This is a genomic window from Vibrio sp. 1401 (assembly GCF_033340295.1).
This window is the reverse complement of the sequence record NZ_JAWOWF010000016.1, coordinates 7,282-64,952: the sequence shown is the minus strand read 5'-3', so window position 1 is coordinate 64,952 and position 57,671 is coordinate 7,282. Positions and strand designations below refer to the sequence as shown.

The following is a 57,671-nucleotide window of genomic DNA, read 5'->3' as shown; positions in this document are numbered from 1 at the left end:
CATTGTGTAACAAAGAGCCAGGTTATGGAGGCTTTGAATTTGAAACGCCAAATACCTGAGTACCGCTAAAAGCAATACCTGATACTGGCATGTTTTTTACCATACATGACTCCTATGACGCTTGTTTTCAAAACACGTACCACTACATGCTTTGAAAACAAGCCCCATTGGAGCTTGTTTATCTTGGCTATAAAGCTAAATCAACACATTCACAACAGGAACAGATACATACCCCGTGGGTAATTGCTGACCTGTGCGTTTAACAATTTTTGCTTCTTCAAGTACATCCAGAATACCAGCCAACTCAGAGTAATCTCTGATCGCTGACTGGTGTGGCTTGAACTTGAAATCAGGCAAACAAACCGTTGCAACACAAACTGGCTCTCCAGGAATAATACCTTGCTGACTATTATTCTTTGTGTCCGAGGCCACCAGCTCTAGAGCTAATTGTTGATTTGGATATTGGATCTTTCTCACATCACAATCATATCCACAAAAGTGTACAGTATTCATATAAGTTACCTTGCTTGTTAAGCAGAGATACCCTATCCCTTCTGGGGTAGGTCCCCCGCCAGGGTTAAATTACTGATCACGATTATCGTGCTTTTTGTTTAACTTTTTTTCTACAATCTTCTTGGTTATCAACCCAATAACAATGATAGCTATCAGGCCCCCCAAGATGAGCGAAAAATATAACAGGCTTCCTGTTGTCATTGTTCTGTCCTCAAAGTGTCATTCAGATCCTAACGAAAATTAAGCTCAAAATTGAGCCTATTTATCCACTGTCACTAAATGCTACCAGAATGATAGAACCAACAACGTAAGCTGCCATGAAAACTAATCCCATAACAACAGCAGCGACATTAGCTCCGAGCACAGCTGCGGGATGTACACCACCAGTCATAAGACCAATACCACCAGTAATAACAGCACCAGTACCTAAGCCCAGCACTACATTCAAGATGGCTTTCCAGAAAGTAAATGTAATTTTGTTCATGATTTGTCTCCTTTTTGAACGTTTTTAAACGACAGAGACAAACTCACCCCTACGGGGTAGTTGCCCCCGTCAGGGTTTTTATTTTTAGAGATGAAAGATGAGATGTACGTGTTGTACATCTCATCAGTCAAGTCTTTTGGTTGAGCTATACCCTTAAAGATCTACTTACCAAACCAGCGTTTTTCCTTTACGGATATACGTTGGAATTTCTAGATAAGCATATTCATCGACAGGTTTAGCCGGAGTCGGTTGTTCTTGAGCAGGCTCAGGAACAACAGCAGTCTGAACAGCTTTCGCTTTTTGTTCAGCTTTTTCTTTGATAACGGCCTGTACAGACCGCGCTTTGTTACTCGCTTTGTTCCAAAAGAACAAACCTAAGTTCTGGAACTGCAACGCAAGAAAAGTAAATGCTTTCGCAAATACCATTGCTCCTACGTACAATGCGCCAAGACTAGCTACGATAACAAAAACGAAAGTGATGATGTGCATGGTGTTACTCCTTATAAAACTAAGGGGAGCAACACCCTTGGTCGGGGTATTGTTCCCCCGATTGGGTTTTGAAATGCCATACGGCATATGATTAATGCTGATTGTTTGTGGAGACCAGCTATCTCACATAAAGCCGCAGAGCGACTAAAGAGTCTTTACTATAGCACTTCTCGTAAAATGTAATAAATCGTTCTATCTGCCCGTTCTGGGCACATTTGTAGCTAAGGATTCGTCAATAGACCTTTTATCCTGTATCTGCGTTTATCTGTATCTGTATTCAATTGAAGGAGAAAGAAATGACAGACTTAGCAGAAACCTCTTTGGAACAACAACCAACCAAAAAAGAGCGCAACAATGCGGACCTTTCTCGCCCTGTATTCAAACGAGTGCTGAAAGTGAACAGTCTGCAAGCTCAACGTGTAGTCGAACGCAGCTTTCAGCGCGTTTCCGATTCACTGTTTTCGATTGATGTTATTTTGCGAATCATTGGTGAACAAGATGAAATTGACCAAGTAGAAAGCATCATCCAGGAGCACATCGAGAAAGTATCCGTTGATCTTGATACCGCCACTAATCAGCTACAAAAGCTGATGGAAGACAACGGAATTGAAGGCGCTCCAGAATATACAAGCCCAAACCAGTACGATATCGAGATCAACTCACCACAAGTAGCTCAATTTGCTCACCTAGTGCGCAAGTTAGATAACTTGATGTTGTTAGTCGATACTCTATGGCTAAATAGTATCCTCACAAGCAAACAGCGCAAAGACGCCACTTATCAATGGCAACAACGCTTAATCAAACTTGCTGGCCGAATTATTGGTATTGAGAAGAGAGCTCGCATCTCAGCGCACTCCAAAGGCAAGAAAGATGAAGTTGAAGCAGCTGCTCCAACTCAAGAAACTACTGATGAAGAAATTGCATCCGAAGCCGACAATGCTGAATCTGGGGAAGATGAAAAGGCAGCTTAACGCTTTATGTCGGTTATCTATTGAGAGCCCTTCTACAACAGAAGGGCTTTTTTGTGTTTCTCACTTTCACATGTGAAAGTCAAAAATGTCATCATTAACTTTAACTATTCGCTATTAGCCACGAGTCATCTGGAATGTGACCATTGCGTACTGCGATTTTATAAAAATCGGTAATCGTTGTTACTCCACGTTGCAAGGCATACTCAAGATAGTCACCCGATTGTCTACTTGGAACATATTTGCTCATTTGTTCTGGAGTTTTAATGTAGTGACTCAGCTTGTAATCGACCCAGCCAGTCTCTGCGTTCGGCGTCAATGTCACTGTAACTACCGTGGACATACCTTTTAATCGGAAAGCATAACCTGATTGAATGGGCTCATAGTGTTCTATCGCTTCATTTTCAAACACACCATCAATTGTCCAGCCTCGCTGGTTATTGCTACCCTTTTCTCCCGAAATCATCTTTAAAATTTCCGATGAGTATTTCAATGTACTGTTGAAGCCATTACCACGACTATCAATTCGTGACGATTCATCATTCATCAATCGTTTGTTAGGGTTTAACAATGCGTACAACAGATTTTTATCTTCTTCACTGTTCAGATCTCCGTACAACTTTTCAAGTGTGTATTCAGGATGACTCTGCGTGTGGAAAGTAATAAATCTATGATCTTTCAATCTCTCAGAGATATGAGTACGGCCAACGAGATTGAATTGCAATAACCAGTCACGGAAAACACACCAGTCATTTAGCACGTCAGCAGGGATCGTTTCCGCTCCCCAAACATCTAGTGAAGCTCTAATTTTCCAATTACTACTAGATGTATCACCTTTGGGCTTGAGATAAATCAATTCTACATCGCGGCGATTAGGATCTACCTTAAATGCTTTTAGGGCAGAATGTTCCATAAGTACTGCGTATACATTGAATGGTGATTCTGAAAAATCGAGCTTTAGAACAGGCACATAATTTTTTCGCGTTGCCGCAGCGTTTATTTCATCTCGTATTTTCTCGAATGACCCAGAAAAATACTTACTCCCTTCATCAAGCATCATAGGCAATTTTGCTTCTGGGTGAGTATTAGACAAAACCACTTCGGCGTCTTTCATTTCTAAACTTGCCCTTTCAATAATTTGAGGAGGTATATCTGGCATCTTTGACGAGAATGTTTGACTGATCGCAGTTCGAATGCTCTCGTGAAGAAAGCACCTTAAAGGTTCGCCTTGGTCGGCCTGCTTTCGAAACTGAGTCGATTGAAGTAAATCTGCGTGTCCTTTATAGCCTAAAGACTGAGCCAGCCAGTCATTACGTTTGAATGCGCTCAGAACTTTGGTTTTGGACTCTTTTGCTATAAGAGATGCAAATGACTTGGCGATATTTTTGAATGCATCCGTTTGAGACGGATAAATTGGGTATGGAGTATCCATAAGTTAATCCCTTCACTTGGCTTAAAATTTTTGCTACGTCCACCTCGCGCAAACACAGCCATTAGTTTCAGGTTAACTGGTTTGCGGTATCACGTTTTGGCACTGGTGGATGCCGAGGGAAACGCTCAAACCTCATGGATTTAATCTAACAGGTTCAGCGAATATTTCAAACAAGAAAAAAGGCGCTCAAAATGGGAGCGCCTTTAATGTGTATACAACTGGTCTTTTTAATAACCTGGAGCACCTGTATCTGGAAGGATGGAGTCTCCCGCATCTTTTCTTGTTTTATCGAGATCAGACCCCTTCAATCTCTCCTCAGCTCGCTCTTGAGCATTAAGTCGAGTTCCATCAACATTAAACGCACTACCAGATCCAGTAAGGCGGTCTAAAGTCATACCAGCAGGATCGTCAAAGTGACCATTAACTCTCAGCAAAGCTAACCATTCATCCAGATTTACCTGTGTCCAGTCAATCTCAGATAAACGATCCAGTGGAATACCATCGCACTGAGGAGCTTTTGCAGGGCCGAAGTTCATTCCTAACTGAGGTCTTACTTGCTCCTGAATAATTCGTGATAGTGGAGAGCTAAAACAGCAGTATGCTTCGCGTTTTTCGATACATGCTCCCAGCACTTTTGATTTGCAATATGAACCAACCTTAGTGCAGCTATTCAATGCTCTTTTTGCATTCAATTCAAACTCTTCTTCTTCACACTTCCAAACTATTTGAATGATCATCATAGCCACAACATAAGCGGTATACGCGGCCATAATACCACTTAGTACACTCGCTGCCTGTTGTCCTACCATTTGCTCCATCATACCTTCCGATGCGCCAGCTGGTACACCAGCGCTTCCTGATGCAGATGCATTCCCTAGAGCTTTACTGGTTATTTTGGTGATTTCATCTTTGAGAGCCTGAATTGCCTCTTTTGCCAAGTCAGTGATTGGTTTAGTAAAGTTGTCAATCGCACCTGTAATGTTCTCAATATATGAAGTGAACGGCTTGGTGATTTCGGTCCAACCACTAATGGCTGGATCACGGATGGCTTGATAAGCACCTTTAATTGCACTGCCGTTATCCAGTGACATAATGGCACCATCCAGTTTAGGAACTGACATCATAAGAGTCAGATAGTCTCCCATAGATAGGCCGCTTGGTTTCTCACAACAATCCTGAGCCCCCCCAACAGCTTTTTTACATTCACCTGGATCGCCACCAAAAGCCTTACAAATAACGTTTTCTGTACCTGTTGGGTTATCGTTACCATCAGTACCAGTACACGCCATATCTTGTGTCATAAACTGAGCAGCATTCAGCAGTGCGGCAGCTCTGGCAAAGTCGGTACTTTGTGTCTTATTAACGTCTAAGCACTCGTCACCCATGCATTTTATTGGCCCACCACATGTAAAGTTTGTTTCTTTGTCTAAAGTAGGTACATCAACATCCGTCCCGCAATCAAAGGTATCTTCTTGCACATAACATGTTCCTGAACTTCCCTGAGCACCTTCCACACACTTAGAACTAACAAAACCGCACTGCGGGTTATCTTCCAGAACCTTACATGAATCAAGGTTGCCACCTTGATTATTTGGGCACTGTATTTCTCCTTGTGGGTCAGTCCAACACTCCATTTGCCCCTTGTAGAAGTCATAGTCAGCTTTTACTCTGACTTTTGTGCATAACTTAGGTATCCCAGGCAAAGGAGGCTCACTCAACATGTCCTCGCAAACTTTAAATCCATTTTTTACTACACAACCAGACGCATTTACATCAGATGGTTGCTCAATACAAGAGAATTGACCAGAAGCAAAACCATCTCGGATACCTACAGCTGCATCGAGACAACTCTGCGGGGTCCATGTGTCTTTGAATACTGCTTTTGAACGATCGTACTTAATTTTTATCCGACCAAAACCTTCACCATTACCAGCAACAGAAACTCTGATTTTAAAACTAACCACATCGCCTGGTTTTGTGTTTTTAAAGTGAGACGTCACATCAGTGTTGGGGTTAGTTTGCCAACTTGTACTTAGCTCACATGCACCGGGAGTTTCTGGGGGGAAGTTACTATTCGGACCTTGCCATACTTTGTTTTCACTGCCAGGAGGACCTACTAATACTTGCATATAGTCATCCCACTTAGCATATTCTAGTGTCGCTGAAATGATTGCATCAGGATTATCAACTCTAACCTGTGTTGCCTGCTCATAGATTGTACACCAGCCTGACCAGTAGTTATCGCCAACTTTACCGATCCAAAGTTCAATACAATCATCCCCACACGGCTTAATGTTAAATGGGCCATCATGGTATTTTATGATTTCAGCGTCATACTCATGCAACACTTCACAATCGGCACTTTTATCCGTTACCCTTTCACAAGTTCTATAATCTGGTATATGCGTTGCAATTGTATTGTTGTTAATGATTGTTTCAGCAGAACAATCACCAAAACCTTCTGATATCACATCAATGTCTTCATAGGTTTTCTTACTAAGGTTCATCAAGGGGTCATTGCTGAAATCAGGCTTTGATTGGTTTGTTGCATCCAAGAGAACTTTGTAGGCTGCTCCTGATATGGTGGGGCTCCCACTATTAGCATCACTCCATAGAGAGCTTTTTGCATTACCACCAATAGAATCCATACCATTGTTGTCATTATAGACACCTTCTAGTTCACCTAAGTTCGGGTTTCCATCTGGGAAGTAATAACTTGAAGGGTCACTATTGGAGCTGCTTGTACCCGGAAATAAATCATTTACATTTATAGTTCCACCACCATTTTGAAATTGACCATTTTCAAGTGTTGGAAAACTAATATTTCCGTTGTTAACTCCTCCTGGAGCGGACTTGAACGAAGACACTAAATCATTTGCTAAAACTTGCGCTTCTCGTCCTGCCTCACTAGCGCTATTGCCGTTAGCATAGGCATGTATCGGCAAGAAAGGGGTTGTCACTATTAGCAGAGAAGCGACAGCCCTCATCAACCTTGTATAATTTCTCATTACTTTATTCCTGTAACCCGTTCTTATTACCCCTCAACATATATCGCCATGATAGTCGCCCGACCGAGTTTCTTTAGACTGTGGAACTGTCCATTTTGGACAACACTGGGGTCGTTTACCTACGCTGCTCATGTCCTCCATATAAAGAAAAAGCCCCAAAACGGGGCTAGTTATTAGTGATTTCTTTGTTGAGCTTTAGTTATTACAACAATCATTCCAGCGCCATATCGTGTAAATAGGATCTTGACCTATTGCTGGAATTGTTTTCCCTATCCCCCACGTTAACGTTGACTCTCCGATAACATGTGAAGAATTTGTTTCTGCGACTGGATGCAATAAGGTAAATTTGTATTGTGTTTTGGGTAATGTTGGGCTTATGACACCATTACACATTGCATCAGAACCCATCGTCTTCCATGACAAACCTCGACGATGCAAAGCTGTTAGAACACGGGTTGCAAGTAGACTACTGTCTTTGATCACCCCTTTTCCACCATTTTGGTTTCCACTTAAAGGGTAAATTGACCCCCAACTACCTGCACACCAAAACAACTGCTTGAGAGGCTTACCAATACTCGCAGCCGCAGCGTCAGCTGTACATGCTGCCGCTGCTATAGGATTAGCGACAGCAGCAGCTTCGGGATTAGTAAAAAATGCAAGTTCATCAGAGTTCCAAGTAGGGTCTAACTCGGACAGGTACATAATATCTAAATCAGAGTAACCATCAGCATTGCAGGTCTTCTTCACGAACAGTTCCAACATTGTCATAAGAGGAAAGGCGTAAAAGTGATAATGCATAAATGAGCCATCACCACCGTCCATCGTTCCTTCTCCATGATGACCTTGGAACGTTCTGTCAAAGGGGAATCTAGTTCCATTAAGCACAGAAGAGCACCCTGGAACTCGTTGAAATTCAACCAAACGAGCAGGTTCCCACATTGACGTAGTTACACCTGGTCGTGGTATCCCATTGTTATCTTGGCAAGCACACAAAGGGCTCCCAACTGCATCAGACGGATAAGAACCACCACCTCCGCTCATTGTTGCCCCTGCCACTCGAATCGGAAATATGCATGACCAACAGATATCAGTAAAAAGTTTAGGGCCAATGACTTCTGCATTCTGGCATCCTGGATCAGCTTTAGCAGTCCCCGCCAAGGCAAATAGGGCCACTAATAAAATTGAATTCAATATTTTATTCACGACATAACTCCAACTCTAACTGGCTCAGATACTTGTGCTTGTTTTATTAATGAGTTCACTTCAAGGTCGAACGTGACGGGTTTGCCATGCAAAAAACCTTGCTGCCACTCTAATCCAAGAAGTTTTGCCACTTCTGATTGAGCTACACTTTCAACTCGTTCTGCAATCGGTGTTATGTTGTTAAGACGACAATACTGAACCGCCGCGTTACCTGCCAAACCCTTCAATTGTCCTATTTCAACTTTGCAAAATTGCCAAGAGTAAGATGTTAGGCGACTAACTGATGAGTGATCTTCTCCAAAGTCATCCATAGCTAAAGCAACATTGAACTGACTAAGTAAGGACCATGCGTTATCCAACTGTTCTGGTGTTACCTTTTCCGTGATTTCTATAACTACTTGGAATGGGGCTTTATCTGTAAGCTCTTTCAACAATTTGAACCACTTCATTCGCATGTCTGAAAAGCTCAATGTCTGTGGCGATACGTTAATAAAAATACTGGGGTAAAGCCTTTCGATAACAGGGACAAGGGGAATCAGAGATTTCATTATCTCTAAATCCACCATACCCCAATTAATCGGTGTTTTGTGGTCTGCTGGACCATAGACTTGACCTTGATGGTGCCATCTAGAAAGTACTTCTGCTCCAACAGTATTGCTACCATTTGAGGTAATCGTCTGAAATGCAGGGATCAGGTTCATTCCACAGCCTCCTTAACATCAAATTCCCTTACCAAAAAGTTATTCCCTTGAGCTGTAATTACTGTTGGCGTGTACTCGACTTGGAAGCGATTAACTACATCCGGCGTAAGCAGATAAACAGGAGCGTCAACTGTGTCCGTAACATGTTTATATGAATCCCAACCACTATCGCGCTCAAACTGAGTAGCAATATATGTGACTCTTTGAACCCCACGTTCTTGCTGCACTTTAGGGACAAGTTCAGTCAACAGTTCCATTTGCTTTTTATCTAAAGGGTCGAAAATGATAACGGCCTGAGTAAACTGACGAGTTCCCGGCTTACACTCTTCGCCGTGAGCGCAAAGTGGATTTATAACCTCACCTTTACGAGCAAACACAACTCCCTCAGCGGTACTTATGTCCTTCGATAGGTATATGCTTGGGTCAAGCAATCGCTCTCTATATCGTGGTGCCCGTGGTCTTTCGTTGAACTGCTGGTTATGCCAAAACCGCTTTACTGCCTGATCTTTCTTTTCTTCCCAGTCAATACCCGCTAGTTGAGCTTTAGCTCTCTCGATAAAGTCTTGCTCCGCAATTTCAACTGCTGGACCTCGAACTCCGAAGTCGCCAGACTCACCAGCATCCACCTCTTTTCTTATCCACTCCAGCGTCGATAAACCTGTAACTTTTGCGAGTTCTTTGGGATCGTGTCCAGGCTTAGTTTCTTCTTCAAGCACGACTATTGTTGGTACTGACGTGACATTATGTTTTTGGAACAAAACAGAGTTGATAACGACATTAGGCACTGGGTCCATTTGCTCTGCTAATTTTTGAACAGCTTTGATGCCATCACCAATGCTCATACCATCCGGAATTCCACGGAAAACCACTACCACATCATCTTCACCTGATGCCGTATCAAGGACGTCTTTCAGCCCTTCTTTTCCCAATGAGTAAGATGCAAAAATAAGAGTGGAGTGCCCTGTGTAGACACTTTTTTCGGCCTGTCTTTCTGCCATTGCTTTCAGCGTGGGGTCAGATTCTTGTAATTGCTGAAAAAACTGACGTGCTTCTACCTGAGATTGATCTAGATTTTTATTCTTCGCCCAATCAGGAAGCTCTTCCATTTGGCGAGCCTTCTCTGCCAACTCTCTTCCTTGCTCGATGATAGCCATATCCTCGCTAGTTAGAGGACTGTTACTAGCAAAAACAGAACTTGAAATGAGGGCCGCAACTAATACAGACAATTTAGAAAAGCGGATATGCGCGGCCAATGATTTGCTCATCTTTTACAGCTCCCCAATAGCGTGAATCAAAACTCGATATACTTTCCCCGAGAAACCAATAATGTTTCTCTGGAAGAACACCTTTCCCAAAGAAATGACTAGCAGGAACATTCAACTTATTAGCCAGTTGTAACCCTACTTGTTTAACCTCTCCGTTCACTACAACTTCCCAGTTTTTATTGACTTCAACAGTATCGCCTGGCATCCCGGAAAGGACTTTTAACATCCTTGTTCCATCATCATAAAGTGGCTCCATACCCTTTGCTGAAAAGGCGTAAATAGCATCTCTATGGAGTTCTTTATCTTTTAGGTCGATAAGGTAGACAGAATGATTAGGTAAACATCGCTCTAATTGAGGGTCATAACCGATTCGGTAACGTCCCGCAAAGGACGTCCCAGCAACCCAAAGAAGAGCAAGTACAATTGCAGCCTTTAAAGCAAATAGCTTCCAAGATTCTTTTCTAACAATGAGCTTCATTCCAGTATTACCTCCGAAGGTAAATAAATATCCTCAGGGGCACCTAAAGTAGCGGCACCATCAATAATCAAGTACCCCGCTTCTTTGAGTTTGAAGATTGCGTTGTTTGTTTTAAGCATCAATTGTTCGATCTCAGCCTCATCAGCTCCGGATGGGTATGAGCTCGCAATTTTCGTGAAATCCACAACAACTACTGGAGGCGTTAACGCTAATCGGTCATGAAGTGCTGCGGTTTCTTTGACCATGAAGTAATAAGAACCACCAAATCCACCAGCTGCACCTAACAACGCCGCAATTAAAATTGATTTAAAGTTCATCATCCTTTCCTTTTTAGTTATGCGGCCATGCCACGTTGATGCATTACTTGACGTATTGCGTCAGTGATATTTAAGCCCTGATCTACATACTTATTGATATCTCGGATGTCATCCGGGTCTGTTGAATAAAGTAGTTTTTGGAAATCACCTACAACCAAACGGCCAACACCAATGCCAGCTTTTGATTTAATGAAGATTTCTGAATAAGCACCTAGAATGGTGTGAACAGTTTTTAGGGTATGGAAACCACCTTCGGAAAGAGACAGACGGCCACTTCGTTTTACGGATTCTACTGACTCTTCTGTCTGACCAAGTAGGTACATGGAAGCTGAGTTCTCAGCAATAGCGCGACCCACAGGGTTTTCATACAGGTCGTTGATCGACTGAGTACAAATACCAATACTTCCACCGTACTTCCTTGCCTTACGGTATTGGTGTTCCATAAATGTACTAACTTCACCCTCTTTAAGCAGATCCCATGCTTCATCAATGATGACGACTTTTTTACGGTTACGTTCACCGAGGAACATTTCCTGCTGAATCTGGTAAATCATTTGCAGCAAAACAACCTGACGTAAATGCTTGCGGCCTTGTAGCTCATCAAGCTCCAGGACTGTAAAACGGTTTTGGAAGTTAACGTTATTCGAACCAGAGAAGTAGCTACCGTAACTACCCTTTGATGTGAATGCATATAGCTGTTGACCGATGTCTTTAATTCGTTGCTCATCAGACTCACAACACTTATCAGCGATGTGGTCTACAGTCATATCACGGCCAATAACTTCCCAGAGCTCGTTCATAATTTGCTTTAAACCTGCGAGTTGGTATTCATCCAACAAGCCTTTCTCGGATGCCATAGCTTTGACGATAGAGACAACACCATCCTCTTCTTCTTTCCAGTTCGTGATCAGTTCAAATGGGTTCAAACAAATGTTGGAGCCTTCGGCGAAATGCACAAAGTCCCCTTTCAGCAGTTCACACAGGTCTTTGTATGACTTACCTGCGTCTATAACCCAAACTTGAGCCCCCTCAGACAAGTAACTGAATATCAATTCGTTGGTAAGGAAACTTTTACCCGATCCAGATTCCGCTGCGACCACTAAGTTTTTGTTCGTGTCGCTATCATGCAAAGACAAGCTCATTAGCTGTCCGTTACGAGAAATCAATGCAGAGTGGAAAGTGCCAGTCCCTTTCCACTCGCCAAATACCGGTAATAGAACTGATGCCTGTTCAGTGGTCATGGTTTTATAACGAAACAGATCTTTTACGGCTTTTCGGTCGGTACAGAATGGCAAGCAATTGATAAACATTGGTAACGAGATAAATTTGTCTTCCATCATCTCGAAGCGGTTCTCGCGCCAGATGTTACGCGCCGCTGTTGCTGCTGCTTGAGCGCGTTCAGCTGTAGGAGCAAAAAGCACCAATGAGTAACTTACACGGACAGGTTTTGAGCCTTCTTTTAATGACTCATACAAAACATCAAAGTCATGCTTTTTGTCAGCAAGTACTGGAACAAATTTCAGCATAGGCCCGTATGCTTGGTTTACTGTAAACTGACGTTTTCTTTCAAGTGCATTCTTGGTGTTTTCAACCTCTGGGAAAAACAGGTTTGTCACGACCATGTAGTTTTCACGAATAGCTGAGTTGCCCCCACTGAGATCCCCAACAAAGGTGATTGCATCACCGAAATAGAAAGAGTCGGGCATTTTCTTCGCAGACATAACCTTAACGTGATAATCGCCTAAACGTAGACCGCTCTTATCAACTTCCAAATCTGTGCCGTAATCAAAAATTTGCTCACAAATGGGCTTGTCTGTTTCCCAATCGCAACCATCTGTTCGCCATGATGCCTCAGGCCCCCAATTGAGCATGGTATTCATTGTTCTGATGTAACCGACAGCAGTTAAGGGGACAGGGTGAACACCAATCGTTCTTAGTGAAGACTCAACTTTAGTCCGTAGGTTTGCCAGAGAGTCTAGTTCTTCCTGAGACGGTTCATTGGCATGTTTGATGGGCACTTTTACGGTGACGAACAGTTTTAGGTCGTGGATTAGACCAAGATCAAATGTTCCTTTCTTACATTTGGCAACCATTCTCTCGGTCGTATGTTTTTGAAGAAACTCCATTCGCTGCTCGATTGAAGAGGTCAACAGATCATCTCTGTAACCATCACGTAACCCCATCATTCGATACATTTCATGGTTTAAGTCAGGAGATCGAAACAAGATAAACTGCATGGTGGTTTTGGCCGGGTACTCCTGGTTCATAAAACCATTAACACGCTCTTGAATCTTTTCGTCAGCCCCGCATAGAGGATGGCAGTAGAAACCAAAGCCAATGCTTTTATCATCCATCAAGAAGGTGTAATCATCTTCTGAGTACGCAAGCACGGGGACAATCCCAGCAGCTCTTAAATGCTCTGGGATAAGCTTTTCTTGGAGCTTTTTTCTTATCGTAATAATGTTCATTTATCGCTCTCCAGCCATGTTTTCAGGTCCATATTCTGTGGTCGGCCAGCGTTGACTCGCCCATCAGGTGCAATCAAATAAGGAACACCTCGAATATTTAGTAACTGTGCGGTAAGCAGAGTGAGATCATGACGTTTACTGCTGCATGATGTTGGGTAGGAACCAAGCTTTCTTTGGCTAAGCGCTTCAAACGCTTTATCTTGGTCAGTTATGCAAGACAGAGCGCGAGCTAAACGGTTTGACTTATCACCAAGAATAGGTATCACGACAAACTTAAACGTGTATTCATCTTTAAGAGCTTTCGCCTCTTCCATTAGCTGGTGGCAGGCACCACACTGAGGGTCAACAAAGACCACTACTTCTTTTGGGCCAGTCCCAAGCTTTGCCACATTCATCGCATCTATATCGACATTCATGTCACGTAGCCTAAATCGGTCAGCGACATCGCGCATTTCTGTCAACGTACTGAGAGGCTTCTTTTGCCAGAGATCGTAGATTTGTCCTGAAATAACAAAGCGTCCATTCTCTGACAAAAACACGATTTGACCGTCACTTTCTACTGCATTGATGCCATAAATTGGCAACTCAACCATTCCAGTAATCTTTGCCTCTGCTTTCTGCACATCAGCAGCAGTAAAATCTTTCGCTGTTGCTACAGTACTAAGCAGCATGAGCACTGGTGCTATTGCTTGTTTCAACATACCTATCCTTTAACCGTCAGTTACTTTTTCATCAGTTGGCAGTTTATTCGGGATATGGATACAAGCCTGCATCTGTAGTTGCCCTGTTTGGTCAATTAGAGCGGAGAGACAAAAAAGCCCGGCGAGTGCCGGGCTTGGTTTAGATAGTCATACTTTTATTGAAGGGTCACAGGATCACTGCGACCACCAGCATCATCTATACCAGTCAAAGTAACTTCTGGCATTGCATCATAGCTGCGTTTGCTGATCGTCAATCTTCGTGATGAAGAGGCAACAGGTTCACCATTAAGCGTCCATTCAAATCCTTTTACACGACCATCGACATCATCACATGAGGCATACACAAGCCATGCGAATGTACTTTCTCTGTGGTCGATAGAACAAACCGGAGCTTGGTTTTCGATAACTTTTATCTTCAACTCTTTCTCCACTTCTTTGCCCATTTCAGACTTAATACGGAAGTTAATTGTGTGTTCTCCCGCGTCAAGCGTCATTCTTCCATAACGACCAGTGTCTTCAAGAGACTTCCCATTAACGGTGTACTGCATCACATTAATTCGGTCTCTTGGGTGTCCACCTTCAATATATGGACGAACCAAAACATCCAGAGGTTCACGATCTAGCTTATTTGAACCTGAGTATTCTAGTTCTACCTTATAGTTTTCAGCTTGACCTACCGTTATCGCTAACTGAGCTTCTGCTTCGTTACCACGAGCATCGCGCACAATGACCTTCACAAGGTGCTCGCCCGGCTCTGTGATTTCAAAAGAGCGAGACGTGTCTCGTTGATCTTTAAGCTTTGCACCTTCCGGTAAGATCCATTCGTAGGTAGGCTCTTCAAGCTTGCCTCGGAATCCAACAGGACGAACAGAAGCGCTAACAATAGCTGGTGCTACATCTGCATTTGCTCTGTAGCTGAGTGCAAACTCAGGCCAGACATATTGCCATACGCGAGCTTTGTATACCGTTTCCGATGTAGAAGACTCCTTGTAACCGTCGATCCATGCTGTGTATTTGATTTCAACACGAGCTTGATCCAAGTCTGCTTGATTTGGAACGTACTCAGCAGTGTTGCCTTCAATAATGGTTCCATCAGGAAGCGTGAAGAAACCCTTAACTTCGGCATCCAAATCTCGATAAGGCAGTCGAGTATCTGCGGTTAGTTTGTAAGTAAAGTCTTTCTCTACTAAACGAGGTCCATCAATACGAATACGCGGAGCTTTAACAGCTTTAAACTCTACGGTTTTCTTGGCCTGGCTATACGCATACGCATCATCTTCTGGAGCCATCGTCGAACGTACACGAGCAATTAGCTTAACTCGTTGTGGTTCTTCTCTGGTTAGCGTGATACGTGGAGCCGCAGTAGTGTAAGTCTTACCACCATCTTCTGACCACTCAATCACAGCTTTACTTGCATCAAATGCGTTCTCGCCATCCATAATGGTCGCTGAGTATTCAGAAGAACTACCCACCAAGAGCGTATCAGGACCAGGAACATCAACTTCAAGCGCTTCATACGAAACAATTTCTACATTTTCAGTGTACTTTTCTAAGCCCGAGTTTACGTTTACAACTTTAGCTCGAACTAGATATTTACCAACACCGAAACTCTCTACGAAACTGTACTTTCTACGCTCTTCTGTAGCATGTTCATTCCATGTCTGACCATCGTCATTACTCACTTCCCAGAAGACATCTCCAACTGAACGATAATCAAGCCGATCGACAATACCTAACTTAAAAGCGGCATTGAAAGGAGCTGCACCTGATAAACGACGAGTTGTAACCTCACCATCAATTTTGTTACCACGAAGAACCGTAGCAAAAATTGGGCTTGGAGATGCCTCGATACGTTCATATCCTTCAACTGGGCTAACAAGCTTCGCTTCTGCGGTAAATCGAATGTAGCTAGAGTCTACTTTCGACATTTCAACTGCTATTTCAGCTGAACCGTTTTCTGCATCCACCCATTCTGACATTGGTTCAATCTCTCCTGGAGAGATCTGACGAGACAGACGAACCTTCCACTGCCCCATAGTTGCTTCATCATATTCGTCGTTCCCACGGTACAAATCGCGTATATCGACTTTTACGTTCAGCGTTTGGATATCGAGAACAGTATTACCATCCATTGACAGCATTGGACGAATACCTTTGCTTGGCATTGCAATCAGTCGATATTCTTTAGTGCTCTTAATTTCAGGTACTTTTTCATATGAAGAGTCAACTTGGTAAGTTACTTCTTCCCACAGTTTGCGGTCATCTGTTCGAATACGACGATTCACCTTCATCGCTGTACCCATACCGGATGAATGCACTTCTGACTCAAGTGTTTCATTGTTCCTAGATATAGAAACCCTCAAGTCTGATGGCTTCGCATTCACTTGGACATCACCGAAATAATCACCAGTCATAGGAACGATGTAGATGTTGTCCTTGAAGTGATAATCGGTCATCAGATCAACTTGAGGAACCGCTGGGTCAACAACCTCGATGTTAAAGGTCTCATCCGCTAACGCTACACGAGCTCCACTACGAGAGAAAATGCTAACGCGCCAACTTAAAGGAACCGTTGCTTTTTCTGCCAATGAACCAATTAGTGTTGGTGTGTCGTATCGAGTATCTTGTAGCAGCCCTTCTGGAACTTCTTTCCACTCAAATAAGCAGCTTCTGTGCGCCGCTTCGGATACACGTCCACTCTCATCTTGCTTGGCTTTTTCAGCATCCATCGTCAGGATACAGCTTGGACCTGAGGTTTGTCGTAACTGAACATTTAAGTTCTGGATAACACGGTCTACTTGAGCAATATCTGACTCTGGTAAGTAAGTTACTGAACCCAAAGCAGAGACCACATTTAGCTTTCTGTTACCGCCGCCGATTTTTACCTTATCTTCGCCGTTAAACAGATATACACCATAAGTGACATCCTGTTCACCGATCTGCAATGCTTGACCAGATATACCAGCAACTCGATTACTGTTTACCACTTCGGCTTCATCTGGAATCTGCTCCCACTCAACAAAACATACAGGGTCTTTGATAGGATCTGATGATTGAGCTTCTTGCAGGTTCGTCGAATAGCGACATGGTACACCTGAGTCGGCAGAGACTTGGACATTGAAGTTGTCGATGACTTGTCGAACTTCCCAGGTATTGGCCGTTAAGCTTTCACTCGCTTTCCATGTTTTGATATTGGCTACCAAAACTGGTGAGTTAGGCGCTGTAGTCATAACCAAAAGGCTTGCTGTGCCAGCATCTGCACCATCAACAGCTCGAACTGGAATACTTAATCGTCCTCCAGTAGAAGCAAAGCTATGATTTTTCATAATGTCAGCAGTTTGGCCTGGTTCAACTCGAATACCGTTTACCACCAAAGGAATTTGAGCATCACTTCGCAATGTCACCATTACGTCGTATGAGCCAGTTACGACCGAACCATCACTTAACGTTAGAGGTTCAGTTTCGATGATGTTCTTACCGTCTGCATAGGTAAACTCATACGGAACTGCCGGAATAGCCATATTGCCGTTAAATCCGCCTGAAAGCGTAATTTCACGAGGTTTATAGTTAAACACTACGGCTTTTGTCGCTTCGTTACTCTGGTTATCTACAGCCTTTACGGTAAGAGTATAACTCTCACCTTCTGCCAGCGAAGGGAACATCACAGGGTATTCCAAACGGAATCGACCATTTGACTCTTCACGCCATGACAATTGAACAGATTCATCCGCCGGACCGCCGACTAAAGCAATCGACGTTACCTTCGGTGTACTGTCTAAGTTATCAGAAAGATTGATAACAACGTCATCCAAAGACTGGACATCATCAGTAACATTGACAGATAACGTTGGTGGCGTGTTATCGACTAAGATTTGCTCACCATAACTTTGCGTAGCACTGTTCCCATAGGTATCTATCGCTTCGGCAGACAGGGAATAGTTACCATCGGTCAGACTAGCAAAATCAAACGTCGCAATTTTAGTTTTATAGTCAGGTGAAGTGTACGATGAACGCGGCAGCTCGATCCGTTCTTCACCATTATCAGCATATGCTTTAAACACATTAGTGTCCCAATGACTTATCTGCCAGTTATTGACTCTATCATTATCAATAACCCGTACTGTCATTTGGCCTAATGTTTTATCAACAGAGACATTATCTATTGTTGGTGGATTCATATCCCAAAATGTGTACAGATACCCACCATGCACTGAAAATGATCCATCTTCTTTTGCTACATAATACTGAATTGGGCTGTATCCTCGCCCTGATGTCCTACTTACATTGACCTCAGCCTCACAAAACGTTTCATTTGCAGGGATCACACAAGCTCCAAAACCACTAAGCCAAGCTTTCTGGTTATATGGCCTTGCTTCTGAATGTATACGGACCTTATCCACCACGTAAGGGTGAGAGTAGCGTGGTCTTTCACTTGAGACCCACCCACCATCACTTAGATGATATTCAAGCTTTATTGGTTTAGGACCAAGAGAAGCCCCACCAGCTAGATTAAAATTAAAATCTGCGTAACGATGTGTTGAGTAACCACCAGCTTGGGTGAAGAAATGGAAATATGAGTATTTTTGAGGGTAGTTTAAACTTACATTTCGGTAAATAAATTCATTATCTTCCGAATCATAGGTTGTATCTCCCCATCCATATTTTGTTCCATTAAATGCAGTATGTTCCTGCTTTCTTCGTTTGTAACGAATTTGAACAGGGTTTTCATAAACATTCATACCCGATGTGTAGGGTTTCCAAATGCCTTCGGAACTATCGAATACTTCCGTCCAGACCTGGGGAACAACCTTATCAATCGTTGAAACTCTACTGATTTCTGTCTGGTTTCCTGCTTCGTCACTGATTGAAAAACCAAGAGTATACTCTGCTTGATTTTCAGGAGCCATCGAGCTACTGACTGCACTGCCGACAGGTAAAGATGCCACTCCCTGAACTGTATCCAAGGATGCGTTCGTTTCTCGTTTTTGCCCAGAAGAGTCGATGGTAAAGAATTTTGCTGACGATATACCGCTATCATCATCAATCCCTTCCAATCTCAACTCTTTACCCGCATAACCGTGGTTAAAGACATCAATACTACCCATACTAAAACCACTTCTGACCCACTGAATCTCCCCAGAAATAACAGGAGGTGTGATATCTACAATAATTGGGTATGTATCTGTTTGAACAGAATCTCCAACAGACGTAAGAATTTCTGCCTTAAATGAGTACTCGCCCTCCCCCGGAGCGGCTAGTTCTAACTCCGCACCATAATAGGACTTTCCATTAACTGTAATACGGTCTGCGCCTCCAAGCAGGTGACTCGTAGCCGAATTCACCACTGAACCGTCTGGCCTTACGATAGAGATTTTAACCTTACGGTCGATCCCTGCACTCAACGCGAACTTTATGTTCCCTGTTGGGTTGGCGTAAACGGTGCTTGGAGATAATGTGCGTTCTGCACCATCAGGTGTATTAAAGCTGTATTCTAACAATTCCGCTTGAGCTAATGGTGCAGCAATTGCGGCCATCGCACCAAGCAAGACTGGTAGCCTTAGCTTGAACTTATTCATAATGTTTTCTCCAATAGCTATTGAATAGGGTTACAAGAACCCAATACAGGAGGTTACTGGAGTAATCGGCTATACACAGACTGTGTAACTGCCCAATTTGAGCGTTTTTAAAGCGTTTTTCTGGGAGGGAAATCACTTGGCATTTTCTGACGACTGAAACCAAAAATGCCAAGTATAAAAGGAGGGGTTAAAGTGAGTATTGAGACCTTATAGCCCTAAGCCGTTACTGAACTGAATAGCTGCTGGAGCAATTTTTTCAGCTGACTCTAATGTAGCTGTCATAATCGCTTCTACAACCGTAGGGCTGTTGTATAGACCAACACCACCGCCGATACCCATTGCGAATGCCATGATACTTTGACGAGCGATACCACCAACGATACCTACCAAAATCATTGAACCAGCAATGATGCGACCCAGTGTACCTTGAGTCCAGTCGGTGATGGTGGTCCAAATGTCATCGAACTCTGTACCACCAGTACCAGCGTGAGCTTGGTTCGCAAACATAAGTCCAACGATCATTACTAAACCGACGTGGAAAAGAAGATTGGCTTTATTGTTAGCCTTATTTGTGATTTCCATGATTGTTTTCCTGATTTTCAATCTTAAAAAAGGCAGTTGAGATATTCAACTGCCCGTTATATCAAGTACTTACAAAGTACTGTTAGGTATGAAATCACATACCTAATCCGTTGCTTAGTTGAATTGCAACTGGGGCAACTTTGTCAGCAGTTTCAAGAGTTGCTGTCATGATAGATTCAACAACGGTAGGGCTGTTGTACAAGCCGACACCGCCGCCGATACCCATCGCAAATGCCATCAAGCTTTGACGAGCGATGCCACCAACGATGCCTACCAAGATCATTGCACCTGCGATGATTCGGCCAAGCGTACCTTGAGTCCAGTCAGTAATGGTGGTCCAGATATCATCAAATTCTGTACCGCCTGTACCAGCGTGGGCTTGATTGGCAAACATAAAACTGATCACCAGAGCCAACGCCACCCAGAACAAAAGGTTGACTTTATTGTTTGATGTGGATGTGACGTTCATTTTGCTAAGTTCTCCTATTTAGTTTCTGAATTAGCTTTGGGTTTTATCGTTTGCAAGGGTTTGAGCATAGGTACATCTTGTTGAGTCCCTTCCCCAATTACCCACTTGCGCGGTTCTATTTCGGTGTAAACGTACCCAGTCACAATCAAGTCACCATTGGTATCCTCCCAAGGGGCTACCCATATGCGCATGACCTGTGCTGGAGTACGAATAGGCACCGGACGATTCGGGAGGCGCGGTGTGACGTAATTGTCTATCACTGAATCTCCCGTCGATGATGAGTTGGCTATCTCTCCTGGAACAGAAACAGGCTCTTCTCCAGGCTTTACTGAGCGTGGGATATTGCCATCGTTTGTCGCCGCATAGACATCTCGCGCTGACATACACTGAACACCATCAGGAATACCTGAACAGCTATACTCATCACTGCCGATTGAGGTACAGCCTGATAGCAATAAAGCGCTGCCCAAAATCATCGACACTGTAGATTTTATGGGCTTAACCATTGGAAAGCCCCCTGTGAAACTGCCCTTTCTGGTCAGCTTTTGTGTTTTTTTCGTCATTATTTTGTCCCCTGCGATTTAAGTTTTAGTTGCTGCCCCTTGGTGATAATTACGTCAATTTGACGACCTGCATCGACCTCTATTACAGGGAACATTCCCTCAGCCATATCAAGATAAAACTGAGCAACCTTCTCCATCGCACTTGATGCGCCTTTTGATATACCACTCTGCATAGTGTTTTCATTGAACACGTGTTGATATACAGGTGTGTCTGTTGGATTAGTGTTGATAACTGGAACTGGGTTTGTATCAAGCGCTTGAGCAAAGCCACTCAAGAAACCAGCCGTCAAAGATTTGGCTATCATTGCACCTTGTTTAGATACTAAGCGGCCACGTACACCAGCTTTACCATCTTCACCCACTGCATATCCGTCCAAGCGAGACTCAATTACGCCGCCGTCTTCACGAACACAGGAAATAACCTCGCCTCGTAGATATGCCCTTTCTGAGCTCAGATCGCCGTAACCGGATACAATCAAGAAACACTCACGAACATCGGCTCTGAATCGGTTAGGTAAAATAGCTTCCTTCTGGAGTCGAATTGTTGCTGGGAAAGGGTCTTTTCTTGCTCCCTTTGCGGTAGGAGCATCCATACCAGTGATCGTTACACCAGTAAGAATTGAACCCGCAGGTAAGTAGATAGAGTTGTCTTGGTCCTCCTGCTCTTCCGCCGCTTTCTCTTCTGCTTCGTTGTATTCTGTGTAGTTAACAATTCGAATGCCCGGTTGAGCGGTAGGTTTACCTGATCTATCCGATTCCTTACCCGTTGGTTTGCTGTGAGAGTTAGCTGGTAGTGGAGCTTTCTTAAAGAACTCATTAGGGTCCTTGTAATCAAGCTTTTCGGTAGAGGTGTATCCACCAGCTTGTTGAGCGCCCTGTTCCTCTGTCAAACCAGTTTCAGCGCCACCAGCTGTAGGCTTCCCTGAACGTTTTTCAGCGTCTTTCTGAGCTTTTTCTAAATCTCGCGCTAAGTTTCTATTTTCTTGAGAAAGCTCCTTAACATCGCGTTTCAGCTGTTCGAGTTCCTTACCTATATCAACTGATGCACCAGCCTTCGACTTAGTGTTCTCCAGTTCACGTTTTACTTTGTCCAGTTCACGTCGCAGTTGTTCTTGTTCAGCTTTCGTTGTTTTAAGATTGCCAACCAATGCATCCATACCCGCTTCACGAGTGCCCTTGTCAGTTAATACGTGACGGATGGTTTCTTTACGACTTTTATTGCTGGAGTCACTTGTACCTTCATCAGAAAAAAGACTCACAGCCACAAACAGAACGAAAACACCACCTGCAACAGCAACCCAACGCTTTTTGTTTGGATCGAGCTCGTTCCACCAATTCATATTAATCATCGTTTACATTCCTCCGCTCAACAGTGAAGGACGACGAGTAGCCGATTCGGTTTTCTCGCGCTGTTTTACTGCCACGTACACTTCGGTTTTCTGACCTGGCTCAAGAACCTTATGCGGCCATGAAGTCACACCAGCAACACTCCAGTTTCCGCAAGATTGCTCTTTGAACTCAATAGGTTCACTTGTGACGTTTCGAGCAATACCTACAAATACAGTCAAATGATGCCCCATCATCATTTGTCCATTTGCAAAATTGACTGAAATACCAGGCTGCGCACACTGAGGTAATTGAACATTGCTTGGAGTTCGATTCATGGAGTAGCCATTAGGGATTTCACCAAGAGCCAGTTTTCTGAATACTGTTCGAAGTGTTTCGATATATGGCTGACTTTGCTCCCAGCTTTTAGCTTTGTTGTTTGCAAACATGCCAGGTATTAAGCTGTTATTGTCGAGCTTCAAAAACACTTCACGAGGTGGGATTCTTTGAGGAACCATTGTTAAACTCAGCGCACGAGCTTCTGAGCCCTTTTCTGTAATGAACATGGTTACTGGGTATTCTTTTGCCGTAGCCACATAGATAACATTCTCTTTGATGCATATTTCCCCACATTCACCTTTATTTTGCCCCGGCTGTAAGGATGTTGACGTCACTTCCGGCTTACCAAATGGAGTAACGATTCGGTTGGGATGACCGATAGCAATAGGGATGATCTGATTAACCCCAGGCTCCATAACCAGTTGTGAGTTTTCAGTGTAACCACCAGCCAAATTCGAGCTATTGGCCTGAGTAGTTGTAGCTCTTTGTTTTGCTACTGAATCAGGGATTACGGGGGCTGGAACGTTGTTCTTCATAACACTGACAGGAACAACTGGTATTTCATCATCTGATGCATTCACTGCACTTGAAACACCAAGCGCAATTGAAAGCGCCAAAACAATCGAATTAACCTTCATTACGCTTTCTCCGGCTCTCTTCTTTACGTTCTAATTTGTCTAAAACACTCTTCGTTCGAGGGCGACCTTCATACGTGGTCATATAATCAAGGACAGGCATATAGTTCGAAACGCGGAGCTCAAACTCGTATGTTCTGTCTGTACGTTGCTCTTTTGCGTCAAAAGCAGCCCCCTTAACAAAGGAGTGCCCATACACAAAAACCTTGTCAGTCGTTTCTTCGTATTCGACGAAACGAGGTTCGAATCGCATAGTGATTCGGTCTGCTTGAATCTCTTGCGCTTGGATTTCAAGTGCATCAATAAACTCTTGATAAATAGTCGGTGCTAGAATTGGCTCCATACGTTCTTTGATGAAGTTAACGTTGCCGGGAGTTACGTTACCCATCAGCGTTCCAAGAGCCCATCCCCACGCCTCTTTGTATGATTGAGAGGCATTTTTTTGTGATACCCAAGCTTCTTCATTCAAAGTCCAAGGCTGAACGGTCACAATGGTCTCTTTGCTAAACAACTTCACAGCTAGCAGCAAGACGGTGAAGATCAGACCGAGGACGAAGACTCGCCCCCATTTATTTTCAGCCTGAGTGCCCTCCCAGGTTTTTAAATACACCTTTAAATTCAAGGGAAATACCTCCGGATAAATGGGTTTTTCAAAGATTTTGCTTTTGTTGCGATGAATCCCCCCCAATACAGCATGTGAAGCATGTAGCCATCAGGGTGGTTATCACGAAATCGACGATATAAATTGGTCACGGCCAAGCCGATTAAGAAAAAAATCAAGGCTTTGCCCATCATCACTCCGATGACAAGGCCAAGAAGCATAGGAGCCAGCTCATCTGCACTCCAGAGCAGCATGTGCGGCGGTTCGTCTATACGACGTGGGATTTTGACGGGCTTCATTCCATATCTCTTCCAATTTCCAATGTCGCCAATTCTGGAAGATTTTTTCAACAAACACGCCACGGGCTAACGCCCTTTTTGGGCAACTTGGGCGAAAAGTGGTCTTATAAAGAGAGAAACGGCATAAAGCCGTTTTTAGAGCGGGTAATGTGAAAGGTTAAAACAAGCGAACAAGATCGCCATACTGAATACCAAAAAAGAAACCTACGGCAAAGATTAACTGCCAAAGGATAATTTGCCCTACGCCCCATGATGCTCCAGAGCGTTCAGAGCTATTTGCTGTATGTGTATGAGAAGACATATAACCTCCAACTGATTGCTATTTAATTTTTCTTTATTCTCACCTGATCTCGTGCTCATTTCACAGCGCTGTATTTGTCCATTTGGGAAGCATTAAGACTTTCACATGTGAAAGTGAGTGACACAAAAAAGCGGCCAACAAATGGCCGCCTTTGCAATGTAATGTGACTTATCCGTTTTGCGCTTGCTTCTTCTGCTCTTGATATGCTGCTTTCATCGCGCTTTGGGTCTTTTCTACCCACTTCATTCCATCGTTACAGTCCACGTTGTCAGCGGCAGACTGAAAGCTAAGAGGTTTTCCATCTGGGTTCATGTTCCCCATAGCCAGAAGAAATGCATAGAGAGGATGTGTTTTCGTTACATTCTGAATATTTTCTATGGTTATCGGTTGATCGCACTTCTCTTCTAGTGTCTGAACCATAAACTCCGAAACTTCGGCGCAACTTTCACACATCAGTTCGAAGGTCTCAAAGAAAGTTTCCACTTCCTCCGTATAGGGTTTATCTGTCTTCGCCACTGCTGGACCTGCAAGCATGAATGCGGCAATGATTGTTAGAGCAGTCTTTTTCATATTGAATATCCTTTGGTTAAACTCGTTTTTGTAAATTGCCGAATGCAAGTCCCAACAACACACAACAGAGCATCATCACAGCGGGGATTACAATTGGATTTAGAGCTATGGGAGCAAAAAAGGTAATAAACAGCCCCATGCTTAGGAAGAACGTTCCTCGAATGCTATATCGGTGGACAACAGGGCTCGCATAGTCAAAGTTGGTTCGTTTGATCTTCCAACTCATCAAACCGTCATAAACCGCCGGGATGAACAAGATGAGCAGATACGGTGCCCAGGAGGACAAAAGTGCTAACCGCGTGTAGAACTGGTAAATTACATTGGTAAAGGCTTCAATTCGCCCCTCCACCCAAACGAACCATGCTTGGCCCATATTCTCCATTCCTTTCGACTTTCTACGTTCCTCTTCTGTTGGAATTAACGTGTGATACATAGCAGCATAAAAGCCAGAATCAAGCACACTAGTTTTGTACCAGTCCCCAGCTGTATCACTAATCCACTGTCTAGCTTCATAGCCTAAGTTCTGCTCCACCAGCTCTGATTCACGCTGAATTGTTTTATCTGTCCAATCACCAGGTACTAGCAAAAGAATCACCAAGACTTCAATGACTAGCAACCAAGCGACCAGCCACAACGGCTTCTTCATAATTGGTTCTCCTTAATACTGTTTTTACACTTTCGCTAGCGACTAACTGATACAAAGCCTTGCGAAGTTTGCATTCATTCTGATGTTGATGTGGAACAATGAATAATTCACCTTTATGGTCTGCAAGCCAGTGAGAAAAAGGCTCACCTTTCTCCACAGACCACTTGTTACCTAGTGAATCTTCAATCTCAATTTCTAGCGCTTTAGCTGTTTCAGTGATGATGGTTTCCAAGAAAACCCCTAGTCTTACCGGGTCCTCGTACTTACGTTTGTTCGCATGGAACACTACACCGCTATATTTATCTAATGCCTCTTCCAAAATCGGATAAATCACTGGCTCCTTATCCGATTTGATCCCATCAGTGATGAGACAACATAGTTGCTCAATCACATCATTGGTTGCAGGCCAATCAAAAAACAGCAGTGCCAGTGTGTGTGCATTTTTTCGATCACGCTTTCGGATCACGCTTAGTACTTTCTTGTGCGGATTCACATCAACCACTCTAGTAACCTCATAATTTTTATACTTATTCGCACTCATATTTCGCCATTAAGATGTCAAGATAGGTAGCCGTCCCTTGACTATCTTCCCCCCAGAGATTTTGGCTATGTACTCAAGGTTGGGCAGCATCCCCAGGAGTTGCGTAGAGAACAATTCAGCTTCTTCTTCCATAAGCCGTTCCCCTTGGTTGCCCCCATGCATAATCGGCTGCTCACCGTCCGTATTTTGGCCCTGCGTTCTCATGACGTAGTTCAAACGTGTTTTCGGTAAGTTGTCTGTAATGAACTTTTGTGTTTCAGGATCAATTACACGCAATGAGAATGTGTTGTTAATGTTTCCCAGAACCTGAAGTGCTTTATCTTTACTCCCCATCCGAGCGGCAAAGTCAGCGAATGTTTGTGTTGCAACAAATAGTCGAAGTTTCGCGCCACGACCTTTGTTGAGAAGCTGAATGAATGGGTCATTGATCACCTCTGCGGCTTCGTCCACAAAGATATTGACGGGCTTATTGTTGACACCAAAGTTGTATCTATCACCAGCAACAGCTGTTAAGTCAGATAAGAAAAGAGAGCCGATTGCAGAACCAACCATACTGTCGGTCAAACTATCCAGACCAATGTATGCAACCATGCCATTGTTTATTATTTTGGCTGAGTCACTTATTGGCCTGGTATCATCGACATCGCTTGAATCGGGAGACAGCATCTTTCCTAAATCACCCGAGGTAAGCATGTTCATGATAGGAAGCAGTGAAGCAACCATTTTCCCGAAGTGTGCCGAGTCATGTTGGAACATCGACAATAAGCCTTCCAAATCTGAGTGAGGAAACTCTGGTTGAATAACATCTTGGTAGAACTTCATCATGGCAAAAGCTTGCTTTTCTCTATTGCCATTTTTCACTTTTTCCAAATATGGTGCTGCTTTTGATTCCCAGTCTTCCATAACTCGTGCTGAATAAGCCTGTACGGCTTTGATAACCAGACCTGCGGCACCACCTTCCAAAAATCGTTTCAACAGAACAATGCTAGGACGTTCATAAGTCAGTACAAGACCTTGAGCGATATTGTTCAGTGCTTGCCAACCAAATGATTTGAATGGATCTGCACCTGCCTCCGAAGGTATCAACGCGGCCAAACGGCTCGCAATCTCCGTCACACGGCTAAAGTTACGTAGAGGGTCCAATCGCACGGATTCATCTGGGAACGCAGGGTGAAAGGAAACAAATCGCTCTGGATGGCCCATAGCTTCGCAAGCTCTCCTTGCATTGTCCCTCATTTCTTTATCACCCTTAGGGTCGATAATGATCACTGCTTCATTGCGCAAGACAGCTTGCGTGATCATAATGTCGAACATACGAGTCTTGCCTGAACCTGTTGTACCTACAATAAGCGTGTGGCCTTCTGTATGCTTCAACGGTTGCATCAACTTCTCTTCTTTTGGTTCAACACCGTGAATCCATGTTTGCCCCATTGGATCTTCTTTCTTTTTGCCTTTAAGGACGCGAACCGTCTTCTTGATTAAAGGCTCTTGAGCAGTAAAGGTGTGCCAGTCACGTTTGATGATTTCAAATACACGCTGAGCATGACGCTTTTCCCATACAAAACCATGACCAAGCCACATATCATCTTCTGAGCCAGCCATCATTTTTTCTAGCTCTTTTAAAGAGATAAATTCCAGTTCACGACCAAATAGATGCTTCTGGAGACGATGTAACATCATGGCTTTTGGGATTCGGGACATTGCCATAACACCACAAATACCAGTCATCCAATAAAACGGTTCCGGAGGCATTGACTCTGCCATTTGATTAACCGTCAAGGCCACACCGCTGGCAGCTGCCCACCCTAGCGCTGCACGACCTTCAAAATTTGGCCTCCACGGCATTTCATACCCAAGTGGGTCATAATCCATGCTCATCTATCTTTACTCCACCTCTAACCTTAAATTCCCCTGGCGAATAGTCATTCTTGGGCGTCGTTGCCCACTAGCGAGTAATGCTCTCAGCATAGATTTGCTAAGATTCGTACACTCACCAGTTACTTTCTCCAGAGCCTTATCGCTTGTTACCAAACACCCATCCTCCTTAATGACCGGACCGACTAACCATCGTCCTTTTTGGTTTTTTATCATTTCTTTCAGAAGCCTAATGGCCTCCTCTGCATCAATGTCAGACTGAGGAGGTAAAAAGTCCTCATCACTAATTTCTTTCGCCTTCTGAGGCTTTTTAGGTTCCTCGTCTTCTAGATCTATTTGCCCGACCACTTTTGTCATTGGCAGTTCTAAATCAGAATCGAAATCCAGACTCACTGGCCGCGTTTCTTTTGGTGGTTTATTTACCGTTGTCTTTGGTTTTTGGCGCTTAGGTAAACGTGACACATTTTGCTTTTCCTCATTAGAAGCACTGTTTTCACTCTCATTTTTGTGCTGTTCGGTTTGAGTTTTAGCTGCTGTGCCCTTCTTACCTTGTGCCGTTTGTTGTGCGATTCTTTTATTCTCAGATGAGCGGCCACCTGTTTGCTCTCCGGGCAGTAATGCTGAAATATCCATTGCAGGTTTAGGCTTTTTCGGCGTAGATTGGTTGGTTTTCTGGCTCTTAACTTTCTTTTCTGAGTGTGCCTTTTCAGCTTTCTTGCCAGATTGGCGTTTATCATTTAGCGCACTAACTTCACGAATTGGGTCAAAGTCTTTCTCAGCTTGTTCTATCGCAGCTTTGATAACATCTGAGATATCAGAAGAAAGTAACAACCCTTTAATGCCACTAAAATCATGAACCTTCCGGTTTGGATGAACTGGGTCAGGCACGATAGCGCCAGCGTCAAATAACGTGTTCAAGACTTCGGCTGGAGCCCCAAGCGCTCGGGCACCTTCTGGATAAAGGATCACTGCTTTTTTCTTCATAAAGCAAAGCACTTCACCTAATGTTTTGTGTCCATCCAGCACAGGAATAATGGCTTCTTTTAAAATACTTTCTGCCGCGCCGTATCCACTTAGAACATTCTCCAAATGACCACGCACATCAACATCACTCGATTTATCCTGCTGGCTGAAAGAATATGTCTCTGCATCTTGGAAATGTTCTGTTGGAACAAACTCTTCACGCTCTTCCATCTCATGGGAGTAGTCATAGGCATCCAAAGGGACAGCATCTATTGGTGCAAACATATCCTCTGGCGGCATTGGTGGGGCATCAAATATTGCGCTCGGTTCAGGGCCAAAAAACTCATTCGGTGACAAGGATGCTGCCGTGTTTGCGGATGCTTTAGGCTGACGCTTCTTGCCCGAGCGAATGTTGTCTATGCCGGGTAAAGATGTGTCTTCTTCGCTTTGTTCTGTTGGAACATTTGGCGTTTCAGCTTTGTCTTTTTGTGTTGTATCAGGCTCGGTATTGAGCCCAAATGCATCGAATGGAAAATCGCAAACTCCTAATGCCCCACCAGCATCTTTCAGCCCTTTCAATGGATCGTCTAATGCTAATGGTGCTGCGGTTTGAGCGATTTCTTGTGCTGATGGTTCTTTTGGGGCATCAGCTTTATCGTCATTCTTGCTTGTTTTGGTATCGGTGGAAGTGCCACCTTTCGGTTCCGATGATTGAGAGTCCGTTGAGGGCGGTGCTGCCATAAAATCTGGAATTTCGAATCCATCATCAAGAGAACCAATAGGCTCTGGTGTAGCGGTGAGCGAATCAGAGTTCTCATCTCCATCTTCCGGTGCATCGTCATCAAGCTCACTGGCATCAAGTTCCTGTTCGTCCTCATCGCCAATAACTTCACCCGCGATGGCCGCAGGCGGTTCAGTGGTAAAAACCAACTCCGACGATTCAAGACGCAGCATCTGCATTTTGATTTTCCCTGTGACTTCTTCCCCTTCTTGAGGTAATTCAGGGATAACTTCCCAATAACGATAGAAAACATCTTTGCCATGCTCTGGTAATACGTTTTTCAGAGCAAAACCACGCTCAATTAAAATATCAGCCAAGGTATCTGGATCACGAGGAATGCCAGGAATTTTATCTTCCGTTAACAAGTCATAAATATCACTGGCTCCCTGCTTCCATGTAATGAACACACCCTGATGTAAATGCCACACCTTCGCGCCAGGCTCATTGACTTTCCATTTGCCCGTTTTAACCAATCGACGTAAAGCATCAAATACATAACGCTCAACAGGAACACCGTAAGCAAACTCATCGACATCTAGGCGATTCTGTTTGAGGTCACGAGAAACACTTTCACCATCAGCTTTAAGCATTAACTTTGTTACCGGGTCATTGATTCTAAGACCTGATATTGCCTGTAGCATGGATTCAACAATGTCTTTACCGGGATCAGCTAGAAACTCCAAAGCCTCTGGAGTCAAAATTCGTTCGACGGTCAGCAGCGAAAATTGCTCGTGCCGTTTGTGTTCTCTATCTCTCCAACGAAGAAAATAACGACTCACATTATGGCGCTTAGCCCAGTCAACCAGAGTTTCTGAATATGGGTTCCACGTTTTACTACCATCGCTGTTTGTGATCACAACATCAGACAATGGCTTACCAACGTCATGCAATAACCCTGAGAAACAACATGCCAAACGCCATCGCGGCTCATTGTTTCTTCGTTCACGAGGGGAGCCTGAAATTGAGAAAATAACTGACTCAGATGCCTGTGTCGCCCAAAAGGCAACCTCCAGCCCATGACGAAACAATCCACCAGCTCCCCGATGATGATGAGCTTCGGATGCTGGTAATAAATGAACAAACGCCGCGTAACGGCCAATTACAGGCATGACTAAACGGTCGTACTCTTCTTGAGTAAAACCTAAAGTGCTCCTGATTTTTTGAATAAGTTCGTTCTGTGTCTGCAACACTTTATCGACTGGGGCCATTGGTAGCCCTTTGGCAAACGGCGGGTATCGAGGTATCTCTTCGTCAGCTAAATCCCTAACCTGGGAAGCTACTACCTCTACTTTTTTCTCACCGCGCCCACCAAATAATTTTTTAAAGGCACTACTTATCATCTGGTTCTTATTTACCTGCGCTTTTTCCGTGCGTATATGCTCGCAGACCCTTTTGTCTTCTCATATCTCCCCTCCTGTCCATTTTGGGCAGTTTGAGGCGTCAGAGATGATTGAGTGACCAGATAAAATACACAGCATCATTATTTGGTATCAGGAGAGTTGTATGGAAAGAACATTGCCCGATGCTGCCTATTTGGCACTTGATGCTTTAAAGCGCCAAGCACAGGCAGTAACCGCTAACAACATGCAGGGAGACAAAGAGGCTTTGCATCAGGCTCAGTCTGACATGTCTCTTGTTAATAACTGGACAACAGTCATTACTCGTAAGCTTTTAAGCAACAGTGATGGCCGGACAATCGACACCATTGATGAACAATGGTTGGAGCAACAATTCAATGGGTAAGCAGATGATTAAAAAGCAATTAGTAGTACTTGTAGGGTTAGCTATTTTGGCTGGGTGTTCCTCAACCAAAGATATCCCACCAACAAACGCAGAATTGCACCAACGCTACGGCATTCCTCAGCAGCCGACAGATCAATGGATTCAAGAGAACCTTCCTATCTACGAAGCGAAGGCTGACAAACTGCTTGCGTCTGATGATGATGTCGATGCCTATTACTTCCTTTTGAATATTGCTGAAAATCGTGGCAGTGCTGATATCGAAGCACATAAGAAGCAAGATCGTGTAGATCGTGGTCTCAATGTTTCTTATGAAGATTTAGGACTGGGTGGAGCAGCATTTCGCAAACCCGATTACATCCATGTATTAGGTCCAACAAGTAGTCTCGGCGCGAATAATGAAAGCGCATTGATAAAACAGCAGAAGGATAAAAATGGTTCCAACATGGAAGATGCCATTTCCGCATACAAAAAACTTTCTTCTGGTGTGAAAGGCAAAGGGTACTCCTTATACGAACTATCACGCTGGGAGCGTTTCTGTGATAGCGGTAATGGCATGGATGAACGCGATTGGCAGTTCATCGAGAAAGAAAAAGGCGAAACAGGCAGTATCCCAAGCGATCTGGTTGGTCAGTGCAATCCGCCACAACACACTTACCAAGATTATCTCACCGCTTGGACGCAATTTTGCACATCACAAAAAATGACGAATGAACAGCGCAAGATCGTTCGCAGTTCTACTCGCCCATTTACAGTGGTAAACCCATGCAAAGCCATAAAGTAACCACCAGCTCATCACATACTCAGTTGACGGAAGAAGAGCTTCTCGTTCTTCAAGCTAAAGCTGAGCTCTTTGATGAGCTGAACATCATGCTGGTTGAGGCCGGACAAAGTGGCACTCCGGAAGAAGCAGCAGTCGTTATCTCTGCCAACCTAGCTTTTATTGCTGGCACAGAGAAATCCCCCTTAATAGCCGATGCCTCCGAAAACTGGAAACAGCTGACCAACCTTTCTACGCAGCAAAACGGTATTCAAGACATCGCGCTCAAACCAAAGGAGTGCGCTTAAATGGATCTGTACATTTGTGAGAAGCCATCCCAAGCAAAAGACCTCGCAGCTGTGATGGGAGTAACTCAGCACGGCGACGGTTTTATTCATGATGGAAGTGGCCGGGCAATAACCTGGGCTCTTGGTCATCTATTAGAACTCTATATGCCCGATGACTATGACGAGAAATATAAAGCATGGTCCCTTGAAACACTGCCTATTTCTCCTGAATCATGGCGTAGCAAGGTGAGGCGTAGCTCTTCCAAGCAATATAAAGTGATCGAGCAGCTGGTGAAAAAAGCCAGCACAGTTTATATCTCGACTGACTATGACAGAGAAGGCGAAGCGATCGCTCGTTCCCTACTCGATAGATTCCGATACCAAGGCCCCGTAAAACGAGTTTGTTTAACTGCTCTTGATGAAAGCAGTATCAGAAAAGCACTTCGAAACATCAAAGATGGCAAGGAGACGATACCCCTTTATTACGCATCCCTATCTCGCCAGCGAGCTGACTGGGTAGTGGGTATGAACATGTCTCGCTGTTATACAGTACTTGCAAGAGAGGTTGGCTTCGGGCAAACGCTCCATATAGGACGAGTAATCACCCCCACGGTCGCCCTTGTGTGCCAGCGAGACAGTGAAATAGCCAACTTCAAACCATCACCGTTCTGGACGATGGACGTCGGTGTATCTGTTCAAAACGGTCAATTCCTTGCTCACTGGGTGCCGCCAGAAGAGTGCTCTGACGATCAAGGGCGATGTACAAACAAAGCCTATGCAGAGCAAGTAGCCGCTCAAGTAAAAGGAGCGCAAGCACTTATAAGTAAGGCTGAAACAAAAGCTGGCAAGGAATCAGCCCCTCTTCCATTTGATTTGACTAGTTTACAGCAATACGCGGCCAAACGTTGGGGGTACAGTGCGCAAGAAACACTTGATGCAGCACAAGCTTTGTACGAAAAGCACAAAGCAACCACCTACCCCCGTACAGATTGCAGATACCTGCCAGAATCACAGAAAGAGGATATCCCCGATATTCTTCAAGCTCTGATTCTTTCGGATCAGCGTGTTTCAGGGCTGGTGGCTGGAGCAGACCAATCGAGATCATCAAGAGCGTTCAATGACAAAAAAATCACCGCTCACCATGCCATCATTCCAACTCCGGCCAAAACCAACATAAGTGCCATGAGCGAAAAAGAGTTCAATCTGTACGATGCAATTCGTCGTTTCTACATCGCCCAGTTCTACAGTCCTTTTGAATTCAACAAAACTACAATTGATGTTCAATGCGGCAATCATTCGTTCACGGCCAACGGCAAAACACATTTACGTCAAGGTTGGAAAGTACTATTCAACAATGATGCAGAATCATCCCCTCAAGATGAAGGCGATGATCTTGATGGACCAAAAGAGCAAGAGAAATTACCGAAAGTTAGCCAGGGTGAACCAGCCTTGATCAATGATTCGGTAATCACTGACAAAATGACTCGGCCATCACCTCATTTCACCGAAGCCACACTACTAAGCGCGATGGAAAACATTGCTCGCTTTGTCACAGAAGAAAAGTTTAAGCAAGTCCTAAAAGACACCGCTGGCCTCGGCACCCCAGCTACCCGTGCAGGCATTATTCAGGGTGCGGTCGATAAAGGGTACTTGCAGAGAAAGAAAAAGCTCCTTATCGCCACGGATAAAGCTCACGCACTTATTGCTGTCGTACCAGCAGCGATCAAAAGCCCAGGCATGACGGCGGCTTGGGAACAGGAACTGGAGAAGATAGCGACAGGGAACGGAAACATGTCCGTCTTTATGCAGCAAATCTCAGGTTGGATTGTTCAAATGATCCAACAACTCAAGCAGAATGCTCCAACCCTAACTCAACCAGAAGGCATCTTAGCTAAGGCTTTCAAAAATGCGGAAGGTCCTACTCATGATTGTTTCAATTGTGGTGGTAAGTTGAAGCGACTAAAAGGGAAAAATGGCTTTTTTTGGGGGTGTCAGAACGAGACATGTAAAAAGACTTTTCCTGACAATCGTGGGAAACCAGAAAAGCGTATTGCTGCTGAGGATTGTCCTGATTGTCCTGACTGTGGCAAGCCAATGCGCCTACGTAAAGGCAAGGCTCCAGGTAAAAAGCGAGCTAGCTCTTTTTGGGGTTGTACTGGGTATCCTGATTGTAAATCGACGATGCCATACTCTCGGAAGAAAAAATCTCTGGAAGAGTTATTTGACTAACGTCTCGGGGCTTAGGCCCCGGTATATAACTGATAATCAAATAGGCTCACTGACACTAGAACATCCATTAAACAGAGTGATATTTAGCATTTTAAATTTTTAAGGGTCCATTATGTATCATAACCGAGAACACGCCAAAGCTGCTTTCAAACACCACACCCTGTATCTTAATCTAGGCTGGATGGATAATGATAGGCAAAGAGTGATTAATAGCCTTTATTTATATAGCTTAGCTAAATTCAAACAGGAAAAGTGTAGAGAAATAACCACTCCAACGACAGATTTCATGAATAGCGTAGATAGATACAAAAAACCAAGAATCGACAACAATTTCCCTGTGAACGCACTATCAAATAAGAGTTCTTTAGGGGTCGCTGTAGCACTGCCATTGTACAAACAATGTAAAGTAAAACGAGTAGAAAAGTTATTTTTAGGAATATTAAATAAATCTACAAGGTGTTACCTAGATCTATATGAATTCGAAATTAAGAAGCTCCTAAAGACTGAATGTAAAAAATTACACTCATTAGGCTATGATAATTTTGAAGTTCGAAGCCTAATATATAACACGCATTTTTTACCCAAAAGAGTAGTGAATTCAATTGTTAGACATAGTGGAAAAACTAAATACAGCGTTAACGTCCCTAAGTTTATACTATATAGGGATTTTATAGACTCCCCCTCCATTAGTTATGTCTTAGAAAATAATGCTGTAAGTGATTTCTTCTATCATAGTTCCGTTTTCAGTAGAGGAATGCCGACTAAAAAAAATAAAACAACACTTTCTAATCAGCTCGATATATCTCGCCTTCAAGGGGCTTTGTTGCGTAATTAAATTTAGAGATAGAGCAACCCCGTTTCGCGTATTTCTTAGTCAATACGACAAGTTTCAGGCATACCTAACCTAGTAAGCTTGTTCAACGCTTTTATCATCGCGTAAGATTCACCCACCTGGGCATTGTAATTCCTTAAGCTCAGTTTCCCTCCTAGCAACTGTTTAACTCGATACATCGCTGTTTCTGAGAGTGAACGTTTGTGGTATCCATACCGCTCTTTCCAATACTTATTTGAGCCGTATAACTTCTGGCAACCCACGGCGAGATTTCGAGGATGACCACGCTCCCAGAAGGCTGCCCCTTCTCGTGGGGGAACAAGCGCAATGGCTCCCTTAATCTTAATAGCAGTGTGACACGCTCTTGTGTCATAAGCGCCATCACCAGACACCTCAAGGATACTTCGGCGTGTTTGTTTCAGTAAGTTCGGGAGTACTTCGCCATCTGTAACCGTTGATAAACTTAGTTCGGCGGCAATGATCTCATGAGTGTTTGTGTCGACGGCAATATGAAGCTTTCGCCAGACTCTCCGCTTGCCATCCGTCCCGTGTTTTTTGACTTTCCATTCACCTTCGCCATAAACCTTAAGGCCAGTTGCATCAATGGCTAGGTGTTGTATCGCTCCTCTCGTTTTAGTCTTAAATGAGACCTCTACTTGTTTGGCTCTACGACTGATGCAGGTGTAATGCGGACAACTTAGCGGTACATGGGTTAACCTAAATATCGAGTCGATAAATCCTTGCAGCGCTCTCAGCGGCATAGAAAAAACTCGTTTCACCATGAGTGCTGTCGTAATAGCTAAATCACTGAACCGACGTGGCCTCCCGCGCTTATTCTGTTTGCTTTGCGCCCAACCGCTTATCGCCTCTTCATCAATCCAAAAGGTCAGAGAGCCACGGTTAATGAGTGATTGATTGTATTGCTTCCAGTTGGTTGTTTTATAACGAGGTTTAGGCATAGGGCTACGAGAGGAAGTGAATGTAGCTAATCAGATCGTAGGTTCTGGATTTAGTTCCGCTGAATTACGCAACAAAGCCTACCAAAATACCTAAAAACTCAATCAAGATACCTGTTTCTGGAGGTTACTCCTATTCACCTGACTTTGCTTATGTAGTTAAAACTGACTCGGGTGATTACCTAAACTTCATCATTGAGACGAAAAATGTTGATGGAAAAGATAATCTTCGCAAAGAAGAAGAACGAAAAATTGAACACGCTAAAGAGCTGTTCAACCAAATTAGTAAAGATATAAAAGTTGAGTTTAAAACCCAATATGCTGGTGATAAGATCATTGAACTAGTAAAACAATCTTTTGCTGTTTAGATTTTGTAATTTCAAGGGGGGCTAAACAGCCTCCCTAGTTTTTATATATATTAGACATTAGAAAAAATATTTTTTTTAACAACAAGCTTTTCAAAGTACTTATTTTCAAATCCCTGCAAAATCCAACATACTAACCCCACTAGGTATTATTATTGGTCATTCTGTTCTAAGTTGTCAGCGATTTCACGAAGCACCTTAGCCCAGCCTTTTTGAGATTCATTTTTGAAAGGCACGTTTTCAAAACATTGTTTGAGCGAAAAAACTGCTGGTGGGATCTCTGGTGATAAGCACACATTAACTGTACCTGCATGCAACCAAATCATCAATCAACAACAATTGACGGTTTAATAGGCCACGTTAGCCCTTTTGGATCTACTTCCTGGTGCATGATTTTTCCTCTTAGTTGTTTAACTGTTCTGGCACAGCTTCAACAGCAATACTTAATAACGTTCTCTTTAGCTCCCAGAGAGATTGTACGGGCCATGATGCCCAATCTAATGGGTTGCATTCAATTTCTTCACTAAACGTAATTAGACCCGTTCTGGCTCTATTTGGAATGCTGACCTGCGTCGATTTGTACTTTTCAGCAGTCATTCTAGCTGTTTGCCCGTAATAGTAGTAATCAAGTGCAATTTGGGCATTAGCGTTATTCTCAAGGAACTGTTCTAACCTTTCCTGCTGTTCTAACATAACCATTGCACACCCAATAAACAGTTCCTTGTTATCTAACACATCCTGTCTATTGAACTTTGGCTGTCTCGCAGAGGACTCATGCACCTTCCTAGAAACCTTCTTTGCCATTTTTGGTTTAACTTTAGGCTTCTTTTTCTTAGTTGGCCGCAATTAATATCTTGTCATTCCCAGCGAATTTAAACAGTCTTTGCATACTGGCTGAGCTCCGTTCTTCGCAGCGGTGATGTTCCTATAATGAGCTCCGTTACCAGATACAACTTTTCCACAAAGTGATATCTGACGAGATGACTCAATCCGTTTAGACCTTAAAATGCACACCATAATGACTACCTAGACTTTTTCACCGTGCTTGCGCATAAAGCAATATGCAGTTTCTAAATCAGCCTCAGAATGGGTAATTCCTTTATTCATCTGAATGTAAAAACGACATGCCTCAATATCAGAATCAAACTGGTAGATGTTCACGATCAAATTCAACCTTGGGAAAATACCTCCAGATTTTAAGTCTTCCCAATACAGTTCATCAAATACAGCGAATTCACCAGAATGAAACGCCGCAATAGCGGTAAGCCTCTGTAACCCATCTAAGATAAGGGAATCATCCAGCTCTCCCCCCCTGCCTTTCACATCATAAAGCTGTACTTTCGTTTCACATCCACACAAGAGGTTTTCAACGAAACATTGCTGCATGTTTTTCGTCCACTTCTGATTGGAACGCTGAAACTCAGGGGTTAACTTTTCAAGTATCTCATAAGGAGATAAAGCTATCTCCTCTGTTAGCTCTTGCACCAAGCTATTGTAGGCAAGCAAACCACCAACGGGTTTGAATAAGTCTTTAAAGCTAACGTTTACGGAATAATTCGGAGAACGATAAAACGCACTTTGTGTCACTATTTCCTTCAACCGTTCAAGACCTGATTTCATCGTGCGGTCTCCTTCTTTAGTTCTGAAAGTTTGATTTGATAAGCATCATAGAAAAAACACGCCCAGAGATAATTCGCATAGATACGCTTCGCAAAGTTTTTCCCTGGCCTGTCCTTTACGATCTCTTTTGGAAGTGATATTGCGAGACTGTTGTACTCAACCATATCGGAAAGACGACGCTTTACTTCATCGAGGAAAGGTCCAAGCTCAGTAGAGAATGATTTTCTGGAAAGGTCCCACATATATGTCTTAGAAAAATCAAAGTTTTTCAGGTTACGTTTCTGCCACTCAATCACTAATTCATGAAGTTCGGCTTCATATTCCCTTTCACCGGATACCGCTTCGTCTAAATGGTTGGGGCACTGGATTGCTCCAAACCAGACCCCATCTTTTTTGCGCATGGTTTTATTCGGAACATGGCCGCAATGACGGCATCTTGCCATAAACACTTGATCAGGTTTGGGGGTTTGCAAAGAACTCATGTTAACTAAGGGGTAGAATTTCTTTGAGGATACATAGAGCTGATCCCGGAGTTGTTCAAATCGCTCAATTGAATCATGAGAAATATGGCTGTACTTATCTTTCAATTTATCAACGGGTGTAATTCCGATACCACTTTTCGACAGTTGACGACGAACAAAGCCTTCTTCTAGGTTATGCTCAATTTTTGCCACCAGCACCAATAGTTGAAGTTTACGCAACGTCGCGTTGTTGCTTCGGGGCATAAAGCACTGCCATTGCCCCATCTGGACAGCAGTTCCAAACTGATCGTCGTAGACGTCACAGACATCAACGTCATGCCACAGATTTAATCGTTCTTCGCACTTACCCATCGAGTTCAGTGCCTTCCGTCCCATTTGTAATAGAAGCGCTTGGTAGATAGAGTCAATTGCAGAATTCAGCATCTTTTCACTGATTTCGAACACAGGAAATTCTAGTTCTATATTCTCATCCGATTGCAACATACGCTGCTTTTGCATGTAGCCCATAAACATAAATGAAGCTGTCGCTAAAAGACTTGCAGCCTGAATGATCCCATTATGACTGGCTAGATTAACGATTGTTTTGGATGGGTTTAAAGGAAGTCCATCCCAGTACGCTGGTATGGCAAAATCGAGGAACGATGATTTAAGCTTTGTCTCAATAGAAAATGGAGCACAAATCGCACCCTTTACATTACGGTTTGGCTTAATCTTGCGTAACTTCTCACGCATAGCTTTGTAGCTACATTTTACTTCTGGCATTAGTTTTAATGCAGCATGGTTATCAACATGTAGGATATCGTATACCGGGTCCAATAGTTCATGGAGAACTTCGGAAGACTGGTATGGCTCCAATTGATCAGATACATTAACAGCGAAATGGTGGCTAAGGTCGATATCCTTCTCACCACTGTCACTATAAGCCTCTACCTGGACATGATCAGAGATTGTATTAGGAACAGGCATCACTCCTTCATATTCGGCCACACACTCGTTCCAAAGCTTCGCATCAAACTTAATGCCATCACTTAGGATTGATATTTTTTGTTCTTTCTCTTTCTGGGCCGAGATGAACAGAATCTCATTGCGCTTTTGGTTATACAGCTTAGCTATTGCATTGTGCTCTCTACACCATTTGCTGTATTCGCGCTTCAAAAAGGAATGCGCTTCGGCTAGGTTTTTGAACTTTGACCAATATGCCTCTATGTGTGTGGGCTTCCGATCTGTCTTTGTTCGGATGGTGCAACGTGAACGTTTCTGCTTATCCTGATCAATAATCTTGATAGCATTGGGCTCAAAATAACCAACATTCCAATTAGCGGGTAAGACCCCCTGTTTATACATATCCAGGCGAAAGGATAACGCTGAATTAAGCGCGTTATCACTAGATACTCCGGCATTGAAAGACTTTGTTTTTTTACCAATACGTACTTGATATCCAGTAGGCAACTGGAAAACATTTAGGAACTTTTTCATAAAATAACGCTTTATTAAGGTGCCGACGAACACTGTCAGGCACTGGTTTATCAAATTAAACTTATTGCACGGTTCGAGTGGTAGACATCCGTTCATGAAATGCTGCGAGTTGCCAGCCTTCAATCCATGCTGCTTTCGACTCGTGATCATTGTGCGGGTTTTCTGCGTATGGCGTTCCACTTTGATAAGCAAAAGCGCCTTGCTGGAGAACTCGGTGGTAGTCAGCTTCACTCATCGAACTATACACCCTTAGTTCTTTACCCCACACCTCATCACTGTTTGGGTTATATGCCATAACATTGACCTCTCAGCCAGATTACAGAATCATATATTAACCCTGTAAAAAAGTTTTGTCTATCGCTTATACAACGGTCTGTGATCGACTGGCCTCCAATTTTTTCTGGCAGATTTGACTTCGCCTCGAAGAGCCATAAGCTTTTTAAAAAGTGTCTTATCATAGTCCAGCTTCAATACTCGCCCACAACCATAGGCTATGACACCCTGTGCTTGAGGTAGCCAGAATCGCTGAATTAACCCGGTATAAAGTGTGAGCTGGTACTTTTCACGGATTGTTATTCGCCCATTGAACGCTCTGCTTTTAAATTCTCCTGCAATGTATCTAAAACGCAATGGATCAAAAAATACTGCATCAGGGGCTCCGCAGACTCCTCGGCGTTTAATAAACCAAGGCTTTTTCCAACCGCCTATATCAGCCCCCAGCACGATACAGTACCAAGGCATATGGAACTGCCTCTTTATGGACAGCCCTCTGAGAATAACCATCAATAGGCCGATTGACGCCACCAGCAAAAACACTAGTTCCCCAGTCATAACAAATCCCAGTTAATAGCAACCAATATGGCTACAACAATAATCACTAACCACGGTAAAAGACTGTTACCACTTCCTGCTTGGGCGTGAGCCTTTAATCCAGCGTTTGCAGCCTCGGAGTTGTATGCTTGTCCTCTGTGCTGGCAAAATTTAGATGGATCAGCGGCATAGGCGCTTAAATGACTTACGGATACCCAGTTTGAACGCTTTCTTCTCACCCAGCAATTCCTTGTAGTTCTTCAATTGCCTGTTCAGCTGCGTTGATGACAGATAGTGCGTTTTGGGTGTACTCATTGCTAATTTCGCCATCGAGCCCTTCACACCACAAGCCAAATTCCTCCTGGGCAACTTCATCGCTTATACCCGCAGCTCTGAACACCATTAACCAATCTTCAATATATTGATCTACGTGAGCCATACTCGGTTCCTTATTATTGTTTCTTCAATTTAATCGCTTGCATTAGTGTGGTTAGGGCAACCCAAAGCATCGTAACAATGCATACAAACCAAATGATTCCAACAAATATGAGCCATGCTGACTCACTACTTTCTGGTCCATTTGGCATCGTTATTCCTCCCAACGCGGCAGCAGCGATCATAGCTATAAGGCTTAACGCCCAGCGCTTTGAAAAATCTTTAGCGAGTGACTCCCATTCCTCATTTGGGGCTTTAAACCAACAAACCAAACCAATGACTAATGGGCCTATAAAGAAAAAATCCAGCATTACTCCCCCCCCCCTATTTTAGAAACGTACTACCGTTACATCACCGAGCAATACGTCATCAATTCTATCCGGATATAGCTCTCTGGTTTTTTCAACAATTTCAAACGCAGATGAAGTAGGAAAACTCGCTGTCAACTCCAGCTCTGTCAAACTTACCGCCACTCGCTTGCGTCTAATGCTTTGTGAAGGGATGTTTTCTTGGATCAGACTTTTACTATGAACAGCACTCTGGTAATCATCCCAATCAACCACGCTGTAAGACAAACCGCGTTCTATTGGTCTTGTCCAACCAGGTAACACTGATTCCCAAGCGAGTTCTCTTTGTCTCCATTCTGAATCAGTCACATCGTTAGGTTTATCTGTCGAGTTTTGGTAATGATAATCTTGAAATCCAACGTCGATTAAGGATTGGCGATACCCAATATCGTTTTCAACGTAGTACAAACCTAATGTATGTTGTCCCCAGGGAATTAAGCAGACATTAAAAGTGAAGTCCCAATCCGTACTACGAATACCGTCCACCAAAACTTTATGCTTTTCCTCGATAAACATAGTTCTCAGATCTGACAGAGTTTGGCAGCTTCTATCCTTTTGGAGCATGGTTACGTTTGCCGAGATATCTGCATCAAATGCAAGCTTTCTAGCTCCCAGTTTTGCGATGGCTTTTTTGGCCGTATCAACGCAACCAGAGCGCAAGGAGCATAATTTGGTTAGTGCCTGCTCTAACGTTGTATTGCGCAGAATTAACCCATTGTATATCTTAGTGCTCACTTCGAGTTCCCTCACTTCGATCCGGATTTCTCACATTAACCAGTTCAGCTAAGGCAACTCCCGAGGATGCACACCCCCACATAAACATAAGGTCGATAAAGGCAGGATTATCCCCCAGATGAAAAAGGCCACCGGACAAAACCATGAAAAGCCCTATTCCAGAGATCGTTACGATTCGTTCTAACGGGCGAGAATCTTGATTGAGAGGCTGGTGGATGAGAAACCATCGAAGAGCAAAACCAATACTCATACCACCAACAATGAACCCAGGCCATTTCAATTTTGCACTGACTAATGCCAACGAACCCAAGAACGCTATCAAAAAATACAGTCTACGTCGATTCACTGGCCTTCCCCATCACTGCTTGTTTTTTCCCACAAGTGGGCCTTATCAATAACGCTCAAAACAGCACAAATTAATGCGAATCCATTTGCGATAATTAAGAGCTTTTCTGGTAAGTAAAAATTGGTAATCAACTGAATAAAGTTCAGGGCAGCCATAGCTATAAACACGTAAATAAAAAAGCGCTTTACTTTGGAATGCAATTTATAGCCATCTAATGCCACCATTTCGTTTTGTTCCGTCACGACATTTCTCCTGTAGTAAGTGAAAGCTTCTTATCATCGCTAAAGAACATCCATTCTCCGTTAAATCGTTCGGCCAACTCTTTCGCAGTGATATCTCCAGGCATGAACATACAACCAGAAACAGAACCGCTATTCTTTGACAAGTATCGGTTTAAAGCAGACATACCTGCCGAAAGTAATGTGTCGTAGTGGCTATCGTCGTACTGTGAGATCTCCAGAGCTAACTTAACAACGGACTCATTGTGACTAGAATTCAACAAGGCTACGGTTTTTTTCTTGTTTCCCAACAAGTCGCGTACTTTCTCAACTGTTGGTTCATAACCTAAAACCAATTCAATAGATTCAACTATCCGAGCTGTAAACTCTAAGAACGCGGGATCAGACTCTTTTGAAAGTTGTTTTGTAATAACTCTCAGTGCATTGCTCATAGCCAACTCCTGTAATTTTTAGTGTTTTATCAGTATTTCATTTGGTTGGACTTCTAAAGAACCAAGATCGCACTCAAACTGTAATGAGATTCCCTGATCGTGTGCGATGGCTATCATGTACCTAGCCATACAAGAGTGCCTCTTGTGTCCCAAGCTCTACCGTTGCCGCAGCCATCTGCTCACAGAATGCCCGGTTCTTTTGCTCATTCATTATCGGAGCCTCGCTACTTTTTTAGATACAAGGGCAATCATGCCCCTACCTACGCTATATACCAATGGGAGTAATTGCCCTTTTCTGTACAAACTAGCGGGTATTTTCAGGATTGATCAAAGCCAATCGCGCAGACAGACTTGAACTCATTTTTTGAATAGTGTTGTTCAATGTAACAATCAGATTTGAACTCGTAACGTTTATTAGCGACTTGCTAACCCCATAAAATTCTGGATATTTTTCAGGGTTTAGGTTTTCTAAATGAGCAACCAGTCGCATTGCTTCACCTTTGCTCATACAGCTCAGGTTTATCACATGGGCTTTTGCTATAACGTGTAGCAACTTATCTTCAAAGTCCCGGTAAAATTTGCTTTCTTGCTTCAATTCTGAATCCATTATCAGTACATCTCCTATTACTCATTGACCTTGATTGCGAACACGCTAACGGGAGCATCACCAAAATGAGGGTGAGTAATAACCATCTCCTCAAAACCTTTCCACGGTCGAACTAAAATCTTCTCGGTATCCCCAGATTTTGGATAGCCAAGCTTGATATGCACCTCATCATACTCGCGACCCTCCAGACGTTTCCGCCAGTAATCCGTTTGAAGACGATATTCATACTTCTTTTCCCCGGTTTGCATTTGTCTGAAATACAGAGCTTTCACAGGGAGATGAAGAACTTTCATTTGAGACCTCCAAAAAACTAAAGGAGCTACCTCCTCAATATTACAGCATCACTTTATAATGCTTATAAAATTTTAAAAGTCTACAGGCATAAAAAAGCCCCGGCGCAATGCCAGGGCTAATTTGAGGTTGGATATTACAATCAGAGCTTTCCGTGCCGCAAGATGAACTTCTCACGGTCCAAAATACCCCAGTCCGTTATCATATAGTAGCCTGTAGCTCCTCGCTCTCCCCTCGATTCACGGATGAATATAATTTTCATATCAAACTCATCACGAAGCATCGCCAGTTGGCGTTTAATAGTGGACTCAGGAATCTTGGTCTCTGAATGGAGATCGTGCAAGCTGGGCTTATCTAACTTAGACAGCGCATTTACCAGTTCAAACTTGCGACTCATATCCTGAGATAACTTCATTCCATACTTACCTTACTCAACGCTTACGAGCTCGATGTCAGTCACCGCTACTTTTATTGGCTTTACTTCCTTTTTCTCACCAACAAGAGTCTTAACCCAAACCACATTTGGTTCAGTAGCAATACGATCTGTCATCAGTACACCACGCTTATTTTCACTCTCACCGATAATATTCACGGTGATGACTAACTTACGTGGGTCAGCCCCTTTCCAGTCTTTACCTTTTGCAAGAGGAGGTTCAATGCCTTCTTCTTCGGCATCATCGGTTGCATCATCACTTTCATCAACCTGCTTATCACCCGGCGCGTTTGTATCGCCTTGAGATGAAGCATCATCAGAAGTAAATTCCTCTCCCGTAGCTTGATGAACAACATTATCGCCCGTTGTATCATCAGAACTTTCCACATCACTTTGTGTAAAGTTGCCACCCTTCTCTTCACCCAATTCTGAGTCAGAATTCGAATTATTATCCTGCTCAGAGTTATTGGTTACTGCACCATCTTCATTTGAAGTTGGTTCATCACCATTCTTGATACGTTTTGCATCATTCAACAACTCACGACTTTGCTTACGTGTCATGCCATCACTCATAGCAACGGCACAGACAGCCCGGCATCGCTCTTCATTCAGTTCGAATAGCAAACGTAAGTTATTGAGTGTTTCCGTATCAGCTGTAATGTCATTATCGTATAATTCTCGAACGCAGTCAGGCATTTTTAATAATGAAAGGTGCGTTGAAACAAAAATTGTGTTCTTACCGATACGTTTTGCAACGTCTTTTTGCTGCCACCCATTATCAATGAATACTTGTAAAGCATTAGCAATTTCAAGTGCAGCCAAATCATCGCGCTGAATATTCTCTATCAATTCTCCCGCTGTTTCGTCCAAGTCCGTTTGTTCTTTTTCGTTAACAACGATGTCAATTGTTGGAATATCTTTGGCTTTACATGCTCTCCAGCGACGTTCGCCTTTTTGAATGACATATTTGCCGTCTTCATTTTTCGGGTAGACCACAATCGCGGATTGCTGGCCTTCTTCCAAAATTGAATCACCCAGTTCCTCGATATTACGGAACCGTTTACGAACCTGTTCTTTTGAAATAACTTCATCAACAGGAACCGTCAGAATTACCTTACCATCTGGCTGCTTTTTTTGGGCGGCTTGAGCTAACTGGTTGAGGTTTTTTAGGTTATTTAGTTTCATCTTAACCTACCTTCTCTACAATCTCGTCCAGCACCGCTCGCACTTCTTTTGCTGCTACATGACCATAGCGAAGAGACCATACTGGAACTCCATCTGTAGTTGCAGAATCAAGCGGTGGACGGTGTTGAATAATGTTACTAAAGATCAACTCTGGGATAGCTTTTTTCAGCTCAGTAAACGATTTGTTGTGGTTCACTGAACGATCCATATCATTGATGACAATGCCCAGGATTTCTAAGTTTTGATTGTGCTGTTGCTGAACACCGATAATGGTCGTCAGCAAGCCCTCTACACCATCAACCGCAAAGCCAGATAGTTTTACAGGACATACAACATGCGTCGCAATCATCAGTGCAGCAACCAGCTTACGGCCAAGACTCGGTGGGCAATCAATCAACACGTAATCATAGTCTTTGATTAGTTCTTTTAAGTGTCGAGCTGGGTTCATTGCTTGTTCCAATGGCACTGCCTCCATCTCAAACAAATCCGGATCGTTTTTGGGCGTGTAAATCAAATCAACACCACATGGACACTCCGTTACTTGAATGCTTGAGCAGTTATCAAGGAACAATTCAGCTACTTTAGTACCGCTATATACTGGCTCGTAGCTGCCATCTTCCAACTCCACACGAGGAGCCAAACGTGAAGATGTATTACCCTGACCATCGAAATCCAGTACCAGGACTTTTTTCTTTTTTTCTGCCAAATCGAAGGCTTGCTGGATACAGATAGTACTTTTACCCACGCCTCCCTTCTGATTGGCATAGGCGATAGCTTTTGCCATGTTTACCTCGCTCTCCGATTGCAAATGAGATTCCTAGTGACGAAACATCGCCACTTTCACATGTGAAAGATTCTAACACTCACTTTATGATACTGCAATGTCATATCGTGGTACTAACATAACAATTACAGATAAAAAAACGGCCTCAAAGGGCCGCGAGAAAAATCATCAATGTTTAGGTGAACTGTATCGACAGAACAATGTGCATCCTGTCTCAATCCAATATTACCTTGCGCTTGTTTTTTTCGGTTAGCAAGTCTTCTTTAGTTTCTTGGTTCTGGATTGGATTATTGTCAGCCAAATCCTCAATAGCTACTGGGCTCTCTGAAATTACTGGGCGTCTAGACCTGACGTAATACTCCCTTGCTAGTTCAATATCAGCGACAGGATGCAAAAGTTAAAGTTTGATCATTTTTAAGGTGCATTGTTACCAGAAGCACTGTGGAAATGACAAAGTTTGTTCAATCTCTAGCAAACTTTTGGACATAAACGCGTTAGATTAATGACTCTAACGCGCTTATCTGAGATTAGATAAAGTATCTTGAAACCTTAAACACTTGTTATGCTTCTTAGCCATCAGTGCTACTTGGCATGATTTTTTGCCAAATTTTCATATCAAAACCAATATCAGCCACATTACACGCAACTTTCGCCATTTCTAGTAATTTGTATTCACCAAAGATAAATTGGTCTTTATCTCTGATTAGCTTATATAGATAAAAGACTAATTGAACCTCTTCGATTAACATTTTTTTTGTTAACCTTGAGAATTCCTCCGTGTTCTGCGAGTTTACTTTGTTATAACTTTCTCTCTCTTTTGCACTAACAAGCAAGTCCTCTGAAAACTTGCTTGTATGAATAATCAGCTTTCTAATCTCTTGGTTTAGGACCTTTTCAGTGCCTGCTAACTCGACCATAAGAGCATTAATCAAAGACATATCAATAACAGGCACTCCTACTATATATTTATCTTTGACAGGATTAATAAAATCATCGTATTTATGCGACAAGTCAACTTTGTATTTATCTAGTAATATTTCAAGCTCAAAGTAGAAAGCTCTTTCCTGCAAATTAGCTTTCTTAGTCGCAAGCCTGATAGTCATGTAATGGCCTAATAAAACACCAACTAAACCTACAAATAAATTCTCCATTCGTACTCCGATTTACAAACTGAAGCATAACGCCCGCTTAAGGGGCAGCCAACGCCACTACTAACTTACCGCATAACACCGTAATCAACCAAAACCAACGCATAGTAAAAATGCCACGCGTTGGCTGTCCCTCTTGAAGCGTTTGTTAGCTGCAAGTCACAGTGTGTTCCTTAAGCCCCAATTTCCAAAGATTATCGATATTGTTAAGGTATGTGGATACTTGCTTTCTTGGAGCATTGATAATGACTTCACTAGATACACAGACTGAATCAGTTTCACGATCATAGTAACCAACTTCTACGCACCAAGGATCATTGGAATCCTTTGCTATATCGATTAACCTAGAACGAAAATAAGCGCACGAACCACTAGAATAATAAAATTCTTTTTCAACGATGGCAGTTACACCACCTTTACGTTCCCCGATAAACACAACGGGAGATAACAACTTAGAAAGATATAACTTCTCAATTATATTGATAATTCTTGTGTCATGATCTTCATCCCAAATAACAGCGAAATCATGAATTTGGAAGTGATTAAGATCGTCTAATAATGAGTTACAACTTTCTGTAGAGCGTAATATTGAATAGTGAGTTCCGCGACCAAGGTTTCCGATAGGAGCAGTTTCGTCGTAGATCGTTGTAAATAGTGTAGAGTAAGATGTATGCATATTAACCTCAATTTCACTTGATGTTGCAGTTTCACCTGCGTAATGGGCGATTACCTTTCGAGTAACCACAAGTCACTAATAATCCTATACATAAGCGCCAATTCTGGCAAGTGCAGCTAACGCCGCGTTAAGGGGTGAGTGCCGCCTAAACCAGCTTTCCGCAGACCACTTTCACCACCAAAATCACCGCATACCAAAAATGCCACGCGGCACGAATCCCTCTTTAACGCTTTGTTATGTTTTATTTTCAAGATTATGCTGAACCTTCAAGTATACATCCAGACACTCTTCAACCAAATTCTGCTTACCATGCTGAGCAATCAAAAGATAGATTATGTGGATCAGTATCGTTGCGCCGATATGTCTCTGAAGCTCTGACTGAATATTTTCGACACTAGGCAAATTAGTCGCGGATGCATATAACAATAAATTCCTTTTGTTAGCAGTATCTTTAATGTATTGAAATATTGACGTAATTCCTCGCTCAGATGCAACCGCACGCACTTCGTGCAGGTAATCTTTAGCATTGCCTGAAGCGTCCACATTAACCTGGCTAAGTGGTGGCTCTGGTTGGAAACTAAAGTCGCCGATCTGTAACTGAGTCTTAAGTATATCTCGACCATTACAGCTTTCTACAACTAGCTGATATGGAATTTCACTTACTTTCAATGCAACGCCTAGGAGAGTTAAAAATGGGTAAAGGCCACCCTTATGCTTATGATCATGCATCCTTAGTTCATTAGAACGAAGATATCCTTTACTTTTAATAGCAATAAATAAAGCTGTTGCAGCCTCCTCTTCAGCAGTGATAGCTAAAAACGCTGCCACTTCAGGCATTGTTCTCGCTAGTTCAAAAGCCCGTTCGACATAACGAATGCTAGATTTAGCTGCAAAACCCGAATGTCCCTTCGTACGAGATGACATTTCAAACACTTTCTTCTGAAAATCACTTAACCCCATGAAATCCTCATAAAACATAACGCCTTGTTAAGGGGTGAGTAACGCAATACCGATGCCGCCGCATACCACCTTAAACACTAAAACTAACGCATAGTAAAAATGCCACGCGTTGCGAATCCCTCTTGAACAATTTGTTAGCCCTTTGTCCAAATTTGGTACGTGTAATCAATATTTGAACTGAAACTTTGCTCAAATGTTTGCTTGAAACTCTGTGGAACTGAAGGGAAAAACACGTCGCCAGAGATGTGCTTATGAATCACTGAAAGATGGATAACATCTGCTTGTTCGATTAATGCTTTGTAAATTTCACCACCACCAGAAACAAAGACATGTGTTGTCGTATTGTCTAAGTAAGATAATGCCGATTCAATGCTGGTGAAATAAATAACATCTGGATCATTCGAGACCATTTCTGAGCGAGTAACCACAGCATATTTCCTATTGGGAAGTTTACCCATTGAGTCGAAAGTTTTACGACCGACTAAAAGCCAATGATTGTAAGTCATAGCTTTGAACAGGAGCTGCTCACCTTGTACATGCCAAGGTATATCCAATCCAGAGCCAATTACTCCATTCTCAGAAACTGCTGCCATAATGGATATTTTCATTTTTCCTCCTGAGGGCTAACGCCCGCCTAAGGGGCTGGCAACGCTACCGCACGGCTTAAATTTACAACCGTAACCACCACAGCTCATTGGGACTGGGAACGCCACGCGTTGACAGTCCCTCTTGAGGCGTTTGTTATGTGTGTGTTCAAACCATCAAATTTAGTCAGGTACTACTATTAAACCTAATTGCTCTAAAAGTTGTTCTTGTTGCCACGAACAGATTTTTACACCTGTAAGGTCAACTTTCCGGGGGTCTAAACCATACAGCTCCGAGTGGCTCAAATCACAACCTTGCAACCTACACTGGCTCCAGCACCCTTCAGAAAATACTCCCCGACTTAAATCAGACTCTTTAAATGATGTCCCACTCAAATTTGCACCAATCCATCTATTCTCAAACAAATCACACTTTTCGATACACTGCCTTTCAAAATTTGCGTATGACAGATTACAACCTGTTATATAGGCTGAACAAAAATACATTCTGTTCGATACCTGATTCATGAAGCTAGCTTGAGCAAAATTTGCCCCCTTTAAATCGCACTCTCTGAACTCGATACCAAAACAATTTGCACCTTTGAAATACGACATTGAAAGACTGCAGTTTTTAAAAGATGCGTCTCTAAGATCCGAGTAAGAAAAATCACACCCCTCTAATTCTCCTCGTTCAATGAAAGAACAATCTACAAATTGTGTATCGCGGAGGTTTGCCCGTTTAAAGGAACAGCAGAAAAATTTGCAATTTTTAAAATACTGACCACTCAAGTCTTGATGTGAAAAGTCAGCTTGTACATATAACTGGTCTGTTTTATCCATTTTGTAGCCCTCTTTTTATTTGAGTCGAAGACTAACATTTACCAACCAGTTCTCAAGAAAAATAAACACCTTAAAAACAGCAACTTGCAACCACTTAAAATCACAAAAATAAGGCGCCAAATTGACGCTCTAAGGCGCTGATTTTTGATCTACCCACGCCGCATGGCTAGAAAAAAGTTTTGTTCAATTACGGCGCTTACAAGAAAAACACATAACGCTTATTAGATGGCTTTAAGCCGTCTTTATCCGAGAATAATGCCGCCTTTCACTAATGCATTCAATTTAGTATCAATCAATTGTGAGGTGTCGGAGTAAGTTAAACGGTGATACGTGGTTTAATTTAGAGGAAGTGATTTAACGTAACGGCACTCAGTGCGAACTGAAAAATAGAATCGCATTGTTCTACACGAACACCAGAAACAAAAAAGCCTCCCATCCGGGAGGCTTTTTTGTGGAGAATTGCCAGACTTGGAAGATCAGCATTGAGATCAAACGCTTTTGGGATTAATCTCTTTCTCCAGATGTGAAAAAACCGCCTTGCCGGGCGGTTTTTTTCGGAATACTTACTATGGTTTGACGGCCTGTGTAAGTCCTTTCATGATAGCCCATATCGTTAAAGCACTTCAAGTATTCCTGCACTCTGTTTGGATCAAGATGTTTTGGACAGAGCGACGCGCATCAGCCACCGACCAAGGGAAGTCCGATAGGTGGCAGGTAAAGGCACTAATCAGAACTTGCGAAAGCACGATAAAACCGCCCTGTTGTAGCTGCTAGACGGGGACAAGCGGAAAAGGAATAACTGATTAGTGTTGTGTGACTCGGACGGGGGGCGAAAGCCTTTACACACAGCGCAGGGCAGCCCGAAAGGGTACGAGAAAAAACTCCACGGAAAGCGACCACAGACAATGCTCAGATTCACTCAAAACGAGTCGAAAATGGGTAGGGGTCGGCGCAGCCGAAAGGGCTGAGAGCGCCGCCTTGTGCGGCAACCTTATTGCCCTTTTGGGCTTGTCCACAAAAGAGCGTGAGCTCCTCAAACAGCCCTTTAAGTTCTTTTCGGTGGGCAATGCCCTAAGGAAAAATCTTTGATTTTTAGAGGAGGGTACGGGGGAAGTTATTCTCCCTTTTGATTACTGTGACGTTTTTCAAAGCTACTAGCTAATTGCTTTAACTTTGTATAATCCAGTGGTTCATCATCCAGTGTTAAACCTGCATGTTTAAGATATTCAGCAATAAGCCTTTTCTCATTACTCAACCGATCACGCTGTCCTAGTTTGCTCATTGTTTCTTTGTGCTGCCTGCGTATTGCATGATTCGCTAATTTTAATCGTTCACTTGATTCTGTTTGTTGACGTGCTGCCTGATTTTGAATCGTGTCGAGTTCGCGTTCTCTGCGGTTTAGTTGTTCTGCCTTTTGTGAGTGTGCGCGTAGTACATCTTGCTCCATCTGTTGTCGGTATTGCTGTTTGAATTTCTCCAACTCTTCTGATTTTTGAGCTAATTTTTGTTTCGCTTCTATCAGAGATGCATCTGAGAACGTGCGAAAAGTGTTGAACATTACTCCTAAAATTAAAGCTGTGACTAAACAGAATATGAAAATGTAACTCCATGATTGCCACTGAAACCAGAGTGTTTCTGAGCCCTTTGCGAGCAAAACAGGTTTCATCGAGTTGGATGTATCAATTAGCCAAATCGTGCTATCGGGGGTTAGAAAATCAAGAAATGGTGCTGCAAAAAGCAATACCAATCCCACGACTATGACGGTTAAAAATCCCCAAATCATCGTAGGTACACCTCTGTTATATCGGGGCGAAAATGCCCTAGCTCTTGAGAAATGATCGTCATGACATCGATACGTTCAAAGTGATTCGCCAATTGTTCATAACGATTTTGAGCGTAGCTGTGGCGTAGGCCGTGAGCACCGTTTGAATAGCCCAGAGCGCGAGAACTCGCTTTGCTGAACGCATCAGAGAATTTGTGTCCACCGGCTATGTTGTAGTGCGATTCGTAATTCACACCTCTGTCCGATATTTGCTGCGGCATATCGAGTCTGCGTTCTTCTAACTTTTCTGCTAAATGGTTGGGGATTTGCACTTCACGAATAAGACCGCCTTTCCCGTTAACTGTGTAGGCTTTTGACTCATTGGGGAGGTGGGCAAATTTATTTGGGTGTACGTCCCGTGGGCTTGGATTCACTTCACCAGAAGGTCGTAGGGAGAGCAGCTCGTGAGCGCGTAGACCTGATTCATGACAAAGTTGTGTGGAGAGTGCGTGTTGCTCGGTTTGATGCTGAATGATCGCATTGACCTGTTCTGGCGTGTAAGAACGAGAGTTTTCAATAGTTTCTTTTTTAGATGTAGGAAGCTCTTTGGGTGGGTATAGTGTTTGATTGGGTTCTAACTTATGTGTGACATGCTGCATCATTGTTTGTATTGCCTGACGATCCATGTCGATTGTGCTTTGTTTACATTCGTGAGCGCGTAACTCTATGTAGTTTTTTGCTTGTTCTGGGGTTAGTTCTCTTAGAGAGCCAAGCTTGAACTCTTTCAAATAATCGCAACAAGTTTTCAGTGCTTGTTCGTAATTTCTAGCTGTTCCAACCGATTCTATGATGTTGCCTTTACCCTGCAATTCCTTCATCACAGAGGCGGCTTGAGCTTCAGATTTCGCAAAGTGTCCTCTAGCCATTGCGTGTTACTCCGATCGTATGGAGGTAACGAAGGATAGTGCTGCGTGCTGCATACTGATTATGCACAGTATGCAGGTGCAAAGAGATTAGCTCTAGAGATGCGCCAGTTTTGTACATTTTGGCGATTTCAGAACGAAATGGCTCAAGTTTGGAGGTGCGTTTTTTGTAGTTTTTTCCCTTGCGTAATGCACGGGTCTTTTTGGCAGCTTCGGTCGCTGCGATGGGATCAAAGCTCATAAAAATCTCGATGTGTGCGTAAGAACTAGCTCGGCTATCATCGTGATGATAGTGAGACGGCTAAGATGCCGTTCGCCATTTTGACTTTTTAACGAAAAAGTAGGCTGACTGTTCACACCTAAAACGTCCATTTCCGCAGATGGAGTGCGTTGTTGATTTATGATTTCGCTACTTTGAGATGCGTCACTGGCTCAACAATTATTACCAGCGAGTACGGAGTTAACTAAGCCGTACACTCCACAGACTTAGAGCAAAATTAACTCGGTTCTCTGACCGGACGGTGCTCTGAATGCAACGTAGACCTCACCCAACGAGGTCAAATTTATATCCCAAATTGGGATAAGTGGGTGGTTGTGAATTTTCATTTTGCGCTTCCTCTGATCTAAATGCAAATATTGTTTTTGTTGCAGGCTTTTTGTTGCGTGAAATCATACGAAAGCTCATTAAATCTCGCGCTATGTGGAATTTTTAAATTCTACATAGCGCGAGTAGGCTCGCGAAATTTGCGAAGGGTCTCTCCTGAATTTGCAACGCGAAGCGAGCAAACAGGGAGGGACGCTGAGTAAATTTGATAGGGGTATTAAGTGACAGCGTGATGAAAGATGAATGTTCACAACGAACATTTGGCTCCGAACTGACGCGCTGCGCTTGTCGCATCCCCACACCAGGAAAACGGCTTCGCCGATTTCCTGGTGTGGGGATGTTCAGTTTGGAAAACTCAAAGGCGTGGTAGTCTTATGAGTAGGTATGTTATTGGAAGGTGGTTCTTATGAATGGCCTATTTGTGATCATTGGTATTTCATTGTTGATTAGTGTTTTCGCGCTTTACTCTCCGCAGATAAGCGCATGGTGCGATAAGCAGCTTGCGAAAAAGAGAAAGTAAACCCATCACTTGCTGTATACTAATTGTGTTAATAATTCACACAGGTGGCTTTATGGGTAGAACAACAAGTGTCACCATTGGCGAATCGCTCGATGGCTTTATTGAAAAAATGATCGCAACAGGTCGTTACGGCTCAACAAGTGAAGTGATGAGAAGTGCATTGCGACTACTCGAACAACAAGAGAATCAACAAGACTTACTGCGAAAAGCTCTTGATGAGGGAGAAGCGAGCGGAGAATGCTCCCTGTCCTTAAAGGAAGTAGCAGAAAGAAGAAAGGCTCGTCTGCATGTATAAACTTTCTCAGAAAGCAGCAGACGATTTCGGCGACATCTATGAATATACCTTTCTAAATTTTGGCGAAGACCAAGCAGAACACTACACCGATGAAATGGAGCAGTGCTTACAAACATTGTCTGAGGCGCCATTCATTGGTAGGGATTGCTCCGAACTTCGTTCTGGAGTACGTCGGCATGATCATCAGAAGCACGCTATTTTTTATCGAATTCGAGAGTTCGATATATTTGTTATCCGGATCTTGCACCAACAGATGAACTCCATGTTGCATCTTTAGAAACATAGGAAAACGCCCCGTAGAGGGCGTTTTTTGTTTCAAACGAATAGTGCCATTTTTGCCCTGTAAATCGCTCTCAAAGCGTCACAAACTTACAAAGCGTTTTAGTCTTACATCCGCTCGGGTTAGGTATGAAAATCGCCACTACGCGCGTTCTGGGCGCTCTGAGCGGCGTTTTGAGCATCAAAGTGGGCCATTTAACATATAACCAATAATGACTACCATTTTTTTGATAAAAATCCCAAACGTTGGGAATTCGTCTTAAATGATGCCATAGTCCCTCTTGAAGCGTTTGTTATGGCGAAATCTTAGCCAACTCCGCTTTGAAAGCCTCACATAATTTCGACTGGATCAAGGGAAGTTCGTTATCCGCACGAGTCCATAGATCAAGCATATTAGAATCGAGTGTTTTACCTAAACCACTTTGCTTGAGCTGATAACCTCTAACAACTTGATAAAAGGCTGAATGCTGGTCAAGAAGTTGGTCTACAAGATTGCAAACATCATCAGAGAGCCAAAGCTTAGCAAGTCTGTATTGTTCGGCGAACTTCTTAACGTCTAATTCCAAGCTCAACACCCTTTCCTTTTCTAGCTCACCCTGCATCCTTACTACATATGATGTAGCATCAGAAGCTTGAACTGACGCTTCATATAGCTTTGAAATTGATTCAATCTTTCTGGCGTGAATTTGCTCAAAAACGTAATTGCGTCTCTTTGCTTTTGATGAAATGTACTCTGACAGAACTCTTTCGATCGTTTGCCGAAACAACCATGAAAGAAAACCAACAATGACTGATGCTCCACCTAAATAAGCCAAAAACTCCTGCAAGAAACCTCCCAAAAAAATAAAGTCAAAATTACGCCATAACGCCCTGTTAAGGGGTGAGCAACGCAATACCGAAGTCGCCGCATAACACCTTAAACACTAAACCCTACGCATAGTAAAAATGCCACGCGTTGCAAATCCCTCTTAAACAGTTTGTTATAGCAAATATTCAATAACTCTCTGAATTAATTCCACTAGTAGACTCAAACTTACAATCACCGTTAGTAATATAGTCAAGGCCATACCTATCGCGAGGTAATCTTTTGATAACTTTCCCCAGTAAGTCCTCCCCTTTTTCCGGACATTTACCAGTTTCTAGCAAATAAATATCAGCAGCATTACCTAAGCCTATAACGTCTGCGATTTCGGTTTGTTTGGCAGTTTCCTGCCTCTCAGCTTTTAGCTGCTCTGTTTTTACCTTATCAAATATAAATGGACTAGCTAAAACAGCAGCTCCTATCACTAACGAACCTATTAATATTGACTTACTCAACGTTTATCTCCTTTGCTATAACGCCCTGTTAAGGGGTGAGCAACGCAATACCGAAGCTTCCGCATACCGCCTTAACCACTAAAACCAACGCATAGTAAAAATGCCACGCGTTGTGAATCCCTCTTAAACAGTTTGTTAGCCCTTTGCCCAAATTTGGTACGTGTAATCAATATTTGAACTGAAACTTTGCTCAAATGTTTGTTTGAAACTCTGTGGAACTGAAGGGAAAAACACGTCGCCAGAGATGTGCTTATGAATCACTGAAAGATGGATAACATC

61 protein-coding genes and 1 pseudogene are annotated in these 57,671 nt (G+C 43.1%); 9 read left to right on the top strand and 53 right to left on the bottom strand.

The window, feature by feature from the left end:
- Positions 1-195 precede the first annotated feature (195 nt).
- From R7Z77_RS10610 to R7Z77_RS10600, 3 genes are all read right to left on the bottom strand, one after another.
- Positions 196-513, bottom strand: a complete 318-nt coding sequence (locus R7Z77_RS10610; protein ID WP_014386734.1) for a hypothetical protein — start codon at positions 511-513, stop codon at positions 196-198.
- Positions 514-775: 262 nt separating this feature from the next.
- On the bottom strand, positions 776-997 hold the full coding sequence (locus R7Z77_RS10605; RefSeq protein WP_014386733.1) for a hypothetical protein: 222 nt from the start codon (positions 995-997) through the stop codon (positions 776-778).
- A 165-nt stretch (positions 998-1,162) separates the two neighbouring features.
- Positions 1,163-1,486, bottom strand: a complete 324-nt coding sequence (locus R7Z77_RS10600) for a hypothetical protein (protein WP_014386732.1) — start codon at positions 1,484-1,486, stop codon at positions 1,163-1,165.
- Positions 1,487-1,782: 296 nt separating this feature from the next.
- Here R7Z77_RS10600 and R7Z77_RS10595 point away from each other — a divergent pair, with 296 nt between their 5' ends.
- Positions 1,783-2,457, top strand: coding sequence for a DUF1845 domain-containing protein (locus tag R7Z77_RS10595; RefSeq protein ID WP_014386731.1), 675 nt, complete (start codon positions 1,783-1,785; stop codon positions 2,455-2,457).
- 100 nt (positions 2,458-2,557) lie between these two features.
- On the opposite strand, the gene R7Z77_RS10590 is transcribed toward R7Z77_RS10595, so the two are convergent.
- The 23 genes from R7Z77_RS10590 to mobH form a co-directional block, all read right to left on the bottom strand.
- Complete coding sequence (locus R7Z77_RS10590; protein WP_014386730.1) at positions 2,558-3,886, bottom strand: hypothetical protein; 1,329 nt, start codon at positions 3,884-3,886, stop codon at positions 2,558-2,560.
- 227 nt (positions 3,887-4,113) lie between these two features.
- Complete coding sequence (gene traN / locus R7Z77_RS10585) at positions 4,114-6,894, bottom strand: conjugal transfer mating pair stabilization protein TraN (protein WP_014386723.1); 2,781 nt, start codon at positions 6,892-6,894, stop codon at positions 4,114-4,116.
- 195 nt (positions 6,895-7,089) lie between these two features.
- On the bottom strand, positions 7,090-8,097 hold the full coding sequence (locus R7Z77_RS10580; protein WP_014386722.1) for a TraU family protein: 1,008 nt from the start codon (positions 8,095-8,097) through the stop codon (positions 7,090-7,092).
- Positions 8,094-8,798, bottom strand: coding sequence for an EAL domain-containing protein (locus R7Z77_RS10575; RefSeq protein WP_014386721.1), 705 nt, complete (start codon positions 8,796-8,798; stop codon positions 8,094-8,096). The genes R7Z77_RS10580 and R7Z77_RS10575 overlap by 4 nt, the downstream gene beginning before the upstream one ends.
- Positions 8,795-10,063, bottom strand: coding sequence for a TrbC family F-type conjugative pilus assembly protein (locus R7Z77_RS10570; protein ID WP_014386720.1), 1,269 nt, complete (start codon positions 10,061-10,063; stop codon positions 8,795-8,797). Before R7Z77_RS10570 ends, R7Z77_RS10575 begins: the two co-directional genes overlap by 4 nt.
- Positions 10,026-10,541 carry a S26 family signal peptidase gene (locus tag R7Z77_RS10565; protein ID WP_014386719.1) on the bottom strand — a complete coding sequence of 172 codons (516 nt, stop codon included), beginning with the start codon at positions 10,539-10,541 and terminating at the stop codon, positions 10,026-10,028. Before R7Z77_RS10565 ends, R7Z77_RS10570 begins: the two co-directional genes overlap by 38 nt.
- Positions 10,538-10,861: a hypothetical protein gene (locus tag R7Z77_RS10560; RefSeq protein ID WP_014386718.1), complete on the bottom strand. Its 324-nt coding sequence runs from the start codon at positions 10,859-10,861 to the stop codon at positions 10,538-10,540. Before R7Z77_RS10560 ends, R7Z77_RS10565 begins: the two co-directional genes overlap by 4 nt.
- Before the next feature lie 14 nt (positions 10,862-10,875).
- The gene (traC, locus tag R7Z77_RS10555; RefSeq protein ID WP_014386717.1) at positions 10,876-13,326 is read right to left on the bottom strand and encodes a type IV secretion system protein TraC; all 2,451 of its coding nucleotides are present in this window, start codon (positions 13,324-13,326) and stop codon (positions 10,876-10,878) included.
- Complete coding sequence (locus R7Z77_RS10550) at positions 13,323-14,027, bottom strand: DsbC family protein (protein ID WP_014386716.1); 705 nt, start codon at positions 14,025-14,027, stop codon at positions 13,323-13,325. The genes traC and R7Z77_RS10550 overlap by 4 nt, the downstream gene beginning before the upstream one ends.
- A gap of 155 nt (positions 14,028-14,182) precedes the next feature.
- Positions 14,183-19,603 (bottom strand): Ig-like domain-containing protein, encoded by a 5,421-nt coding sequence (locus R7Z77_RS10545; RefSeq protein ID WP_101905925.1) that lies wholly within the window; start codon positions 19,601-19,603, stop codon positions 14,183-14,185.
- Positions 19,604-19,810: 207 nt separating this feature from the next.
- On the bottom strand, positions 19,811-20,185 hold the full coding sequence (gene traA, locus R7Z77_RS10540; RefSeq protein ID WP_032073022.1) for a TraA family conjugative transfer protein: 375 nt from the start codon (positions 20,183-20,185) through the stop codon (positions 19,811-19,813).
- Positions 20,186-20,279: 94 nt separating this feature from the next.
- The gene (gene traA / locus R7Z77_RS10535; RefSeq protein ID WP_014386714.1) at positions 20,280-20,654 is read right to left on the bottom strand and encodes a TrbC/VirB2 family protein; all 375 of its coding nucleotides are present in this window, start codon (positions 20,652-20,654) and stop codon (positions 20,280-20,282) included.
- A gap of 14 nt (positions 20,655-20,668) precedes the next feature.
- Entirely contained in the window at positions 20,669-21,217 is a 549-nt protein-coding gene (gene traV / locus R7Z77_RS10530; protein ID WP_014386713.1) for a type IV conjugative transfer system lipoprotein TraV, read from the bottom strand.
- On the bottom strand, positions 21,217-22,566 hold the full coding sequence (locus R7Z77_RS10525; RefSeq protein ID WP_014386712.1) for a TraB/VirB10 family protein: 1,350 nt from the start codon (positions 22,564-22,566) through the stop codon (positions 21,217-21,219). Before R7Z77_RS10525 ends, traV begins: the two co-directional genes overlap by 1 nt.
- A gap of 3 nt (positions 22,567-22,569) precedes the next feature.
- Positions 22,570-23,520, bottom strand: coding sequence for a type-F conjugative transfer system secretin TraK (locus tag R7Z77_RS10520; protein ID WP_014386711.1), 951 nt, complete (start codon positions 23,518-23,520; stop codon positions 22,570-22,572).
- The gene (locus R7Z77_RS10515; RefSeq protein WP_014386710.1) at positions 23,510-24,139 is read right to left on the bottom strand and encodes a TraE/TraK family type IV conjugative transfer system protein; all 630 of its coding nucleotides are present in this window, start codon (positions 24,137-24,139) and stop codon (positions 23,510-23,512) included. The genes R7Z77_RS10520 and R7Z77_RS10515 overlap by 11 nt, the downstream gene beginning before the upstream one ends.
- A complete protein-coding gene (traL, locus tag R7Z77_RS10510; RefSeq protein ID WP_014386709.1) occupies positions 24,136-24,417 on the bottom strand; it encodes a type IV conjugative transfer system protein TraL in 282 nt (93 codons plus the stop codon). Before traL ends, R7Z77_RS10515 begins: the two co-directional genes overlap by 4 nt.
- A 157-nt stretch (positions 24,418-24,574) precedes the next feature.
- Positions 24,575-24,718, bottom strand: a complete 144-nt coding sequence (locus R7Z77_RS10505; RefSeq protein WP_153274586.1) for a hypothetical protein — start codon at positions 24,716-24,718, stop codon at positions 24,575-24,577.
- A 168-nt stretch (positions 24,719-24,886) separates the two neighbouring features.
- Positions 24,887-25,288, bottom strand: coding sequence for a hypothetical protein (locus tag R7Z77_RS10500; protein WP_014386708.1), 402 nt, complete (start codon positions 25,286-25,288; stop codon positions 24,887-24,889).
- Positions 25,289-25,304: 16 nt separating this feature from the next.
- A complete protein-coding gene (locus tag R7Z77_RS10495) occupies positions 25,305-25,934 on the bottom strand; it encodes a DUF4400 domain-containing protein (protein ID WP_014386707.1) in 630 nt (209 codons plus the stop codon).
- The gene (locus R7Z77_RS10490; protein WP_014386706.1) at positions 25,891-26,475 is read right to left on the bottom strand and encodes a hypothetical protein; all 585 of its coding nucleotides are present in this window, start codon (positions 26,473-26,475) and stop codon (positions 25,891-25,893) included. Before R7Z77_RS10490 ends, R7Z77_RS10495 begins: the two co-directional genes overlap by 44 nt.
- Positions 26,476-26,484: 9 nt before the next feature.
- Entirely contained in the window at positions 26,485-28,353 is a 1,869-nt protein-coding gene (traD, locus tag R7Z77_RS10485) for a conjugative transfer system coupling protein TraD (RefSeq protein WP_014386705.1), read from the bottom strand.
- 6 nt (positions 28,354-28,359) lie between these two features.
- A complete protein-coding gene (mobH, locus tag R7Z77_RS10480) occupies positions 28,360-31,434 on the bottom strand; it encodes a MobH family relaxase (protein WP_014386704.1) in 3,075 nt (1,024 codons plus the stop codon).
- Positions 31,435-31,597: 163 nt separating this feature from the next.
- Between mobH and R7Z77_RS10475 the strand changes: the two genes are divergently transcribed.
- The 5 genes from R7Z77_RS10475 to R7Z77_RS10455 all read left to right on the top strand — a co-directional run bounded on the left by R7Z77_RS10475 (position 31,598) and on the right by R7Z77_RS10455 (position 35,945).
- Positions 31,598-31,837 (top strand): hypothetical protein, encoded by a 240-nt coding sequence (locus R7Z77_RS10475; protein ID WP_014386703.1) that lies wholly within the window; start codon positions 31,598-31,600, stop codon positions 31,835-31,837.
- A gap of 4 nt (positions 31,838-31,841) precedes the next feature.
- Positions 31,842-32,618 carry a hypothetical protein gene (locus R7Z77_RS10470; RefSeq protein WP_128740496.1) on the top strand — a complete coding sequence of 259 codons (777 nt, stop codon included), beginning with the start codon at positions 31,842-31,844 and terminating at the stop codon, positions 32,616-32,618.
- On the top strand, positions 32,600-32,902 hold the full coding sequence (locus tag R7Z77_RS10465; protein ID WP_014386701.1) for a hypothetical protein: 303 nt from the start codon (positions 32,600-32,602) through the stop codon (positions 32,900-32,902). The genes R7Z77_RS10470 and R7Z77_RS10465 overlap by 19 nt, the downstream gene beginning before the upstream one ends.
- On the top strand, positions 32,903-35,110 hold the full coding sequence (locus tag R7Z77_RS10460; RefSeq protein WP_014386700.1) for a DNA topoisomerase 3: 2,208 nt from the start codon (positions 32,903-32,905) through the stop codon (positions 35,108-35,110).
- Between the two features lie 112 nt (positions 35,111-35,222).
- Entirely contained in the window at positions 35,223-35,945 is a 723-nt protein-coding gene (locus R7Z77_RS10455) for a hypothetical protein (RefSeq protein WP_014386699.1), read from the top strand.
- A gap of 35 nt (positions 35,946-35,980) precedes the next feature.
- Here the strand turns inward: R7Z77_RS10455 and R7Z77_RS10450 are convergent, their stop codons facing one another.
- Entirely contained in the window at positions 35,981-36,901 is a 921-nt protein-coding gene (locus R7Z77_RS10450; RefSeq protein ID WP_159408532.1) for an IS5 family transposase, read from the bottom strand.
- 44 nt (positions 36,902-36,945) lie between these two features.
- Here R7Z77_RS10450 and R7Z77_RS10445 point away from each other — a divergent pair, with 44 nt between their 5' ends.
- Positions 36,946-37,266 (top strand): hypothetical protein, encoded by a 321-nt coding sequence (locus tag R7Z77_RS10445; RefSeq protein ID WP_313885153.1) that lies wholly within the window; start codon positions 36,946-36,948, stop codon positions 37,264-37,266.
- A 399-nt stretch (positions 37,267-37,665) separates the two neighbouring features.
- On the opposite strand, the gene R7Z77_RS10440 is transcribed toward R7Z77_RS10445, so the two are convergent.
- From R7Z77_RS10440 to R7Z77_RS10325, 23 genes are all read right to left on the bottom strand, one after another.
- Positions 37,666-37,998: a hypothetical protein gene (locus R7Z77_RS10440; RefSeq protein ID WP_133305456.1), complete on the bottom strand. Its 333-nt coding sequence runs from the start codon at positions 37,996-37,998 to the stop codon at positions 37,666-37,668.
- Positions 37,999-38,289: 291 nt separating this feature from the next.
- Positions 38,290-38,883, bottom strand: coding sequence for a hypothetical protein (locus R7Z77_RS10435; RefSeq protein WP_014386695.1), 594 nt, complete (start codon positions 38,881-38,883; stop codon positions 38,290-38,292).
- Complete coding sequence (locus R7Z77_RS10430; RefSeq protein ID WP_014386694.1) at positions 38,880-40,841, bottom strand: hypothetical protein; 1,962 nt, start codon at positions 40,839-40,841, stop codon at positions 38,880-38,882. The genes R7Z77_RS10435 and R7Z77_RS10430 overlap by 4 nt, the downstream gene beginning before the upstream one ends.
- Positions 40,842-40,902: 61 nt before the next feature.
- Positions 40,903-41,136, bottom strand: coding sequence for a hypothetical protein (locus R7Z77_RS10425; protein WP_014386693.1), 234 nt, complete (start codon positions 41,134-41,136; stop codon positions 40,903-40,905).
- Positions 41,137-41,195: 59 nt separating this feature from the next.
- Positions 41,196-41,672 (bottom strand): hypothetical protein, encoded by a 477-nt coding sequence (locus tag R7Z77_RS10420; protein ID WP_046224213.1) that lies wholly within the window; start codon positions 41,670-41,672, stop codon positions 41,196-41,198.
- Between the two features lie 214 nt (positions 41,673-41,886).
- Positions 41,887-42,090 (bottom strand): hypothetical protein, encoded by a 204-nt coding sequence (locus R7Z77_RS10415; protein ID WP_014386690.1) that lies wholly within the window; start codon positions 42,088-42,090, stop codon positions 41,887-41,889.
- A 13-nt stretch (positions 42,091-42,103) separates the two neighbouring features.
- On the bottom strand, positions 42,104-42,397 hold the full coding sequence (locus tag R7Z77_RS10410) for a hypothetical protein (RefSeq protein ID WP_032073016.1): 294 nt from the start codon (positions 42,395-42,397) through the stop codon (positions 42,104-42,106).
- Between the two features lie 18 nt (positions 42,398-42,415).
- Positions 42,416-43,168, bottom strand: coding sequence for a hypothetical protein (locus tag R7Z77_RS10405; RefSeq protein WP_046224215.1), 753 nt, complete (start codon positions 43,166-43,168; stop codon positions 42,416-42,418).
- A gap of 342 nt (positions 43,169-43,510) precedes the next feature.
- Complete coding sequence (locus R7Z77_RS10400; RefSeq protein WP_014386686.1) at positions 43,511-43,756, bottom strand: hypothetical protein; 246 nt, start codon at positions 43,754-43,756, stop codon at positions 43,511-43,513.
- A complete protein-coding gene (locus R7Z77_RS10395) occupies positions 43,753-44,184 on the bottom strand; it encodes a hypothetical protein (RefSeq protein WP_046224216.1) in 432 nt (143 codons plus the stop codon). Before R7Z77_RS10395 ends, R7Z77_RS10400 begins: the two co-directional genes overlap by 4 nt.
- Before the next feature lie 304 nt (positions 44,185-44,488).
- Positions 44,489-44,791 carry a hypothetical protein gene (locus R7Z77_RS10390; RefSeq protein WP_014386683.1) on the bottom strand — a complete coding sequence of 101 codons (303 nt, stop codon included), beginning with the start codon at positions 44,789-44,791 and terminating at the stop codon, positions 44,489-44,491.
- 17 nt (positions 44,792-44,808) lie between these two features.
- Positions 44,809-45,084: a hypothetical protein gene (locus tag R7Z77_RS10385; protein WP_014386682.1), complete on the bottom strand. Its 276-nt coding sequence runs from the start codon at positions 45,082-45,084 to the stop codon at positions 44,809-44,811.
- Between the two features lie 140 nt (positions 45,085-45,224).
- Positions 45,225-45,497: a helix-turn-helix domain-containing protein gene (locus R7Z77_RS10380; RefSeq protein ID WP_014386681.1), complete on the bottom strand. Its 273-nt coding sequence runs from the start codon at positions 45,495-45,497 to the stop codon at positions 45,225-45,227.
- Between the two features lie 12 nt (positions 45,498-45,509).
- The gene (locus R7Z77_RS10375) at positions 45,510-46,700 is read right to left on the bottom strand and encodes a ParB/RepB/Spo0J family partition protein (RefSeq protein ID WP_014386680.1); all 1,191 of its coding nucleotides are present in this window, start codon (positions 46,698-46,700) and stop codon (positions 45,510-45,512) included.
- A gap of 1 nt (position 46,701) precedes the next feature.
- Positions 46,702-47,484 (bottom strand): ParA family protein, encoded by a 783-nt coding sequence (locus tag R7Z77_RS10370; RefSeq protein ID WP_041154764.1) that lies wholly within the window; start codon positions 47,482-47,484, stop codon positions 46,702-46,704.
- A 569-nt stretch (positions 47,485-48,053) separates the two neighbouring features.
- Positions 48,054-48,635, bottom strand: coding sequence for a hypothetical protein (locus R7Z77_RS10365; protein WP_101905921.1), 582 nt, complete (start codon positions 48,633-48,635; stop codon positions 48,054-48,056).
- 145 nt (positions 48,636-48,780) lie between these two features.
- Entirely contained in the window at positions 48,781-49,377 is a 597-nt protein-coding gene (locus R7Z77_RS10360; protein ID WP_101905920.1) for a hypothetical protein, read from the bottom strand.
- Positions 49,378-49,542: 165 nt separating this feature from the next.
- Positions 49,543-50,268, bottom strand: a complete 726-nt coding sequence (locus tag R7Z77_RS10350) for a hypothetical protein (RefSeq protein ID WP_159066178.1) — start codon at positions 50,266-50,268, stop codon at positions 49,543-49,545.
- A gap of 134 nt (positions 50,269-50,402) precedes the next feature.
- The gene (gene dfrA31 / locus R7Z77_RS10345) at positions 50,403-50,876 is read right to left on the bottom strand and encodes a trimethoprim-resistant dihydrofolate reductase DfrA31 (RefSeq protein ID WP_276406829.1); all 474 of its coding nucleotides are present in this window, start codon (positions 50,874-50,876) and stop codon (positions 50,403-50,405) included.
- Between the two features lie 159 nt (positions 50,877-51,035).
- On the bottom strand, positions 51,036-51,692 hold the full coding sequence (locus tag R7Z77_RS10340) for a quinolone resistance pentapeptide repeat protein QnrVC7 (protein WP_063866460.1): 657 nt from the start codon (positions 51,690-51,692) through the stop codon (positions 51,036-51,038).
- A 1,114-nt stretch (positions 51,693-52,806) separates the two neighbouring features.
- Entirely contained in the window at positions 52,807-53,475 is a 669-nt protein-coding gene (locus R7Z77_RS10335) for a hypothetical protein (protein WP_169696972.1), read from the bottom strand.
- Positions 53,472-54,380, bottom strand: a complete 909-nt coding sequence (locus tag R7Z77_RS10330) for a site-specific integrase (protein ID WP_318136652.1) — start codon at positions 54,378-54,380, stop codon at positions 53,472-53,474. Before R7Z77_RS10330 ends, R7Z77_RS10335 begins: the two co-directional genes overlap by 4 nt.
- Positions 54,373-54,618, bottom strand: a complete 246-nt coding sequence (locus R7Z77_RS10325; RefSeq protein WP_225497210.1) for a hypothetical protein — start codon at positions 54,616-54,618, stop codon at positions 54,373-54,375. The genes R7Z77_RS10330 and R7Z77_RS10325 overlap by 8 nt, the downstream gene beginning before the upstream one ends.
- A 935-nt stretch (positions 54,619-55,553) precedes the next feature.
- Here R7Z77_RS10325 and R7Z77_RS10320 point away from each other — a divergent pair.
- Both R7Z77_RS10320 and R7Z77_RS10315 read left to right on the top strand, forming a co-directional pair.
- Entirely contained in the window at positions 55,554-55,796 is a 243-nt protein-coding gene (locus tag R7Z77_RS10320) for a type II toxin-antitoxin system ParD family antitoxin (protein ID WP_005398365.1), read from the top strand.
- Positions 55,789-56,073, top strand: a complete 285-nt coding sequence (locus tag R7Z77_RS10315) for a type II toxin-antitoxin system RelE/ParE family toxin (protein WP_005398363.1) — start codon at positions 55,789-55,791, stop codon at positions 56,071-56,073. The genes R7Z77_RS10320 and R7Z77_RS10315 overlap by 8 nt, the downstream gene beginning before the upstream one ends.
- 295 nt (positions 56,074-56,368) lie before the next feature.
- On the opposite strand, the gene R7Z77_RS10310 is transcribed toward R7Z77_RS10315, so the two are convergent.
- From R7Z77_RS10310 to R7Z77_RS28905, 3 genes and pseudogenes are all read right to left on the bottom strand, one after another.
- Entirely contained in the window at positions 56,369-56,902 is a 534-nt protein-coding gene (locus R7Z77_RS10310) for a hypothetical protein (protein WP_225481809.1), read from the bottom strand.
- Positions 56,903-57,068: 166 nt separating this feature from the next.
- Positions 57,069-57,392 carry a hypothetical protein gene (locus R7Z77_RS10305; protein WP_000045524.1) on the bottom strand — a complete coding sequence of 108 codons (324 nt, stop codon included), beginning with the start codon at positions 57,390-57,392 and terminating at the stop codon, positions 57,069-57,071.
- A gap of 135 nt (positions 57,393-57,527) precedes the next feature.
- Positions 57,528-57,671, bottom strand: a pseudogene (locus R7Z77_RS28905) (DfrA family trimethoprim-resistant dihydrofolate reductase); the annotation flags it as partial.

What these genes read in the sequence shown, in the direction of transcription:
- R7Z77_RS10590 (WP_014386730.1), bottom strand. Translation starts at nt 3,886, where the DNA reads ATGGATACTCCATACCCAATTTATCCGTCTCAAACGGATGCATTCAAA.
- R7Z77_RS10605 (WP_014386733.1), bottom strand. Translation starts at nt 997, where the DNA reads ATGAACAAAATTACATTTACTTTCTGGAAAGCCATCTTGAATGTAGTG.
- traV (WP_014386713.1), bottom strand. Translation starts at nt 21,217, where the DNA reads ATGACGAAAAAAACACAAAAGCTGACCAGAAAGGGCAGTTTCACAGGG.
- R7Z77_RS10545 (WP_101905925.1), bottom strand. Translation starts at nt 19,603, where the DNA reads ATGAATAAGTTCAAGCTAAGGCTACCAGTCTTGCTTGGTGCGATGGCC.
- R7Z77_RS10350 (WP_159066178.1), bottom strand. Translation starts at nt 50,268, where the DNA reads ATGGGGTTAAGTGATTTTCAGAAGAAAGTGTTTGAAATGTCATCTCGT.
- R7Z77_RS10475 (WP_014386703.1), top strand. Translation starts at nt 31,598, where the DNA reads ATGGAAAGAACATTGCCCGATGCTGCCTATTTGGCACTTGATGCTTTA.
- R7Z77_RS10435 (WP_014386695.1), bottom strand. Translation starts at nt 38,883, where the DNA reads ATGAAATCAGGTCTTGAACGGTTGAAGGAAATAGTGACACAAAGTGCG.
- R7Z77_RS10550 (WP_014386716.1), bottom strand. Translation starts at nt 14,027, where the DNA reads ATGTTGAAACAAGCAATAGCACCAGTGCTCATGCTGCTTAGTACTGTA.
- R7Z77_RS10425 (WP_014386693.1), bottom strand. Translation starts at nt 41,136, where the DNA reads ATGGCATATAACCCAAACAGTGATGAGGTGTGGGGTAAAGAACTAAGG.
- R7Z77_RS10390 (WP_014386683.1), bottom strand. Translation starts at nt 44,791, where the DNA reads ATGGATTCAGAATTGAAGCAAGAAAGCAAATTTTACCGGGACTTTGAA.
- R7Z77_RS10415 (WP_014386690.1), bottom strand. Translation starts at nt 42,090, where the DNA reads ATGGCTCACGTAGATCAATATATTGAAGATTGGTTAATGGTGTTCAGA.
- R7Z77_RS10470 (WP_128740496.1), top strand. Translation starts at nt 31,842, where the DNA reads ATGATTAAAAAGCAATTAGTAGTACTTGTAGGGTTAGCTATTTTGGCT.
- R7Z77_RS10315 (WP_005398363.1), top strand. Translation starts at nt 55,789, where the DNA reads ATGTATAAACTTTCTCAGAAAGCAGCAGACGATTTCGGCGACATCTAT.
- traA (WP_014386714.1), bottom strand. Translation starts at nt 20,654, where the DNA reads ATGAACGTCACATCCACATCAAACAATAAAGTCAACCTTTTGTTCTGG.
- R7Z77_RS10410 (WP_032073016.1), bottom strand. Translation starts at nt 42,397, where the DNA reads ATGCTGGATTTTTTCTTTATAGGCCCATTAGTCATTGGTTTGGTTTGT.
- R7Z77_RS10460 (WP_014386700.1), top strand. Translation starts at nt 32,903, where the DNA reads ATGGATCTGTACATTTGTGAGAAGCCATCCCAAGCAAAAGACCTCGCA.
- traA (WP_032073022.1), bottom strand. Translation starts at nt 20,185, where the DNA reads ATGGAAATCACAAATAAGGCTAACAATAAAGCCAATCTTCTTTTCCAC.
- R7Z77_RS10455 (WP_014386699.1), top strand. Translation starts at nt 35,223, where the DNA reads ATGTATCATAACCGAGAACACGCCAAAGCTGCTTTCAAACACCACACC.
- R7Z77_RS10565 (WP_014386719.1), bottom strand. Translation starts at nt 10,541, where the DNA reads ATGAAGCTCATTGTTAGAAAAGAATCTTGGAAGCTATTTGCTTTAAAG.
- R7Z77_RS10610 (WP_014386734.1), bottom strand. Translation starts at nt 513, where the DNA reads ATGAATACTGTACACTTTTGTGGATATGATTGTGATGTGAGAAAGATC.
- R7Z77_RS10495 (WP_014386707.1), bottom strand. Translation starts at nt 25,934, where the DNA reads ATGAAGAAGCCGTTGTGGCTGGTCGCTTGGTTGCTAGTCATTGAAGTC.
- traN (WP_014386723.1), bottom strand. Translation starts at nt 6,894, where the DNA reads ATGAGAAATTATACAAGGTTGATGAGGGCTGTCGCTTCTCTGCTAATA.
- R7Z77_RS10600 (WP_014386732.1), bottom strand. Translation starts at nt 1,486, where the DNA reads ATGCACATCATCACTTTCGTTTTTGTTATCGTAGCTAGTCTTGGCGCA.
- R7Z77_RS10375 (WP_014386680.1), bottom strand. Translation starts at nt 46,700, where the DNA reads ATGAAACTAAATAACCTAAAAAACCTCAACCAGTTAGCTCAAGCCGCC.
- R7Z77_RS10465 (WP_014386701.1), top strand. Translation starts at nt 32,600, where the DNA reads ATGCAAAGCCATAAAGTAACCACCAGCTCATCACATACTCAGTTGACG.
- R7Z77_RS10575 (WP_014386721.1), bottom strand. Translation starts at nt 8,798, where the DNA reads ATGAACCTGATCCCTGCATTTCAGACGATTACCTCAAATGGTAGCAAT.
- R7Z77_RS10385 (WP_014386682.1), bottom strand. Translation starts at nt 45,084, where the DNA reads ATGAAAGTTCTTCATCTCCCTGTGAAAGCTCTGTATTTCAGACAAATG.
- R7Z77_RS10330 (WP_318136652.1), bottom strand. Translation starts at nt 54,380, where the DNA reads ATGGCTAGAGGACACTTTGCGAAATCTGAAGCTCAAGCCGCCTCTGTG.
- R7Z77_RS10430 (WP_014386694.1), bottom strand. Translation starts at nt 40,841, where the DNA reads ATGAAAAAGTTCCTAAATGTTTTCCAGTTGCCTACTGGATATCAAGTA.
- R7Z77_RS10490 (WP_014386706.1), bottom strand. Translation starts at nt 26,475, where the DNA reads ATGAGTGCGAATAAGTATAAAAATTATGAGGTTACTAGAGTGGTTGAT.
- R7Z77_RS10395 (WP_046224216.1), bottom strand. Translation starts at nt 44,184, where the DNA reads ATGAGCAATGCACTGAGAGTTATTACAAAACAACTTTCAAAAGAGTCT.
- R7Z77_RS10420 (WP_046224213.1), bottom strand. Translation starts at nt 41,672, where the DNA reads ATGACTGGGGAACTAGTGTTTTTGCTGGTGGCGTCAATCGGCCTATTG.
- R7Z77_RS10505 (WP_153274586.1), bottom strand. Translation starts at nt 24,718, where the DNA reads ATGTCTTCTCATACACATACAGCAAATAGCTCTGAACGCTCTGGAGCA.
- traD (WP_014386705.1), bottom strand. Translation starts at nt 28,353, where the DNA reads ATGAGCATGGATTATGACCCACTTGGGTATGAAATGCCGTGGAGGCCA.
- R7Z77_RS10340 (WP_063866460.1), bottom strand. Translation starts at nt 51,692, where the DNA reads ATGGATAAAACAGACCAGTTATATGTACAAGCTGACTTTTCACATCAA.
- traC (WP_014386717.1), bottom strand. Translation starts at nt 13,326, where the DNA reads ATGAACATTATTACGATAAGAAAAAAGCTCCAAGAAAAGCTTATCCCA.
- R7Z77_RS10325 (WP_225497210.1), bottom strand. Translation starts at nt 54,618, where the DNA reads ATGAGCTTTGATCCCATCGCAGCGACCGAAGCTGCCAAAAAGACCCGT.
- R7Z77_RS10365 (WP_101905921.1), bottom strand. Translation starts at nt 48,635, where the DNA reads ATGGAGAATTTATTTGTAGGTTTAGTTGGTGTTTTATTAGGCCATTAC.
- R7Z77_RS10560 (WP_014386718.1), bottom strand. Translation starts at nt 10,861, where the DNA reads ATGATGAACTTTAAATCAATTTTAATTGCGGCGTTGTTAGGTGCAGCT.
- R7Z77_RS10525 (WP_014386712.1), bottom strand. Translation starts at nt 22,566, where the DNA reads ATGATTAATATGAATTGGTGGAACGAGCTCGATCCAAACAAAAAGCGT.
- traL (WP_014386709.1), bottom strand. Translation starts at nt 24,417, where the DNA reads ATGAAGCCCGTCAAAATCCCACGTCGTATAGACGAACCGCCGCACATG.
- R7Z77_RS10335 (WP_169696972.1), bottom strand. Translation starts at nt 53,475, where the DNA reads ATGATTTGGGGATTTTTAACCGTCATAGTCGTGGGATTGGTATTGCTT.
- dfrA31 (WP_276406829.1), bottom strand. Translation starts at nt 50,876, where the DNA reads ATGAAAATATCCATTATGGCAGCAGTTTCTGAGAATGGAGTAATTGGC.
- R7Z77_RS10595 (WP_014386731.1), top strand. Translation starts at nt 1,783, where the DNA reads ATGACAGACTTAGCAGAAACCTCTTTGGAACAACAACCAACCAAAAAA.
- R7Z77_RS10500 (WP_014386708.1), bottom strand. Translation starts at nt 25,288, where the DNA reads ATGAAAAAGACTGCTCTAACAATCATTGCCGCATTCATGCTTGCAGGT.
- R7Z77_RS10450 (WP_159408532.1), bottom strand. Translation starts at nt 36,901, where the DNA reads ATGCCTAAACCTCGTTATAAAACAACCAACTGGAAGCAATACAATCAA.
- R7Z77_RS10320 (WP_005398365.1), top strand. Translation starts at nt 55,554, where the DNA reads ATGGGTAGAACAACAAGTGTCACCATTGGCGAATCGCTCGATGGCTTT.
- mobH (WP_014386704.1), bottom strand. Translation starts at nt 31,434, where the DNA reads ATGATAAGTAGTGCCTTTAAAAAATTATTTGGTGGGCGCGGTGAGAAA.
- R7Z77_RS10520 (WP_014386711.1), bottom strand. Translation starts at nt 23,520, where the DNA reads ATGAAGGTTAATTCGATTGTTTTGGCGCTTTCAATTGCGCTTGGTGTT.
- R7Z77_RS10380 (WP_014386681.1), bottom strand. Translation starts at nt 45,497, where the DNA reads ATGAAGTTATCTCAGGATATGAGTCGCAAGTTTGAACTGGTAAATGCG.
- R7Z77_RS10370 (WP_041154764.1), bottom strand. Translation starts at nt 47,484, where the DNA reads ATGGCAAAAGCTATCGCCTATGCCAATCAGAAGGGAGGCGTGGGTAAA.
- R7Z77_RS10570 (WP_014386720.1), bottom strand. Translation starts at nt 10,063, where the DNA reads ATGAGCAAATCATTGGCCGCGCATATCCGCTTTTCTAAATTGTCTGTA.